At 75.7% G+C, this 57,310-nt stretch carries 53 protein-coding genes (1 of these 53 cut by a window edge); 9 read left to right on the plus strand and 44 right to left on the minus strand.

Annotated features, from left to right (window positions below; genetic code table 11):
- Positions 1-347: 347 nt before the first annotated feature.
- From tyrS to argC, 11 genes are all read right to left on the minus strand, one after another.
- Entirely contained in the window at positions 348-1,616 is a 1,269-nt protein-coding gene (gene tyrS / locus CAE01nite_RS16125) for a tyrosine--tRNA ligase (protein ID WP_146906562.1), read from the minus strand.
- A 127-nt stretch (positions 1,617-1,743) separates the two neighbouring features.
- Positions 1,744-2,478, minus strand: coding sequence for a DNA-3-methyladenine glycosylase (locus CAE01nite_RS16130; protein WP_246131278.1), 735 nt, complete (start codon positions 2,476-2,478; stop codon positions 1,744-1,746).
- A complete protein-coding gene (locus CAE01nite_RS16135) occupies positions 2,475-3,032 on the minus strand; it encodes a uridine kinase family protein (RefSeq protein WP_307725009.1) in 558 nt (185 codons plus the stop codon). Before CAE01nite_RS16135 ends, CAE01nite_RS16130 begins: the two co-directional genes overlap by 4 nt.
- Before the next feature lie 103 nt (positions 3,033-3,135).
- The gene (gene argH, locus CAE01nite_RS16140; protein WP_146906564.1) at positions 3,136-4,593 is read right to left on the minus strand and encodes an argininosuccinate lyase; all 1,458 of its coding nucleotides are present in this window, start codon (positions 4,591-4,593) and stop codon (positions 3,136-3,138) included.
- Positions 4,594-4,596: 3 nt separating this feature from the next.
- Positions 4,597-5,904, minus strand: a complete 1,308-nt coding sequence (locus tag CAE01nite_RS16145) for an argininosuccinate synthase (RefSeq protein WP_146906565.1) — start codon at positions 5,902-5,904, stop codon at positions 4,597-4,599.
- Positions 5,904-6,476 (minus strand): arginine repressor, encoded by a 573-nt coding sequence (locus CAE01nite_RS16150; protein WP_146906696.1) that lies wholly within the window; start codon positions 6,474-6,476, stop codon positions 5,904-5,906. Before CAE01nite_RS16150 ends, CAE01nite_RS16145 begins: the two co-directional genes overlap by 1 nt.
- A gap of 134 nt (positions 6,477-6,610) precedes the next feature.
- Positions 6,611-7,543: an ornithine carbamoyltransferase gene (gene argF / locus CAE01nite_RS16155; protein ID WP_146906566.1), complete on the minus strand. Its 933-nt coding sequence runs from the start codon at positions 7,541-7,543 to the stop codon at positions 6,611-6,613.
- Positions 7,540-8,844 (minus strand): acetylornithine transaminase, encoded by a 1,305-nt coding sequence (locus CAE01nite_RS16160; RefSeq protein ID WP_146906567.1) that lies wholly within the window; start codon positions 8,842-8,844, stop codon positions 7,540-7,542. Before CAE01nite_RS16160 ends, argF begins: the two co-directional genes overlap by 4 nt.
- Complete coding sequence (argB, locus tag CAE01nite_RS16165) at positions 8,841-9,854, minus strand: acetylglutamate kinase (RefSeq protein WP_146906568.1); 1,014 nt, start codon at positions 9,852-9,854, stop codon at positions 8,841-8,843. Before argB ends, CAE01nite_RS16160 begins: the two co-directional genes overlap by 4 nt.
- Complete coding sequence (gene argJ, locus CAE01nite_RS16170; protein ID WP_146906569.1) at positions 9,851-11,014, minus strand: bifunctional glutamate N-acetyltransferase/amino-acid acetyltransferase ArgJ; 1,164 nt, start codon at positions 11,012-11,014, stop codon at positions 9,851-9,853. Before argJ ends, argB begins: the two co-directional genes overlap by 4 nt.
- A gap of 16 nt (positions 11,015-11,030) precedes the next feature.
- Complete coding sequence (gene argC / locus CAE01nite_RS16175; RefSeq protein ID WP_222595960.1) at positions 11,031-12,101, minus strand: N-acetyl-gamma-glutamyl-phosphate reductase; 1,071 nt, start codon at positions 12,099-12,101, stop codon at positions 11,031-11,033.
- 190 nt (positions 12,102-12,291) lie between these two features.
- Between argC and CAE01nite_RS16180 the strand changes: the two genes are divergently transcribed.
- Genes CAE01nite_RS16180 through CAE01nite_RS16190 form a run of 3 tightly spaced genes read left to right on the plus strand, consistent with a single transcriptional unit; the run spans position 12,292 to position 14,524 of the window.
- Complete coding sequence (locus tag CAE01nite_RS16180) at positions 12,292-13,275, plus strand: quinone oxidoreductase family protein (protein ID WP_146906571.1); 984 nt, start codon at positions 12,292-12,294, stop codon at positions 13,273-13,275.
- Complete coding sequence (locus tag CAE01nite_RS16185) at positions 13,272-13,979, plus strand: DsbA family oxidoreductase (protein WP_246131279.1); 708 nt, start codon at positions 13,272-13,274, stop codon at positions 13,977-13,979. Before CAE01nite_RS16180 ends, CAE01nite_RS16185 begins: the two co-directional genes overlap by 4 nt.
- Positions 13,976-14,524 carry a GNAT family N-acetyltransferase gene (locus tag CAE01nite_RS16190; protein WP_186816636.1) on the plus strand — a complete coding sequence of 183 codons (549 nt, stop codon included), beginning with the start codon at positions 13,976-13,978 and terminating at the stop codon, positions 14,522-14,524. Before CAE01nite_RS16185 ends, CAE01nite_RS16190 begins: the two co-directional genes overlap by 4 nt.
- Before the next feature lie 57 nt (positions 14,525-14,581).
- On the opposite strand, the gene CAE01nite_RS16195 is transcribed toward CAE01nite_RS16190, so the two are convergent.
- The 8 genes from CAE01nite_RS16195 to infC all read right to left on the minus strand — a co-directional run bounded on the left by CAE01nite_RS16195 (position 14,582) and on the right by infC (position 23,157).
- Positions 14,582-15,556 (minus strand): oxidoreductase, encoded by a 975-nt coding sequence (locus CAE01nite_RS16195; RefSeq protein ID WP_146906573.1) that lies wholly within the window; start codon positions 15,554-15,556, stop codon positions 14,582-14,584.
- Between the two features lie 94 nt (positions 15,557-15,650).
- Positions 15,651-18,260, minus strand: coding sequence for a phenylalanine--tRNA ligase subunit beta (gene pheT / locus CAE01nite_RS16200; protein ID WP_146906574.1), 2,610 nt, complete (start codon positions 18,258-18,260; stop codon positions 15,651-15,653).
- Positions 18,260-19,339: a phenylalanine--tRNA ligase subunit alpha gene (gene pheS, locus CAE01nite_RS16205; RefSeq protein ID WP_146906575.1), complete on the minus strand. Its 1,080-nt coding sequence runs from the start codon at positions 19,337-19,339 to the stop codon at positions 18,260-18,262. The genes pheT and pheS overlap by 1 nt, the downstream gene beginning before the upstream one ends.
- Positions 19,340-19,681: 342 nt before the next feature.
- Positions 19,682-20,320 (minus strand): RNA 2',3'-cyclic phosphodiesterase, encoded by a 639-nt coding sequence (gene thpR, locus CAE01nite_RS16210; RefSeq protein WP_146906576.1) that lies wholly within the window; start codon positions 20,318-20,320, stop codon positions 19,682-19,684.
- 28 nt (positions 20,321-20,348) lie between these two features.
- Positions 20,349-21,191 carry a TrmH family RNA methyltransferase gene (locus CAE01nite_RS16215; protein WP_246131280.1) on the minus strand — a complete coding sequence of 281 codons (843 nt, stop codon included), beginning with the start codon at positions 21,189-21,191 and terminating at the stop codon, positions 20,349-20,351.
- 53 nt (positions 21,192-21,244) lie between these two features.
- Positions 21,245-21,631: a 50S ribosomal protein L20 gene (gene rplT, locus CAE01nite_RS16220; RefSeq protein ID WP_146906577.1), complete on the minus strand. Its 387-nt coding sequence runs from the start codon at positions 21,629-21,631 to the stop codon at positions 21,245-21,247.
- Between the two features lie 65 nt (positions 21,632-21,696).
- Positions 21,697-21,891, minus strand: coding sequence for a 50S ribosomal protein L35 (rpmI, locus tag CAE01nite_RS16225; protein ID WP_146906578.1), 195 nt, complete (start codon positions 21,889-21,891; stop codon positions 21,697-21,699).
- A gap of 102 nt (positions 21,892-21,993) precedes the next feature.
- Positions 21,994-23,157 (minus strand): translation initiation factor IF-3, encoded by a 1,164-nt coding sequence (infC, locus tag CAE01nite_RS18665; RefSeq protein WP_246131281.1) that lies wholly within the window; start codon positions 23,155-23,157, stop codon positions 21,994-21,996.
- Positions 23,158-23,463: 306 nt separating this feature from the next.
- Between infC and CAE01nite_RS16235 the strand changes: the two genes are divergently transcribed.
- The gene (locus CAE01nite_RS16235) at positions 23,464-23,838 is read left to right on the plus strand and encodes a DUF1844 domain-containing protein (RefSeq protein WP_146906579.1); all 375 of its coding nucleotides are present in this window, start codon (positions 23,464-23,466) and stop codon (positions 23,836-23,838) included.
- 57 nt (positions 23,839-23,895) lie between these two features.
- On the opposite strand, the gene CAE01nite_RS16240 is transcribed toward CAE01nite_RS16235, so the two are convergent.
- Positions 23,896-25,221 (minus strand): MFS transporter, encoded by a 1,326-nt coding sequence (locus CAE01nite_RS16240; RefSeq protein WP_146906580.1) that lies wholly within the window; start codon positions 25,219-25,221, stop codon positions 23,896-23,898.
- A gap of 95 nt (positions 25,222-25,316) precedes the next feature.
- Between CAE01nite_RS16240 and CAE01nite_RS18670 the strand changes: the two genes are divergently transcribed.
- The 3 genes from CAE01nite_RS18670 to CAE01nite_RS16255 all read left to right on the plus strand — a co-directional run bounded on the left by CAE01nite_RS18670 (position 25,317) and on the right by CAE01nite_RS16255 (position 27,361).
- Positions 25,317-26,141, plus strand: a complete 825-nt coding sequence (locus CAE01nite_RS18670; protein ID WP_246131282.1) for a COG2 family protein — start codon at positions 25,317-25,319, stop codon at positions 26,139-26,141.
- Positions 26,138-26,881: a S1C family serine protease gene (locus tag CAE01nite_RS16250; protein ID WP_371862913.1), complete on the plus strand. Its 744-nt coding sequence runs from the start codon at positions 26,138-26,140 to the stop codon at positions 26,879-26,881. Before CAE01nite_RS18670 ends, CAE01nite_RS16250 begins: the two co-directional genes overlap by 4 nt.
- An 87-nt stretch (positions 26,882-26,968) precedes the next feature.
- Positions 26,969-27,361 carry a spore germination protein GerW family protein gene (locus CAE01nite_RS16255; RefSeq protein ID WP_146906581.1) on the plus strand — a complete coding sequence of 131 codons (393 nt, stop codon included), beginning with the start codon at positions 26,969-26,971 and terminating at the stop codon, positions 27,359-27,361.
- A 5-nt stretch (positions 27,362-27,366) separates the two neighbouring features.
- Here the strand turns inward: CAE01nite_RS16255 and CAE01nite_RS16260 are convergent, their stop codons facing one another.
- From CAE01nite_RS16260 to CAE01nite_RS16285, 6 genes are all read right to left on the minus strand, one after another.
- On the minus strand, positions 27,367-28,122 hold the full coding sequence (locus CAE01nite_RS16260; RefSeq protein WP_146906582.1) for an SseB family protein: 756 nt from the start codon (positions 28,120-28,122) through the stop codon (positions 27,367-27,369).
- A 7-nt stretch (positions 28,123-28,129) separates the two neighbouring features.
- On the minus strand, positions 28,130-28,888 hold the full coding sequence (priA, locus tag CAE01nite_RS16265) for a bifunctional 1-(5-phosphoribosyl)-5-((5-phosphoribosylamino)methylideneamino)imidazole-4-carboxamide isomerase/phosphoribosylanthranilate isomerase PriA (protein WP_146906583.1): 759 nt from the start codon (positions 28,886-28,888) through the stop codon (positions 28,130-28,132).
- A 53-nt stretch (positions 28,889-28,941) separates the two neighbouring features.
- Positions 28,942-29,583: an imidazole glycerol phosphate synthase subunit HisH gene (gene hisH, locus CAE01nite_RS16270; RefSeq protein WP_146906584.1), complete on the minus strand. Its 642-nt coding sequence runs from the start codon at positions 29,581-29,583 to the stop codon at positions 28,942-28,944.
- A gap of 10 nt (positions 29,584-29,593) precedes the next feature.
- The gene (locus tag CAE01nite_RS16275) at positions 29,594-30,070 is read right to left on the minus strand and encodes a hypothetical protein (protein WP_146906585.1); all 477 of its coding nucleotides are present in this window, start codon (positions 30,068-30,070) and stop codon (positions 29,594-29,596) included.
- On the minus strand, positions 30,070-30,651 hold the full coding sequence (gene hisB, locus CAE01nite_RS16280) for an imidazoleglycerol-phosphate dehydratase HisB (RefSeq protein ID WP_146906701.1): 582 nt from the start codon (positions 30,649-30,651) through the stop codon (positions 30,070-30,072). Before hisB ends, CAE01nite_RS16275 begins: the two co-directional genes overlap by 1 nt.
- 107 nt (positions 30,652-30,758) lie before the next feature.
- Positions 30,759-31,850 (minus strand): histidinol-phosphate transaminase, encoded by a 1,092-nt coding sequence (locus CAE01nite_RS16285; protein WP_246131283.1) that lies wholly within the window; start codon positions 31,848-31,850, stop codon positions 30,759-30,761.
- Positions 31,851-32,004: 154 nt separating this feature from the next.
- Between CAE01nite_RS16285 and CAE01nite_RS16290 the strand changes: the two genes are divergently transcribed.
- On the plus strand, positions 32,005-34,446 hold the full coding sequence (locus CAE01nite_RS16290) for a RecQ family ATP-dependent DNA helicase (protein WP_246131284.1): 2,442 nt from the start codon (positions 32,005-32,007) through the stop codon (positions 34,444-34,446).
- Between the two features lie 18 nt (positions 34,447-34,464).
- Here CAE01nite_RS16290 and CAE01nite_RS16295 read toward each other — a convergent pair whose 3' ends face one another.
- The 4 genes from CAE01nite_RS16295 to hisD form a co-directional block, all read right to left on the minus strand.
- A complete protein-coding gene (locus tag CAE01nite_RS16295) occupies positions 34,465-35,418 on the minus strand; it encodes an NAD-dependent epimerase/dehydratase family protein (RefSeq protein ID WP_246131299.1) in 954 nt (317 codons plus the stop codon).
- 116 nt (positions 35,419-35,534) lie between these two features.
- Positions 35,535-38,285: an alpha/beta fold hydrolase gene (locus CAE01nite_RS16300; protein ID WP_246131285.1), complete on the minus strand. Its 2,751-nt coding sequence runs from the start codon at positions 38,283-38,285 to the stop codon at positions 35,535-35,537.
- 29 nt (positions 38,286-38,314) lie between these two features.
- A complete protein-coding gene (locus CAE01nite_RS16305; protein WP_146906586.1) occupies positions 38,315-39,337 on the minus strand; it encodes a 3-oxoacyl-ACP synthase III in 1,023 nt (340 codons plus the stop codon).
- Positions 39,338-39,581: 244 nt separating this feature from the next.
- On the minus strand, positions 39,582-40,904 hold the full coding sequence (gene hisD, locus CAE01nite_RS16310; RefSeq protein ID WP_146906587.1) for a histidinol dehydrogenase: 1,323 nt from the start codon (positions 40,902-40,904) through the stop codon (positions 39,582-39,584).
- A gap of 90 nt (positions 40,905-40,994) precedes the next feature.
- Here hisD and CAE01nite_RS16315 point away from each other — a divergent pair, with 90 nt between their 5' ends.
- Positions 40,995-41,213 (plus strand): RNA-binding S4 domain-containing protein, encoded by a 219-nt coding sequence (locus tag CAE01nite_RS16315; RefSeq protein WP_146906588.1) that lies wholly within the window; start codon positions 40,995-40,997, stop codon positions 41,211-41,213.
- 674 nt (positions 41,214-41,887) lie between these two features.
- Here the strand turns inward: CAE01nite_RS16315 and CAE01nite_RS16320 are convergent.
- The 14 genes from CAE01nite_RS16320 to ftsW all read right to left on the minus strand — a co-directional run.
- Positions 41,888-42,334 carry a pyridoxamine 5'-phosphate oxidase family protein gene (locus CAE01nite_RS16320; RefSeq protein ID WP_146906589.1) on the minus strand — a complete coding sequence of 149 codons (447 nt, stop codon included), beginning with the start codon at positions 42,332-42,334 and terminating at the stop codon, positions 41,888-41,890.
- Positions 42,331-45,873 carry a DNA polymerase III subunit alpha gene (gene dnaE / locus CAE01nite_RS16325; protein WP_146906590.1) on the minus strand — a complete coding sequence of 1,181 codons (3,543 nt, stop codon included), beginning with the start codon at positions 45,871-45,873 and terminating at the stop codon, positions 42,331-42,333. Before dnaE ends, CAE01nite_RS16320 begins: the two co-directional genes overlap by 4 nt.
- A 94-nt stretch (positions 45,874-45,967) precedes the next feature.
- Entirely contained in the window at positions 45,968-46,906 is a 939-nt protein-coding gene (locus CAE01nite_RS16330; RefSeq protein ID WP_146906591.1) for an RluA family pseudouridine synthase, read from the minus strand.
- A complete protein-coding gene (locus CAE01nite_RS18875) occupies positions 46,899-47,765 on the minus strand; it encodes a signal peptidase II (protein WP_222595961.1) in 867 nt (288 codons plus the stop codon). Before CAE01nite_RS18875 ends, CAE01nite_RS16330 begins: the two co-directional genes overlap by 8 nt.
- A 30-nt stretch (positions 47,766-47,795) precedes the next feature.
- On the minus strand, positions 47,796-48,236 hold the full coding sequence (locus CAE01nite_RS16340; protein WP_146906707.1) for a TraR/DksA family transcriptional regulator: 441 nt from the start codon (positions 48,234-48,236) through the stop codon (positions 47,796-47,798).
- 164 nt (positions 48,237-48,400) lie between these two features.
- A complete protein-coding gene (locus tag CAE01nite_RS16345; protein WP_146906592.1) occupies positions 48,401-49,051 on the minus strand; it encodes a DivIVA domain-containing protein in 651 nt (216 codons plus the stop codon).
- A 209-nt stretch (positions 49,052-49,260) separates the two neighbouring features.
- Complete coding sequence (locus tag CAE01nite_RS16350) at positions 49,261-49,545, minus strand: YggT family protein (protein WP_146906593.1); 285 nt, start codon at positions 49,543-49,545, stop codon at positions 49,261-49,263.
- Between the two features lie 3 nt (positions 49,546-49,548).
- Positions 49,549-50,034, minus strand: coding sequence for a cell division protein SepF (locus CAE01nite_RS16355; RefSeq protein ID WP_146906594.1), 486 nt, complete (start codon positions 50,032-50,034; stop codon positions 49,549-49,551).
- Positions 50,035-50,118: 84 nt separating this feature from the next.
- Positions 50,119-50,967: a laccase domain-containing protein gene (locus CAE01nite_RS16360; protein ID WP_246131286.1), complete on the minus strand. Its 849-nt coding sequence runs from the start codon at positions 50,965-50,967 to the stop codon at positions 50,119-50,121.
- A gap of 10 nt (positions 50,968-50,977) precedes the next feature.
- Positions 50,978-52,249, minus strand: coding sequence for a cell division protein FtsZ (ftsZ, locus tag CAE01nite_RS16365; RefSeq protein ID WP_146906595.1), 1,272 nt, complete (start codon positions 52,247-52,249; stop codon positions 50,978-50,980).
- Between the two features lie 340 nt (positions 52,250-52,589).
- Positions 52,590-53,450, minus strand: coding sequence for a cell division protein FtsQ/DivIB (locus CAE01nite_RS16375; RefSeq protein ID WP_146906596.1), 861 nt, complete (start codon positions 53,448-53,450; stop codon positions 52,590-52,592).
- Positions 53,451-53,692: 242 nt separating this feature from the next.
- Positions 53,693-55,333, minus strand: coding sequence for a UDP-N-acetylmuramate--L-alanine ligase (gene murC / locus CAE01nite_RS16380; RefSeq protein WP_146906597.1), 1,641 nt, complete (start codon positions 55,331-55,333; stop codon positions 53,693-53,695).
- A complete protein-coding gene (gene murG, locus CAE01nite_RS16385; protein WP_146906598.1) occupies positions 55,330-56,487 on the minus strand; it encodes an undecaprenyldiphospho-muramoylpentapeptide beta-N-acetylglucosaminyltransferase in 1,158 nt (385 codons plus the stop codon). The genes murC and murG overlap by 4 nt, the downstream gene beginning before the upstream one ends.
- A protein-coding gene (gene ftsW, locus CAE01nite_RS16390; protein WP_146906599.1) for a putative lipid II flippase FtsW crosses the window boundary here: on the minus strand, positions 56,484-57,310 show its 3' portion. It continues 493 nt past the right edge of the window; the window shows 827 of its 1,320 coding nt (coding positions 494-1,320); its start codon lies off the right edge, out of view; it ends in the stop codon at positions 56,484-56,486. Before ftsW ends, murG begins: the two co-directional genes overlap by 4 nt.

A 57,310-nucleotide genomic window follows, 5' to 3' on the forward strand; every position in this document is an offset into this window, starting at 1 on the left:
AGGAGGCAACCGTTCAAACTTACCCGACCCGACCCCCACCGTCAACCACCCGGCACCAGGCCCGATCCCACCCCAAGGCGCCATCGCACCCACGAACCCGAAGGGACCGCGGAGAGTCGAACCTGGAGGGAGCCACCCCGGGACCAGCCACCCACTCCGAAGAGCCGATGTCCGTTCCTCCCTGCCGGGCGGCGAACAGGAACACTACGCACGGCCCTAGACAGGGTCAACCTGGGCTGTCCGTGACGGCGCTCACCGCGCCTGACCTGCACGGATGCGCGTTCGGGCGTGTCCACGGGCTGCCGAGCGGTTCCCGGCGCGCTCGTCGCCCGGATCGCCGGCGTCGGTCAGCCGGCGGCGCCGGCGTCGACCACCGCGAGGGTCCGCTTCCCGCGGCGGAGCAGCGCCCAGCGCCCGTGCAGCAGGTCGTCCGCGTCCAGGACCGCGGCGTCGTCGACCACCTTGACGTTGTTGACCGACGCACCCCCCTCGGCGATCGCCCGGCGAGCGGCCGCCTTGCTCGCCACCACACCGGACGAGGCGAAGAGGTCGACGAGCGGGTCCCCCGGCTTGCCGGCGGTGCTCGGGAGCTCCGCGACGGCCGCCGCGGTCGTCGCGGCGTCCAGGCTGCGCAGGTCGCCTCGCCCGAACAGCGCCTGGCTCGCGGCCACCACGCCGTCGGCGGCCGCGGTCCCGTGCACGAGCGCCGTCACGTCGTGCGCGAGCGTGCGCTGCGCCTCACGGGCTGCGGGCCGCTCGGCGACCGCCGCCTCGAGCGCCTCGATATCGGACCGGCTGCGGAACGTGAACACCTTGAGGTAGCGCACCACGTCGGCGTCGTCGGCGTTGAGCCAGAACTGGAAGAAGGCGTACGGGCTGGTCAGCTCCGGGTCGAGCCACACCGTGCCGGACTCGGTCTTGCCGAACTTGGTGCCGTCGGCCTTGGTGATCAGCGGCGTGGTCAGCGCGTGGACGCCGATCCCCTCGACCTTGCGGATCAGCTCCACCCCGGACAGCAGGTTGCCCCACTGGTCGCTGCCGCCCGTCTGGAGCGTGACGCCGTGCCGGCGGTGCAGCTCGAGGTAGTCCATCCCCTGGAGGATCTGGTAGCTGAACTCGGTGAAGCTGATGCCCTGCTCGCTGTGGAGCCGCCGGGCGACGGTGTCCTTGGCGAGCATCGTGCCCAGCCGGTAGTGCTTGCCGACGTCGCGCAGGAAGTCGATCGCCGACATCGGCGCGGTCCAGTCGAGGTTGTTGACCATCCGGGCAGCGGCCGGACCGTCGAACCGCAGGAGCGGCTCGATCTGGCGGCGGATGCGCTCGACCCAGCCGGCGACGACGTCGGGCGAGTTGAGCGTCCGCTCGCCCGTCATCTTCGGGTCGCCGATGAGCCCGGTGGCCCCGCCGACCAGGGCCAGCGGGCGGTGCCCGGCGTCCTGGAGGCGGCGGACGGTGAGGATCTGCACGAGGTTGCCGATGTGCAGGCTCGGCGCGGTGGGGTCGAAGCCGCAGTACAGCGTGAGGGGCCCGTCGGCGAGCGCGGTGCGCAGGGCGGGCTCGTCGGTGGTCTGGGCGACGAGGCCGCGCCACCGCAGCTCGTCGAGGATCTCGGTCACGGGTGGATCTCCTTGTCGCGGGTCTGCGCACAGTCTGCCGTGCGCGCCGCCGGGCCGGCCGCGGGGTCCGTCCCGCGGGCGCCGCGCCCCGCTCGTCTCGACCGGCCGGGGGCGGTCGCGCCGTCGGTCAGGCCGACGTCCGGTCGGCGCGGGTCGCGCGGCGCCGGGGCGGGGGGCCGGGCCGGAACACCGAGACCGTGGGCTCCCCCGGCAGCCACATCCGCCACGGGAACGCGTCGGCGTCGGCGCCCGCACCCGAGACGCCCACGCGCGGGCCCGTCACGTGCGGCAGCGCCGGACCGGACGGCCGGTGCACGACCACGAAGCCGGCAGGGTCGGTCAGGTCCGCCCCGTAGGCGGTCAGGTCGAGGCCGAGGGCGACGGCCAGACGCGCGGGTCCGCGGGCGAGGTCGACGTCCGAGCGCGTGACGCCGGCGCGCGAGCGGCGGTCCCGGGCCAGCTCGGCGCCCGCGACCACCTCGCCGGCCCGCAGGAGGACGGCCGACGCGACGCCGTCCGGTCCGGTCACGACGTTGACGCAGTGGTGCAGTCCCAGGTGCCGGTAGACGTACAGCCGTCCCGGCTCCCCGAACATCGCCGCGTTGCGGGGGGTGGGGCCGCGGTAGGCGTGGGACGCCGGGTCGGCGAGCCCGCGGTACACCTCCACCTCGGTGAGCCGGACGGTGACGTCGCCGTCGGCGTGACGCGTGGTGACGTGCGAGCCCAGCAGGTCGGCGGCCACCTCGTGGGCGTCCCGGGCGTACCACGGACGGTCGGGGACGTCGTGCGGGCGGGCCGGGTCCGGGGCGTCCGGATCGAGCCGGGGGGCGTGCGGGCCGAGGCGGGGGGCGGGCGAGGTCACGGCTCCATGCTCGCGCATCCGTCGACGAGCACGTCGGCACGCTCCCGGGTGCCCTCGGCGGCGAAGTGCGCGGCCTCCGCCGCCATCCACGCGAGCCACTCCGAGCGCATGTCCTCCCCGTCGCGCTCCAGCCCCCGCGCGAGCCGGACGTCGGGCGGCGCCTCGACCCACACGCGCAGGACGGCGACCGCGTCCGCCGCCCGGCGACCCGCGCCGCAGCCCTCCACGACAAGGGCGCCGGTGAGCGGGACGTCGTGCTCCTCGGCGAACCGGCGCTCCACCCAGTCGTAGCGGCGGTACCGGCCGGGGCGCCCGGCGGCCAGCGGCGCCAGGACGCCGTCGGCGAGCCGTGACCACCAGCCCTCCAGGTCGCCCCAGCCGGCGAGCAGGTCGTCGCCGTGCAGGACCGGCGCGCCGAGCGCGGCGCCGAGCCGGCCGGCGAGCGTCGTCTTGCCGGACCCGGCCGGGCCGTCGACGACGACGAGGCGGGTGCCACCCAGCCGCGGCGACGCCGCCCGGACCCGGTCGGCGAGCGCGGTCACCGACACGGGCACCGGAGCCGGTGTCGGCACCGGTGTCGGTACCGCGGACGTCACCGGCTCGGGCGTCGGGACCGGCACCGCGGGCCGGGTCGGCGGGCTCACCGGCGGAGCGAGGTCACGCCTGCGTCCAGGCGCGCAGCTCACCGGCACGCGCGCGGGCACGCTCGAGCTGCTCGCGGACCCGGACCGGCGCCGTCCCGCCGTAGGCCGACCGTGACGCGAGGGACCCCTCGACGGTCAGCACCGTGCGGACCTGCGGCGTCAGGTGCGGGGAGATCTGCGCGAGGTCGTCGTCGGACAGGTCCCACAGCTCGGTGCCGCGCTCCTCGCACTCGCGCACGCACGCCCCGGCGACCTCGTGCGCGACCCGGAACGGCACGCCCTCGCGGACCAGCCACTCGGCGATGTCGGTCGCCAGCGAGAACCCCTGCGGTGCGAGCTCGGCCATGCGGCCGACGTCGAACCGCATGGTGGCCACCATCCCCGCGAACGCCGGCAGCAGCACGGTCAGGGTGTCGACCTGGTCGAAGACCGGCTCCTTGTCCTCCTGCAGGTCGCGGTTGTACGCCAGCGGGAGCCCCTTGAGGGTGGTGAGCAGACCGGTGAGGTCGCCCACGAGCCGGCCCGCCTTGCCGCGCGCGAGCTCGGCCACGTCCGGGTTCTTCTTCTGCGGCATGATGCTCGACCCGGTCGAGAACGCGTCGTCCAGCCGGACGAACCCGAACTCCTTGGTCGCCCAGAGGATGACGTCCTCCGCGAGCCGGGACAGGTCCACGCCGGTCATCGCCGCGACGAACGCGAACTCGGCGACGACGTCGCGCGAGGCGGTGCCGTCGATGGAGTTCTCCGTCGGCCCGTCGAACCCGAGCTCCGCGGCGACCGCGGCCGGGTCCAGCCCCAGCGAGGACCCGGCCAGCGCCCCGGACCCGTACGGGGAGCGCGCCGCGCGGGCGTCCCAGTCGACCCACCGCTCGACGTCGCGCAGCATCGGCCACGCGTGCGCCAGCAGGTGGTGGGCGAGCAGGACCGGCTGAGCGTGCTGCAGGTGCGTGCGACCGGGCATCGGCGCCTCGCCGACCGCGTGCGCCTGGGCGACCAGTGCGTCGACGACGTCGAGCAGCAGGGCGGAGACGGCCCGCGCCTGCTCGCGCAGGTAGACCCGGATCAGCGTGGCGATCTGGTCGTTGCGGGACCGTCCGGCCCGCAGCTTGCCGCCGAGGTCGACCCCGGCGCGCTCGATCAGGCCGCGCTCGAGCGCGGTGTGCACGTCCTCGTCGGCCGGGACCGGGGTGAACGCTCCGGACACGACGTCGTCGCGCAGCCGCCCGAGCGCGTCCACCATGCCGTCACGCTCGTCGTCGGTGAGCAGCCCGGCCGCGTGCAGCACGCGCGCGTGGGCCACCGACCCGGCGATGTCGTGCGTCGCCAGGCGCCAGTCGAAGTGGGTGCTGAGCGACAGGGCGGCCAGCGCGTCCGATGGTCCGGACGCGAACCTGCCGCCCCACAGGCTCAGCCGTGGCCCGCCGTCGGGCGGCCCGTCCGGCAGCCCGTCCGGAACGGTCGGGGACGTCATCGCTCAGGCCCCCGCGGCGCCGTCGGGCGTGCCGGACGAGGTCGACTCGGCGCCGCCCCCCGACAGCGCACCGGCGCTGGACGACCCGGCGACCGGGCTCAGGTCCACGCCGTTGCCGAACTTGACGTCGCGCGCCGCGGACAGCTTGGACGTCAGGCCGTAGATCTCGATGAAGCCCTTGGCCTGGGACTGGTCGAACGTGTCACCCGTGTCGTAGGTGGCGAGGTTGAAGTCGTAGAGGCTCGCCTCGCTGCGGCGGCCGGTGACCGTCGCCCGACCGCCGTGCAGCACCAGGCGGACGTCGCCGGAGACGTAGCGCTGGGTGTCGTCGATGAAGGTGTCGAGCGAGCGCTTGAGCGGGGAGAACCACTGGCCGTCGTAGACGAGCTCGGTCCAGCGCTGGTCGACGCCGCGCTTGAACCGGGCCTGCTCGCGCTCGACGGTGACGTTCTCGAGCTCCTGGTGAGCGGCGATGAGCGCGATGGCGCCGGGCGCCTCGTAGACCTCGCGGGACTTGATGCCGACCAGACGGTCCTCGACGATGTCGATCCGGCCGATGCCCTGGGCGCCGGCGCGACGGTTCATCTCCTGGATCGCCTGCAGCGGGGTGACCCGGATCCCGTCGAGCGCGACGGGGATCCCCTGCTCGAAGGTGACGACGACCTCGTCGGCGACCGGCGGGAAGGTCGGGTCGTCGGTGTAGCTGTAGACGTCCTTGGTGGGCGCGTTCCAGATGTCCTCGAGGAACCCGGTCTCCACCGCGCGGCCCCACACGTTCTGGTCGATCGAGAACGGGTTGTGCTTCGTGGTCTCGATCGGCAGCGAGTGCTTGTTCGCGTACTCGATCGCCTTGTCCCGGGTCAGGGCGAGGTCACGCACCGGGGCGATGCACGCCAGGTCCGGCGCGAGCGAGGTGATGCCGACCTCGAAGCGGACCTGGTCGTTGCCCTTGCCGGTGCAGCCGTGGGCGACCGTGGTGGCGCCGAACTGCCGCGCGGCGCGGACCAGGTGCTTGACGATCACCGGGCGGGACAGCGCCGAGACGAGCGGGTAGCGGTCGAGGTACAGCGCGTTCGCCCGCAGGGCGGGCATGCAGTACTCGGCCGCGAACTCGTCCTTGGCGTCCGCCACGTACGCCTCCACGGCACCGCAGTCCAGCGCACGGCGGCGGATGACCTCGAGGTCCTCCCCGCCCTGGCCGACGTCGACGGCGACGGCGATGACCTCGGCCCCGGTCGCCTCGGCGATCCAGCCGATGCCCACAGAGGTGTCCAGGCCGCCGGAGTAGGCGAGCACGACGCGATCAGTCATCACAGGTCTCTTTCGTCGGAAGTCGGGGAGAGCGGGGTCGGGAAGGAGGAGGGGACGGGGCCGTGCGACGCCAGGTCCAGGAACCGGGCCGCCAGCACGGAGCCGGCGGAGCCCGTGGTGCCGGCGGGACGGTCGTCGCGCGCGATCACCAGGACGGTGTCGTCGCCGGCGATCGTGCCCATCACCCCGGGCATGACCGAGTGGTCGATGGCCGAGGCGAGGAACTGCGCCGCGCCGGCCGGCGTGCGCAGGACGACGAGGTTGCCGGACGCGTCCGCGGTGACGAGCAGCTCGGCGCAGAGCCGGGCCAGGCGCGCCGCCAGGTACTCGGTGTCCGGCGCCGGCTGGGGGCTGCGGTCGCCGCCCTCGGCCGGGATCGCGTACGCCAGGGCGCCGCCGGCGGTGCGGATCTTGACCGCCCGCAGCTCGACGAGGTCCCGGGACAGGGTCGCCTGCGTCACCGAGACGCCGGCCTCGGCGAGCTGGCCGGCGAGCTCGGTCTGGGAGTGCACCGGCTGCCGGGACAGCAGGGTGGCGATCAGCGCGTGCCGGGCGGCCTTGGTCGCGGGCAGCCGCCCCGCGTCAGCCGGCGCCGTGCCCGACGCCGTGCCCGACGGCGTGCCCGACGGCGTGCCCGACGACGTGCCCGGCGCGGTGCCCGGCGCCGTGCCGGACGACGCCCGGCCGGCGCGGGTCGCGGGGGCGCTCACGGCTGCTCCAAGAGCCAGGTCAGGACGGCCTTCTGCGCGTGCAGGCGGTTCTCCGCCTCGTCCCAGACGACCGAGCGGGGGCCGTCGAGCACCTCGGCGGTGATCTCCTTGCCGCGGTAGGCCGGCAGGCAGTGCAGGACGAGCACGTCCGGCGCGGCGAGCGCCACCAGCGCCTCGTCGACGCGGAACGGCACGAACGGCGCCTCGCGCTGGTCGGCCTCGCCCTCCTGGCCCATCGACACCCAGGTGTCGGTCGCCAGCACGTCCGCACCGGCCGCCGCCTCGGCCGCGTCGTGCGTGACCTGCACCGACCCGCCGGTGGAGGCGGCGAGGCGGCGGGCGGCGTCGACCACGTCGGCCGGCGGCGGGAACGCCTGCGGCGTCCCGATCCGCACGTGCATGCCGGCAGTCGCCCCGCCGAGCAGGTAGGACGCGGCCATGTTGTTGGACCCGTCCCCCACGTACGCCAGCGTCATCCCGCGCAGCGCCGCCGCACCGCCGCGGTGCTGGGCGACGGTCAGCAGGTCCGCGAGCACCTGGCACGGGTGGAACTGGTCCGACAGCGCGTTGACCACCGGCACGCGGGACACCGCGGCCATGGCGTCCAGGCGCTCCTGGCCGAACGTGCGCCACACGATCGCGGCGACCTGGCGGTCCAGCACGCGTGCGGTGTCCTCGACCGACTCCCCCCGCCCGAGCTGGGACGTCCCCGCGTCCAGCACGAGGGGGTACCCGCCGAGCTCGGCGATGCCCGCCTGGAAGGACACCCGGGTGCGCGTCGACGGCTTGTCGAAGATCACCGCGACGGCGCGGGGACCCGCCAGCGGCGTGCGGATGAAGCGGTCGTCGCGGTAGGCGAGCGCGAGCTCGAGCACCTCGTGCTGCTCGCGGGGCGACAGGTCGTCGTCGCGCAGGAGGTGCCGGGTCACCGGGCACCGCCCGTCGCGTCGTGCGCCGGCTCGTGCGCGGCGCCGTCGGCGACGTCGTCGGCCGGGACGTGCGCGGCGCCGTCGGCCGCGACGAAGGCGACGAAGTCCGCGGCCTGGTCCGCGGTGAGGACGAGCGGGGGCGCGAGCCGGATCGCGTCCGGCGCGACGGCGTTGACGATGAACCCGGCCTCGAGCGCACGGGCGGCCAGCGCGGCGGCCACCGGCTCGCGCAGCCGGACCGCGAGCAGCAGCCCGTCGCCGCGCACCTCCTCGACCAGCGGGTGGCCGGCGGCGGCGACGCCGTCGCGCAGCCGCCGACCCACCTCGGTGACGTGGGCGAGGAGGCCGTCGCGCTCGATCACCGCGATGGTCGCGAGCGCGGCGGCGCTGGCGACCGGGTTGCCGCCGAACGTGGTGCCGTGCTGCCCGCGGCCGAGCAGCGTCGCGGCGCGCTCGCCGTACGCGACGACCGCGCCGATCGGGAAGCCACCGCCGAGGCCCTTGGCCAGCGAGACGACGTCGGGCGTGACGCCGCCGCCGAGGTGCGGGTGCTGGTGGGCGAGCCAGGCGCCGGTGCGGCCCATGCCGGTCTGCACCTCGTCGAGGGCGAGCAGCGCGCCGTGCTCGCGGGTCAGCTCACGGGCCCGCGCCAGGTAGCCGGGCGGCAGCGGCCGGACACCGGCCTCCCCCTGGATGGGCTCCAGGACGAGCGCGGCGACGTCGTCGGCCATGGCGGCCTCCAGCGCGGCCGTGTCGCCGAACGGGAGGAACTCCACGCCGCCGGGCAGCGGCTCGAACGGCTCGCGGTAGGCGGCCTTGGCGGTCAGCGCCAGCGCGCCCATCGTCCGGCCGTGGAACGCACCCTCGAGCGCGAGGATCCGCGGGCGTCCGGTGCGGCGCGCCATCTTGAAGACGGCCTCGTTGGCCTCGGCGCCGGAGTTGGTGAAGAAGACCCGCGATCCCTCGGGCGCCGCGGCCAGCGCGAGCAGCCGCTCGGCCAGGGCGATCTGGGTCGGCGTGCCGAAGAAGTTCGAGACGTGCCCCAGCGTCCCCAGCTGCGCCGAGATCGCGGCGGTCAGCGTGGGGTGCGCGTGGCCGAGGGCGTTGACGGCGATCCCGGCGAGCAGGTCCAGGTACCGCTTGCCGTCCGCGTCCCACACGTAGGCGCCCTCGCCGCGGACCAGCACGCGCTGCGGCGGGCCGAACGTGTCCATCAGCGCCTGGCCGTACCGCTGCGTCCAGGCGGCGACGGAGTCCGGGCCCGCCAGGTCCGTCGTGGTCGGGGTGGTCACGTCGGTCATGCGGGCTCCCTGCGGACGACGACGGGCACGGCACCGGTGAACGGGGACGGGACCGGCTCGTCGTCCGGCAGCACCATGGTGCCCACGCCCTCGCTGGTGAAGATCTCGACGAGCACGGAGTGCGGGGCCCGGCCGTCGATGACGTGCGCCCGGCCGACGCCGCCCTCGACCGCGCGCCAGCACGCCTCCATCTTGGGGCGCATGCCCCGGTCGAGCGTGGGCAGCAGCTCGGCGAGGGCCGAGGCGCGGATCCGGCGCACGAGGGACGCCCGGTCGGGCCAGGCCGCGTACAGGCCCTCGACGTCGGTCAGCACGATGAGCTTGCGTGCCCCGAGGGCGACCGCGAGCGCGGCCGCCGCGGTGTCGGCGTTGACGTTGAGCACCTGGGTCGGGTCCTCGATGTCGGGCGCGACCGTGGACACCACCGGGATGCGTCCGGCGTCGAGCAGGTCCAGGACCGCCGACGGGTTGACGTGGACGACGTCCCCGACCAGCCCGATGTCGACCGCCTCGCCGTCGACGACGGCGGTGCGCCGGCGGGCCTGGAGCAGACCGCCGTCCTCGCCGGACAGCCCGACGGCGTACGGCCCGTGCGCGTTGAGCAGGCCGACGAGCTCGCGGGACACCTGCCCGGTGAGCACCATCCGCACGACGTCCATCGCCTCGGGGGTGGTGACCCGCAGCCCCCCGCGGAACTCGGACTTGATGCCGAGGCGGTCGAGCATGGAGTTGATCTGCGGTCCCCCGCCGTGCACGACGACGGGCCGCAGCCCCACCTGCCGCAGGAACACCATGTCCTGCGCGAAGGCGCGCTTGAGGTCGTCGTCGACCATGGCGTTGCCGCCGTACTTGACCACGACGAGCGCCCCGGAGAACCGCTGGAGCCAGGGCAGGGCCTCGATGAGGACCTCGGCCTTCTGCTCGGGGAACAGGTCGGTCCGCGGGTCGAAGTGGAAGTCGTCGGCGGGCTCGCCGGCCGTGCCGCCCGCGCCGGTCGTCGGCTGGCTCATGTCGAGTACGCGCTGTTCTCGTGGACGTAGTCGTGCGTGAGGTCGTTGGTCCAGACGGTCGCGCGCGCGTCGCCCGCGTGCAGGTCGACGAGCACCTGCACCTCGCGGCCGGCGGCGAGGTCCACGCCGGAGCGGTCCTCGCCGACGCCGCCCGCCCGGCACACCTGCACGCCGTTGATGCTGACGTCGATCCGGTCCGCCCTGAAGGCCGCGACCTCGACGGGCACGGTGCCCGCCGCGGCGAGCACCCGGCCCCAGTTGGGGTCGTTGCCGAAGACGGCGGCCTTGAACAGGTTGGACCGGGTGACGGCACGGGCGACGGCGACCGCGGCGTCCTCGGTGTGCGCGCCGACGACCGTCACGGCGATGTCGTGGCTGGCGCCCTCGGCGTCCGCGACCAGAGCACGCGCGAGGTCCGCGCACGCCTGCGTGACGGCGGCGGCGAGCTCGTCCGGGGAGGGCCGGACGCCCGAGGCGCCGGACGCCAGCAGCGCGACGGTGTCGTTGGTGGACATGCAGCCGTCGGAGTCCACCCGGTCGAAGGTGACGCGGGTCGCGGTGCGCAGGGCGGCGTCGGCGTCCTCGGCGCTGCAGTCGGCGTCCGTGGTGAGGACGCAGAGCATCGTGGCGAGGCCGGGGGCGAGCATGCCGGCGCCCTTGGCCATCCCGCCGACGGACCACCCCTCGCGCTGCACGACGACGGTCTTGGGCACGGAGTCGGTGGTCATGATCGCCACCGCGGCGCTGTCGCCGCCGGCCGGGGTGAGCGCCTCCGCAGCCGCGGTGACCCCCGCCAGGAGCGCCGGCATGGGCAGCCGCTCACCGATGAGCCCGGTGGAGCAGACCAGGACGTCCCCGGCGGACACCCCCAGGGCCGCTGCGGTGTGCTCGGCGGTCGCGTGCGTGTCGCCGAAGCCCTCCGGGCCGGTGCAGGCGTTGGCGCCGCCGGAGTTGAGGACGACGGCGGTCGCGACACCGTCCGACACGGCCTGGCGCGTCCACAGCACCGGGGCCGCCTGGACGCGGTTGCTCGTGAGGACCGCCGCGGCGACCTGCAGCGGGCCGTCGTTGACGACGAGGGCGACGTCGGGCCGACCGGACGCCTTGAGGCCGGCGGTCACGCCGGCGGCGCGGAAGCCGCGGGGGGCGGTGACAGTCATAGGTCCTCCTGGTCGCTCACGGGGCCACCCCGGTGGTGGTCAGGCCGGCCGTCTCGGGCAGTCCGAGCGCGAGGTTGAGGCACTGCAGCGCCCCGCCCGCGGTGCCCTTGACGAGGTTGTCCAGCGCGGTGACGGTCACGACCCGGCCGGCCCGCTCGTCGACCGCGACCTGGACGAGCGCGGTGTTGGCGCCGCTGGTCGCCGCCGTCGTCGGCCAGCGCAGCGCGCCGCCGGCCCCGGCGGGCAGCAGGTGGACGAACGGCTCGTCGGCGTAGGCGGTCTCCCACGCCTCCCGGACGGAGCCGACGTCCACCCCGGGAGCCAGCCGCGCGGTCGCGGTCGCGAGGATCCCGCGGGACATCGGGACCAGGGTCGGGGTGAACGAGATCGACACCGACGCGGCACCCGCCACCGTGAGGTTCTGCTCGATCTCCGGGATGTGCCGGTGCGTCCCGCCGACGCCGTACGCCTGCGCGGAGCCCAGCCCCTTGGCCGCGAGCAGGTGCGGCTTGAGCGCCTTGCCCGCGCCCGAGTACCCGTTCGCCAGCACGGCCACGAGGTCGGTCGGCTCGATCACGCCGGCGGCGACGCCGGGCTGCAGGCCCAGGGTGACGGCCGTGACGTTGCACCCGGGGACGGCGACCCGGCGGGCGCCGGCCAGGGCGGCACGCTGGGCGGACGCCGAAGCCTCGCCCGCGTGCAGCAGCTCCGGCAGCCCGTACGGCCACGTCCCGGCGTGCTCGCCGCCGTAGAACGCGGTCCAGGCGCCGGAGTCGCTCAGGCGGTGGTCCGCCCCGAGGTCCAGGACGAGGCAGTCGTCCCCCAGCTCGGCGGCGATGGCCGCGGAGGCCCCGTGCGGCAGTCCGAGGATCACGACGTCGTGCCCGGCCAGCACCTCGGCCGTGGTCGGCTGCAGGACGCGGTCGGCGAGCGCGGGCAGGTGCGGGTGGTGCTCCCCCAGCAGGCTGCCGGCGCTGCCGTGCGCGGTGAGGGCGCCGATGCGGGCGTCGGGATGACCGAGCAGCAGCCGCAGGGCCTCACCCCCGGCGTACCCGCTGGCGCCGGCGACGGCGACGGTGAACGACATGTGCATGAACATACACCCGAATGCACGGCGATGCAGGTGCCGGTCGGACGTCCGCGAGAGGTCCGGGCCCACTCTGGCGGTGTCCCGGAGATGGCGCGCGGCGAGGCGCTCCACTGGCCCGGTCACCTACGGTCCGGCGCGCGAGCGCACGGCCCGGGATGACGCGGGCCCCGGAGTATGTTGCGCCGACATGCGAGCCATCCGAGCCACCGCCGCGGGCGGACCCGAGGTCCTGAGCCTGGACGACCTGGACGCCCCCGTCGCCGGACCCGGCCAGCTGCTGGTCCAGGTCGCGGCGGCGGGCGTCAACTTCATCGACACCTACCGCCGCTCCGGCGTCTACCCGGTCCCGTTCCCGCACGTCGTCGGGTCGGAGGGGGCGGGCACCGTCGTGAGCGTCGGGGACGGCGCCGACGGGTTCGCCCCCGGTGACCGCGTCGCCTGGAGCGCCGCCCCCGGCTCGTACGCCGAGCTCGCCGTGGTGCCCGTGCGCGACGCGGTGCCCGTGCCCGACGACGTCCCGGACGACGTCGCCGCCGCGCTGCTGCTGCAGGGCATGACCGCGCACTACCTCGTGACGTCCACGTTCCCCGTCTCCCGCGGCCAGGTCGTGCTCCTGCACGCCGGCGCGGGCGGCGTCGGGCTGCTGCTCACCCAGCTCGCGGTGGCCCGTGGTGCGCGCGTCATCACCACGGTCGGCAGCGTGGCCAAGGAGCGGCTGTCACGGGCGGCCGGGGCGCACGACGTCATCCGGTACACCGAGCTCGACGACCTCACGCGCGACCTGCCCGAGCAGGTGCGCGCCCTGACCGACGGCCGCGGCGTCCACACGGTCTTCGACGGCGTCGGCCGGGACACCTTCGACGCGTCGCTGGCCTCGCTGCGGCCGCGCGGCGGCCTGGCGCTGTTCGGCGCGTCGTCGGGCCCGGTCCCGCCGGTGGACCCGCAGCGGCTGAACGCGGCGGGGTCCCTGTACCTCACCCGTCCGACGCTCGGCCACTACGTCGCCACGCGCGAGGAGCTCACCTGGCGGGCCGCCGAGCTGTTCGACGCGGTGCAGACCGGCGCGCTGGACGTGCGCATCGGCGCGACGTTCCGGCTGGCCGACGCCGCGGACGCCCACCGCGCGCTCGAGGGGCGCGAGACGACCGGAAAGGTTCTCCTGGTCCCGTGACGACCACCGATCCCCTGGGCGGCGCCGCGACGCCGTCCGCCACCACCCGCACGACCCCGCTGCGGGTCGAGATTTGGTCCGACGTCGCGTGCCCGTGGTGCTACATCGGGCGGCGACGGTTCGCGGCCGCCCTGGCGGACTTCCCGCACCGCGACCGCGTCCACGTCCGCTGGCGCAGCTACCAGCTGTCCCCCGAGGCGCCGGTCGGCTCGCCGCTGTCCGAGGCGCAGATGCTCGCGGACATGAAGGGCCTGCCGCTGGACGCCGTGCACGACATGTTCGCGCACGTCACCGAGGTCGCCGCGAGCGTCGGGCTCACGTACCGGTTCGACACGGTCCGGCCGGCGAACACCTTCGACGCGCACCGCCTGATCCACCTCGCCCGCCGCCGCGACCCCGACCTGGCCGACGCCGTCGTCGAGGCGCTCATGAGCGCGCACTTCGAGCAGGGGCTGGCGGTGGACGACCGCGAGGTCCTGGTCGCCATCGGCGCCGGCGCCGGCCTGGACCCGGGCGACGTGCGCAGCGCGCTCGCCGGGGACGCCGCCGCCGACGACGTCCTGGCCGACCTGGAGGAGGGGCGCGCCGTCCGGGTGTCCGGGGTGCCGTTCTTCGTGCTGGACCGGCGGTTCGGGGTGTCCGGCGCGCAGCCGACCGAGCTCTTCGCGCAGGCGCTGCAGCGCGCGTGGGACGCGGGCCGGTGACCGTCACCTCCGCCGCGCTCCCGCGACCCATCGCGCCGGCCGACGTCCCGGCGCTCGCGCACCTCAACGACGCCGCCGTCCCGGCCGTCAACGAGCTCGGCGCCGCCGGCCTGGCCGCGCACGTGCCCGGGTGCGACGTGGCTCTCGTCGTGCCCGACGACGACGGCGCGCCGCTGGCCTTCGTGCTCGCCGTCGCGCCCGGCGCCGGCTACGCGAGCGAGAACTACCGGTGGTTCTCCGAGCACCGGCCGGGGTCGCTGTACGTCGACCGGATCGTCGTCGCGCCGCACGCCCACGGCCGGGGTCTGGGCCGCACGCTCTACGCGGCGGTGGCCGGCCGCGCGCACGAGCTGGGCCTGGGAGAGATCACCTGCGAGGTCAACCTCGAGCCGCCGAACTCCCAGTCGCTCGCGTTCCACGCCCGGCTCGGCTTCCGGCAGGTGGGTGAGCAGGTCACCAAGGGCGGTGCGGTCCGGGTGGCCCTGCTGGCGCGGACGCTCGACGGTGGCCATGCGGGCGAGCAGGTCCGCGCGCTCACCGCGTGACCGCCGACCGAGGGGCCGCCGGCGCCTCAGCCGCCCGCGATTGGTACCACCGGCGCCTCAGCCGCCGGCGGTCGGCCCCACCGGCGGCAGGTCGGGGTAGGTGACACCCGTGAGCCGCTCGCTGAGCGACCACAGGCCCCGCGCGGTCACGTCGTCCGTCGCCCGGTCCGAGCGGCCCACCCGCGTCGGGGCGCCGCGCTGCTCGAAGCGGCCGTCCGGGCCGAAGTACTCCCCGCCGCGCACGTCGGGCATGGTCGCGGCGTAGAGGGAGGGCAGGGCGCCGTCCGCGTCGGACTGCTCGACGGCGTGCCCGAGCGACGTGTACAGGGCGGCCAGCGGCTTCGGCAGCCCCGCGACGAAGGGCGCGCTGAGGTTCGAGGAGGCCAGACCGGGATGCGCGGCCACGGCCACGACCGGGTCGCCGTGGGCACGCAGGCGCCGGTCCAGCTCGCGCGCGAACAGCAGGTTCGCGAGCTTGCTCTGGCCGTACGCGCGCCACGGACGGTACGGGCGGCGCTCCCAGCCGAGGTCCTCCAGGTCGATCCGCCCCATCCGGTGCCCGGCGGAGGACACCACGACGACGCGGGCGTCCGGCGACCGGCGCAGCGCCGGCAGGAGCCGGCCGACCAGGGCGAAGTGCCCGAGGTGGTTGGTGCCGATCTGCGTCTCGAAGCCGTCCCGGGTCGTGCCGCGCGGCACCGCCATGACGCCCGCGTTGCACACGAGCACGTCGAGCGGCGCCTCGCCCCAGTCGTCGGCGAACCGCGCGACGGACGCCAGGTCGGCGAGGTCGAGCAGCTGCAGCTCGGCGTCCTTCCCGGTCTCCGCGCGCAGCGTCGCCCGTGCCGCCTCCCCGCGGCCGGCGTCGCGGCACGCCAGCACGACGGAGGCGCCGTGCGCCGCCAGGCCGATCGCGGTCTGCAGCCCGAGGCCGCTGTTCGCGCCGGTGACGACGGCGCGGCGGCCGTCCAGGTCCGGGATGTCGTCGGCGGACCATCGTGCGGCGGCGGTCGTGGGGGCCCGTGTCGGCATGCGCCCAACCTAACCGGAGCCGGCGCACGCCACCCCGCGTGGTCGCGCGCCGGCCTCGCGGCTGCTCCCCCGCCGCCGCACCGCACTGCGGGGGTCAGGCCCCGCGCAGCACCGCCCCGACCCGCCGTCCGGCCTCGGCGACCGCGGCCTCCCGGACGGCCGCGGCGTCGGCGGCGGTGAGCGTGCGGTCGGCGGCGCGCAGGCGCAGCGAGAACGCGAGCGACTTCTTGCCCTCGCCGACCTGCGGGCCGGTGAACACGTCGAAGACCCGCAGCTCCTCCAGCAGGTCCCCGGCACCGTCGCGGACGGCGGCCATGAGGTCCCCGGCGGGCACGTCGGCGTCCACCACGAACGCGAGGTCCTCCTTGGCGACCGGGAACGTCGAGACCGGCGTCGCCTGCAGCGGCTCGCCGGGGGCCGCGGCGAGCAGGACGTCGAGGTCCAGCTCGAACGCCACCGAGCGGGCCGGCAGGTCGAGGCGGGCCAGCACCTCCGGGTGCAGCTCGCCGGCGTGACCGACCAGCGTGCCGTCCGCGAGCTCCAGCCGGGCGGTCCGGCCCGGGTGCCACGGCGCGTGGCCGCTGTCGGCCCGGGCCTGGACCTCGACCCCCACCGTGGCGGCGACCAGCCGGACGGCGGCGATGGCGTCGCCGTGGTCGGCGCGCCGCCCCGGTCCCCACCAGCCGGCGCGCTCGCGGGCACCGGCGAGGAAGCCGGCGACCCGCCGCGGCTGGGGCGGCACGGCGGCGGCCAGGCGCGCGAGGTCCTCGTCGGACGGCCGGACCGCGCCGGGGAGCTGCGGCGCCGGCGGGGCGTCCGGCAGCGGCCGGGTGACCAGGCCGATCTCGTACAGCGCCAGGTCGGTCGCCCCACGCCCGACGTTGCGCCGGGCCGTCTCCAGCAGCGTGGTCAGCAGGTTGGTCCGCATCTCCGGCTGGGTGTCCGCCAGCGGGTTGGCCAGCCGCAGCGCACGGCGCCGGTCGTCGTCCGCGGGCAGGCCGAGCGCGTCGTGCTGCTCGGCGCCGACGAACGGGTAGGACAGCGTCTGGGTCCAGCCGTCCCCGGCCAGGGCCCGGGCGACCGCGCGGCGGGCCAGCTGGCCTTCGGTCAGCCCGCGTCCCGCCGGTGCGGCCGGCAGGACGGAGGGGATCGCGTCGTACCCGCGCAGCCGCGCGACCTCCTCGACCAGGTCGACGGGCACCTGCAGGTCCGGACGCCAGCTCGGGACCGTGACCTCGAGCGTCCCGCCGGAGCCGGCACCGGCACCGGCGCCGTCGGCCCCGTCGCCGGACGCCACCGTGCACCCGATGGTGCGCAGCGTCTCGGCCACCTCGTCCGCGGTGTACGGCACGCCGACCAGGCGGGCCGGCAGGTCCACCGGGAGCGTGAGCGTCCGGGCGGGCCCGGTGCGGTCGACGTCGGTGACCGCGTCGTCGACGGTCCCGCCGCCGTGCTCGACCAGCAGCGCCGCGGCGCGCGCCACCGCGACCCGGGCGAGCTGCGGGTCCACCCCGCGCTCGAACCGCTTGGCGGCCTCGCTGGGCAGCCGGTGCCGCCGGGCCGTCCGCGCGACGGACACCGGGTCGAAGTGCGCCGCCTCGAGCAGCAGGTCGGTCGTGCCCGCGCTCACCTCGGTCTCGGCGCCGCCCATGACCCCGGCCAGTCCCAGCACCCGGGCGCCGGCGGCGCCGTGCGGGCTGTCGGTGATGACGAGGTCCTCCGGGTGCAGCGTCCGCGCGACGGCGTCCAGCGTGGTCAGCGCGTCGTCGGGGCGCGCGCGGCGCACGACGACCGGCTCGGCCAGCTGGGCGAGGTCGTAAGCGTGCAGCGGCTGACCCAGGTCGAGCATCACGTAGTTGGTCACGTCGACCGCGAGCGAGATCGGGCGCATGCCGGCCTGGGTGAGCCGGCGCTGCATCCACGTCGGGGACGGGCCCGACGCCGCGACCCCGCGCACGACCTGCGCCACGAACCGGTTGCACCCGGCGGCCCCGTCGACCGGGGCGTCGTCGGCGATCTCCACGGCGACGCCCCCGCCCGCGGGCCGCGACACGGCGGCGGGATCGGTCACCACGCCCGGCAGGCCGGCGTCGGTGTACGCCGCGCCGGTGGAGTGCCCGTACTCGCGCGCCACGCCGCGCATCGCGAAGCAGTAGCCGCGGTCCGGGGTCACGTTGATCTCGAGGACCTCCTCGCCGAGCCCGAGCAGCTCGCGGGCGTCGGTCCCCGGCTCGGCGTCCAGGCCGAGGCGCGAGATGACGATGATGCCGTCGTGGTCCTCGCCGAGGCCCAGCTCGCGGGCGGAGCAGATCATCCCGTCGGACACGTGCCCGTAGGTCTTGCGGGACGCGATGGGGAACGGTCCGGGCAGCACGGCCCCGGGCAGCGCCACGACGACGCGGTGGCCGACCTCGAAGTTGTGCGCGCCGCACACGATGCCCCGCGGGGCGAACGTGCCGTCCTCGCGCGGCTCGCCGTAGGTCCCGACGTCGACCCGGCACCAGTTGATCGTCTTGCCGTTCTTCTGCGGCTCCGGGGTCAGCTCCACGACCTCGCCGATCACCAGCGGGCCGCTGACGGCGGCCGGGTGGATCGCCTCCTCCTCCAGCCCGACGCGCACCAGGTCGGCGGCGACGGACTCGGCGGTGGCGCCGGCGGGCAGCGCGACGTGCTCGGCGAGCCAGGACAGCGGGATGCGGGGCATCAGATCACTCCTGCGAACTGCTGGGAGAAGCGGGCGTCGCCCTCGACCATGTCGTGCATGTCGGCGATGCCGTGACGGAACATCAGCGTGCGCTCGATCCCCATGCCGAACGCGAACCCGGAGTAGACGTCGGGGTCGACGCCGCAGGCGCGCAGCACGTTCGGGTTCACCATCCCGCAGCCGCCCCACTCGACCCAGCCGGGGCCGCCCTTCTTCTGCGGGAACCAGAAGTCCATCTCGGCGCTGGGCTCGGTGAACGGGAAGTACGCGGGCCGCAGCCGGGTCCGGGACTCCGGCCCGAAGATCGCGCGGGCGAAGTGGTCCAGCGTGCCCTTGAGGTGCGCCATGGTCAGGCCCTTGTCGACCGCGAGTCCCTCCACCTGGTGGAACACCGGCGTGTGCGTGGCGTCCAGCTCGTCGGTGCGGAACGTCTTGCCGGGGCAGACGACGTACACCGGCAGGTCGCGCGAGAGCAGCGTGCGCGCCTGGACCGGTGACGTGTGCGTGCGCAGCACCAGACCGGCGTCGGCCGGCTCGACGAAGAACGTGTCCTGCATCTGGCGCGCCGGGTGGTCCGGGCCGAAGTTCAGCGCGTCGAAGTTGAACCACTCCGCCTCGACCTCCGGGCCCTCGGCCACCTCCCAGCCCATGGCGACGAAGATGTCCGCGACGCGCTCCTGCAGCAGCTCCAGCGGGTGCCGTGCGCCGCGCGGGGCCCGGTCGACCGGGAGCGTGACGTCGACCGCCTCCTCGACCAGCACGCGCGCGTCGCGCTCGGCCTCCAGCTCCACCTGGCGGGCGGCGATCGCCGCGGTGAGGCGGCCGCGGGTCGACCCCAGCAGCTTGCCGGCGACGGCCTTGTCGGCCGGGGCCAGCCGGCCGATCTCGCGGTTGGCCAGCGACAGCGGGCTGCGGTCCCCGGCGTGGGCCAGCCGCGCGGTCTTCAGCGCGTCCAGGTCACCGGCGGCGGCGACGGCGGCGAGCGCGTCGGTCAGGGCCTGCTCGACGGCGCCGGCGTCCAGCGGCGACAGGGCAAGGCGCTGCGGGTCGTTCTCCGAGGGCAGTGAGGGGGTGGACATCCGAGCCTTCCATGCCAGTCAGGGGCCAGCTCACCGGCCGTTCGAGCGTGCCTGGGCGAGCGGCCGGTGCGATCCGCCGGTGCGGAGCGGTGCGAGCAGCAGGGTCGAGCGGCCCGCGGCCTGGTGAGTCTAGGGCGCGGCCGCCGTTGGGCCCGCCCACATTTCGCCGGGTGGCGGACGACCACCGGCGTCGACCTCCCCCCGTCGCAGGGGGGCGTCGGCACGGGCGAGCGGAGGGACGCCGACCCGGACCGGCTGCCGGTGCCGACAGGGCGACGTGCCCGCGCACTCGGACCGTCCGGGCCCGGCCGCCTCCGCCGGCGCCCCGGGCCCGCGCACCCCTCAGGCGGTCGTGCTCTCAGTCAGGGGGAACGTCTGGACGGTCGTGTAGGCCGGTCCCCCGCCGCGGCCCTCACCCGGGCGGGACTCGACCAGGGCGAAGTCCTCGACCGTCCACAGCGGTCCCCCGTAGACGGCCAGGGCGTGCGCGAGGGACGCGACCCGGTCCGGGCCGGAGCCCCCGGCCTCACCGCGGCGCCGGTGCGGACCGGAGCGGCCGCGTGCCTGGCTGCGGACGCGGGCCACGGTCAGGTGCGCGCGGGACCGGACCCGGCCGTCCTGCCGGCCGGTGACCTCGCCGCCGAGGTCGACGCTCCGCGCGGTGAGCGCGGCCATCGCCTCGACGTCGCCGCCGACGCCGATCCAGAACACCCGCCGGTCGAACACCCCGGCACCGCGCAGCTGCAGGTCGAAAGGCTCGTGCCCGGCGGCGACCGCGGCCAGCCCGCCGGCCAGGTCCTGCGCGGCCCCGGCGGGGACCTCGCCGTAGAAGGCGAGCGTCAGGTGACGGTCCTCGGGGGGCGCCCAGCGCAGGGGGCCCACCGCGCCGGACTCCTCACCGGGCCCCCGGACGGCGGCCAGGGCGTGCTCGACGTGGTCCAGCACGCGCGGGGGCGGCAGCACCGCGGCGAACAACCGCACCCCGGGCCTCCTCCGCCGCCGGCGGTCCTCAGCGCTGGGCGCGCGAGGACGCGTACAGGCACACCGTCGCAGCGGTCGCCAGGTTCAGCGACTCGGCCCGGCCGCGGATGGGGACGCGCACGACGGCGTCGGCCAGCGCGCGGTCCTCCTCGGGCAGGCCCCACGCCTCGTTGCCGAAGACCCACGCCGTGGGTCGGGTCAGGTCCGGCACGCCGGCTCGCGCCGGGCGCCCGACCGCGTCGAGCAGGTCGTCGAGGTCGTGCTCACCGGAGCCGTCCGCGGCCAGCACCGCCAGTCCCGCGGCACGCAGCGCGGCGGTCACCTCGGCCAGGGGCGCACCGGCGGTGACGGGCAGGTGGAACAGCGACCCGGCCGTGGACCGGACGACCTTGGGGTTGTGCACGTCGACGCTCTCGGCGGTCAGGACGACGGCGTCGGCCCCGGCCGCGTCCGCCGCGCGGACGACCGTCCCGGCGTTGCCGGGGTCACGCACGCGGACGAGCACCGCGACCAGGCGGGGCGACGACGCGATCACCGACGCCAGCCCGACGTCGTGCGTCTCGGCGACGGCGAGCACGCCCTGCGCGTCCGGGCTCATGGCCGCCACGACCTCGTCGGTCGCGACGTGCACGCGCAGGCGCGCCGCGGCGGCGTCGTGGAGGATCTCGGCGTACCGGTCGGCACCAAACGGGGTGACGTACACGTCCCGGACCCGGCCCGGCGCCTCCCGGACCACCTCGCGGACCGACTGCGGTCCCTCGACGAGGAACCGCCCGGCCCGCAGACGCACCGAACGCCCGGACAGGGCCCGGACCGCCTTCACCCGCTCGGAGCGGGGGTTGGTCAGCTCGGGCCCGGCCGGCGACGTCACAGAGGGTCTACCGGTGTCCGGGCGTTCGTGGTCTCGTGCGCGAGCGGGGATGCTCAGGCCGCGGCGACGGGCGCGTTGACGTCCTCGGGCAGGGCGTTCTTCGCCACCTGCACGAGCGTGTTGAACGACGCGATGTCGTTGACGGCCATGTCGGCCAGGACGCGGCGGTCGACCTCCACACCCGCGGCCTTGAGGCCCTGGATGAGGCGGTTGTACGTCAGGCCCTGCGCGCGCGAGGCCGCGTTGATCCGCTGGATCCAGAGCTTGCGGAAGTCTCCCTTGCGCGCCTTGCGGTCACGGTAGGAGTAGACGAGGGAGTGGGTGACCTGCTCCTTCGCCTTGCGGTACAGGCGCGAGCGCTGGCCGCGGTAGCCGCTGGCGCGCTCGAGAACTTCGCGACGCTTCTTGTGGGCGTTGACCGCCCGCTTCACGCGTGCCACGTGATGCTCCTTACGTTTCGGGTCCGGCTGACGTCAGACGACGGACGCGGGTGCGTCCGGTCGGCTCACTTGCCGAGCATCTTCTTGATCTTGGGGGCGTCGGCGGGTGCGACCACGAGGTCACCGGCGAGACGACGCGTGCGGCGGCTCGACTTGTGCTCGAACAGGTGACGGGCGCCCGCCTGCTCGCGCATGACCTTGCCGCTCCCGGTGATCCGGAAGCGCTTCTTGGCACCGGAGTGCGTCTTGTTCTTCGGCATGGCTGCCGTTCTCTCCTCTGGTCGCATCGCGCGGACTTCACGCGACTGTCGTCGTGCGGCGGCCGGTGGGCCTCCGCGCAGTGCAGGGGTGTGCGGACGGGCTCAGTCCGACGACTCGGCGGACGGCGGACGCGGTGCCGCCGGCTTGGCAGGCCCCGGCCGGGCGGCCGGACGCGGGGTCGGCTTGCCGGCCACCGCGGGGGACGGCCGGGCCGGCACCGGGGTGGGCCGGGGCGCCGCGGGACGCGCAGCCTGCTCGCCGGGCGTCGCAGCGGGACGGGCCGTCGGTGCCGGACGCGCCGCCGGTGCCGCGGGGGTGGACGTCGTCGGACGCGGGGCCGGGGACGCCGGACGCGGGGCCGACGAGGCCGGACGCGGCGCGGACGACGCCGGACGGGGGGCCGAGGACACCGGGCGCGGCGCGGACGACGCCGGACGCGGGGCCGACGTCGCCGCCGGACGCGCCGCCGGGGCCGGTGCAGCCGCCGCGGGACGCGGGGCGGCGACCGGGGCCGTCGGAGCGGAGACCGTCGGGACCGGCACCGCCGGGGCGGACGCAGCCGGAGCCGAGACCGGGGCGGGGGCTGCGGCCGCGGGGGCGGCAGCAGGCGCGGGCGCCGTGGCGACGGCAGCGGTCGCCCCGGCAGGCACGCTCACGCGCTCCACCGGCTCCGGGGCCGGCTGCGAGTCGCGAGCGGCGCGCCGCAGCTCCTGCTTCTGCTCGGCCTTCTTCTTGGTCGGGCCGAGCACCATGATCATGTTGCGGCCGTCCTGCTTCGGCGAGCTCTCGATGAAGCCGAGCTCGGCGACGTCGTCGGCGAGCCGCTGCAGCAGGCGGATGCCCATCTCCGGGCGCGACTGCTCGCGGCCACGGAACATGATCATGACCTTGACCTTGTCGCCGGCCTTGAGGAACCGCTCGACGTGGCCCTTCTTGGTGCCGTAGTCGTGCGGGTCGATCTTCAGCCGGAAACGGATCTCCTTGAGGACCGTGTTCGTCTGGTTGCGCCGGGCCTCGCGCGCCTTCATGTCGGCTTCGTACTTGAACTTGCCGAAGTCCATGAGCTTGCAGACGGGCGGGCGGGCGTCGGGGGCGACCTCGACCAGGTCGAGGTCCGACTCCTGCGCCAGACGCAGAGCGTCCTCCACGCGGACGATGCCGACCTGCTCCCCGTTGGGGCCGACGAGCCGGACCTCGGGGACGCGGATCCGATCGTTGATGCGGGGCTCGCTGATGTGGTGCTCCTCGTACTCGCAGTGGTCCACCGCGGGACGAGAAAGGCCCTCGTCCGTGGGCACAGGCGAGGGCCGATGGATCCGACGTCGCAGCGCGCTGGTGCGCAGCCACGACTCGAGTGCACGCCCCGCAGGACGGGACGCGCTCTCTCGGACCGGACCCGGCACCTGTCGTCCGTCAGGACAGTCGGCAGCGGGTGGGATCAGCTCCACTTGTGCACCGATGAGCCACGCCGCACGCGTGTGCGGGCACGGATCACCAGTTGGTCGGCGCCAAGACTAGCACCCCGGCCCCCCAGGGGAAGGTGACCGTGGTCGCAGTGAGAGGATCGGTGCATGTCCCAGCCCTCCGCAGACTCCCCCTCGACCGACGCCACCACCGCGACCCGCGACATCGCCGACGTCGCCGCCGTCGAGGTCATCACCACCGCCGCCGTCCACCTCATGAGCGCCGCGGCGGTCAAGTGCGGCCTGTCCGAGGACACCCCGGACGCGACCGGCGCCGACTACCTCGACCTCGACGAGGCCCGCAAGCTCATCACCGCCCTCGCGGCCCTGGTGACCGCGAGCGCGGCGGACCTCGGCAACCAGCACGCCCGCTCCCTGCGCGACGGGCTGCGCTCCCTGCAGCTCGCCTTCCGCGAGGCCTCGCCCTTCCCGGACGCCCCGGGCGAGGGTCCCGGGGAGAAGTTCACCGGCTACGTGAGCTGACCACGGTCCGACCTCCCGGGTGGACGGTCGCCCGGACGGGGGCCGAGCGCCACCCGCTCAGCGGGCGGTGCGCCCGGCCAGCACCTCGCCGCCGGGCACCGGCCCCTCGGGCTCGGCGACGTCGAGGTCCGCGTCCGTCACGACGGCGGCGGCGGCCCGGCGGTCGCGCACGACGGACAGCACGAGCAGCCCGCCACCGGCGACCACGACGCCGACCCCGCCGGCCACCAGGAACCCGGCGCTCGCCCCCGCCCGGTCGATCACCAGCCCGCACAGGGGTGCACCGAGCGCGGACCCGACCGTCATCGCCGAGCCGCTCCACCCCATCACCTCGCCGCGGCGGTGCTCGGGGACCAGCCGGACGAGCGCCGCCGTGATGGAGGACAGCGCCGGGGCGCACGGGACCCCGGCGAGCACCACCGCGACCGCGAGCCACAGCGGGTTCCCCGCCAGCGCGGCGGGCACCGTGAGCACGGCCAGCAGGAGCACGAGCGTGAGCGGCTGCACCGAGCGCCGTCCCGCGCCGTAGACGAGCCCGCCCACGACGGACCCGGCCGCCCACAGCGCGATCATCCAGCCCGTGTCCGGGACGCGGTCCCACTCCTCCAGCGAGGCGACGATGCTCACGTCGGTGCCGGTCAGGACGAGCGACGCGGCGCTCGCCGCCAGCAGGGTGACGAGCAGGGCCGGGGTGATCACCCGGGCGGGCGCCACCGCGGCGCGGGAGCCGGCGTGGCCGGCGACCGCGGCGCCCGCCCGTGCGACGTCGCCGCCGTCGGCGCCCGTCGCGGCAGGGCGGAGGGCGGTGCGGGTCGGCGGGTCGAACCACATGAGCAGCGCGCCGGCCCCCACGGTCGCGACGCCGACCACCACCAGCGCCGCCGTCGTCGACCACGTGGTCGCGACCAGCACGCCCAGCACGGGCGCCAGCATGAAGGTGAGCTCGGTGCACACCGAGTCCAGGGCGAACGCCGTGCGCTGCTCCTCCTCGGGGACCAGCACGGACAGCGACTGACGGATCACCGAGAACACCGGGACCATGAACAGCCCCGCGACGACGCCGGCCACCAGCAGGCCGCGGTAGTCGAGGAACGGTGCGGCGGACCACACCGCCGCCTCGATCACGACCGACGGCAGCAGCGCCCGCCGCAGACCGAGCCGGTCCACCCGCCGGCCGCGCCACGGCGCGCCGATCGCCATGCCCACCGTCATCGCCGCCGCAACCACCCCGGCGTGGCCGTAGCCCAGGTCGAGCGTGCCGACGACGTGCAGGGTCAGCACGACGCCGACGGCGGCGTGCGGGATGCGCGCCACCAGGGAGACCAGGACGAGGCGCAGCACAGCAGGGCGCCGGAGCAGGCGCCCGTAGGGGGCGAGGGTCATGCGGAGGATCGTCCCAGACGCCTCCGACACCCGGCACGGTGATATCCGGCAGCCTCACCCGGTCCCCGCCCGGCCCGCCGTCCTATCCTGCTGCCGTGACCGACGAGCCGACCGCCGAGCCTTCCGCGCCCCCGGGGTCGGGGCGGCGCGCGTCGGCGCTGGACCGTCCGGGCACCGCGGCCACCACCGAGGAGGTGCGCGCGCCGCAGCCGGGGACGGTCGCGCACGCCGGCTCCGAGGCGACCACGGTCCTGCGCACGCTGCCCCCGGCCGCCGCCACGCCGGACGCGACCACGGGCCCGGGCGGCACCGCGGACGGCGACCGGGTGTCCTCCGGTCCGCCGCCGGCGGACCCCGGCGGCACGGCGGACCCCGGCGCCACGGCGGCCCCGCCGGCGGCCGGCGCAGGACGGCGACGTCGCCGGTGGCCGGTCGTCGTGCTGAGCGTCCTGCTCGTCGCGTCGCTCGCGGTCGGCGGCTACCTGCTCGCCACGGCCCGCGCGTACGCCGAGCGGCTGGACTGGACCGAGCAGCAGGCGCGGGCGATCGGGTCGGACCTCGCGCTGACGCGCAGCGACCTCGAGGGTGCGCGCTCGGAGATCGAGGGGCTGCAGGTGCAGCTGACCACGGCGCAGGAGCGGATCACCGCACTGGCCGACGAGAAGGCGCAGATCGGGGACGACCGGGAGGCGCAGCGTCAGCTGCTGGACTACCAGGCTCGGGTCAGCGAGGCGGCCGGGATCGTCGCCTCGGCGCTCGACCGGTGCGTCCAGGGCCAGGACCAGCTCATCGCCTACCTCGAGGACGCCGCCTCCTACGACCCGGCCGACCTGGCGAACTACGGGTCCGAGGTGGAGGCGCTGTGCCGGTCCGCGTCGGACGCCAACGTCGCGCTGCAGTCCGAGCTGGACCAGCGGTGACCCGCATCCGCACCCGGCAGGTCACGGTGCTCGCGCCGGTCCTGGCGGCGGCGCTGCTGACCGGGTGCGGCGTCCTGCCCGCGATGCCCGGTCCGACGCCGACCGGCTTCGTGCCGTCCGAGGTGCCCGCCCCGGCCCCGACGGCGACCGGCAACCTCTCCCCCGACGGCTTCGACGCCGCGCAGCGCATGGCGGTGCGGATCCGCAACGTCGGCTGCGGGTCGGTGTCGACGGGGTCCGGGTTCGCGGTCGACGCGCAGACCCTGATCACGAACCGCCACGTGGTCGCCGAGTCCGCCGAGCTGCAGCTGAGCACCTACGACGGGCGGGACCTCGCGGCCACCACGGCGAGCACCGCCGAGCTCGCGGACCTCGCGATCGTCCGCACGACCGACGAGCTGCCCGCCGTCCCCGAGCTGGCCGACGCCGACCCGGCGCCGGGCGACACGGTGTCCGTCGTGGGCTACCCGCAGGGCGGGCGGCTGACCGTCACCAGCGGCAAGGTGATCGGCGGCACGACCGACCCGCTGAACGAGAACCTCGGCGAGGTGCTGGTCACCGACGCCGAGGTGGAGCCCGGCAGCTCGGGCTCCGCCGTCCTGGACGCGCAGGGACGGGTGGTGGGCGTCGTGTACGCCAAGAACTCCGTGAACCAGAGCTTCATCGTCCCCGTGAGCACACTCAGGACGATGCTCGCCGACACCGGGTCCTTCGTCGACGCACCGTCCTGCGCGGGCTGACCGCGACCACGCCCGACGGCTCGCTCGAGGACCCGGACCCGCCGCCCCACCCGCACCCCGTCGCAAGACCCGTCGCAGGAGGACACCGTGGACCGCACCGGACGCCGGACGTTCGACCCCTCGACCCTCGTCTCGTCGGCCGCGGACCTGCTCACGGTCCGGCGCGCCTTCGGCGAGGCCTACGAGCGCGACGGGGTGCGCGTCATCCCCGTCGCCCAGGTGCACGGCGGCACGGGGCTCGGGTACGGCGGTGGCGACGTGGTCGACCCGGCCGACGGCAAGGACTCCGGCGCGGGCGGCGAGGGCGGCGGTGGGGGCTTCGGCGTGCGCGTGCGCCCGGTCGGCGTCTACGTGCTGGACGACGCCGGCGTGCACTGGCGCCCCGCGCTCGACCTCAACCGGGTCGTCCTCGGCGGGCAGCTCGTGGGCATGGTCGTGGTGGTCGCGCTCGCCCGGGCGCTGCGGCGGCGCCGCCGCTGACGTGCTCAGCCCGGCCGGGCCGTGGTGAGCCGCAGCTCGATCGAGTCCACCCGCGCGGCGACCACGTCGTCGGCGGCGAGCCGGGTGTTGACCTGCGCGAGCGCCGCGTCCAGGCCGGCCCGGTCGAGCCCCGGCGCCAGCACCAGCACGACCGCGACCTCGGCGCGCCGGCCGGGCTCCGCCGTCGCGCCCGCCACCGCCGCCACCCCGGAGACGGCAGCGCGGACGGCCGCGACGACGTCGTCGTCCACGACGCCGCCGGCGACGGCGGGCCGCCACGCCTCGCCGCGCGCCATCGCCCACACGGCAGGCCGCGGCAGGACGGCGGTGACCGGGCCGCCGGGGTCCACCACGACGACCTCCCAGCCCTCGCCGACCGCGGACAGCGCCGCACGCGCCGCGTCGGTCGGCACCGGCCGGGCGTCGGGGTGCCAGGCGCGCATCGCGGCCATCGAGGTGAACACGGGCATCGCGGTGCGCCCGTCCGGGGTGCGGACCGCGACGATCCCGGCCGACGCCTCCTTGTCCACGGTGTGCTCGCGCCCGTCGTGCTCGACGACCTCGGCGGCCTCCAGCTGCGCGAGCACGGGGACGAGCACCCGGCTCGGGGCCAGGACGGTCACGACGTCCGCGAGCGCCGTGGAGCCCTCGGCGTAGCGCCGCAGGGCCGAGACGACCGCGGGGTCCGCCGACCCGTCGTCCCCGGCGAACGGCGACGACGGCGGCAGGGCACGGCCGCCCGCGGGCGTGGCGTCGGTCATGCCCCGCTCAGAACCGGCCGGGGCCGGAGCCGCCGGGGCGACCGGCGACCTCGAGCGCCTCGGGCAGGGTGAACGCGCCGGCGTAGAGCGCCTTGCCGACGATGGCGCCCTCGACGCCGGCGGGGACGAGGTCGCGCAGCGCCCGCAGGTCGTCCAGGCTCGAGATGCCGCCGGAGGCGACCACGGGCGCGTCGGTGCGCGAGCACACCTCGCGCAGCAGGTCCAGGTTGGGGCCCCGCAGCGTGCCGTCCTTGGTCACGTCGGTGACGACGTAGCGCGAGCACCCGGCGGCGTCCAGGCGCGCGAGCACCTCCCACAGGTCCCCGCCCTCCTGCGTCCAGCCACGGGCGGCCAGGGTCGTGCCCCGCACGTCCAGCCCGACGGCGATCGCGTCACCGTGCTCGGCGATGACCCGGGCGGTCCACTCGGGGTTCTCCAGGGCGGCGGTGCCCAGGTTGACGCGCGCGCACCCGGTCGCCAGGGCTCGCTCGAGGGACGCGTCGTCACGGATCCCGCCGGACATCTCCACCTGGACGTCCAGCGCCGCGACGACCGAGGCGAGCAGGTCGGCGTTGGAGCCGCGCCCGAAGGCGGCGTCCAGGTCGACCAGGTGCACCCACTCCGCCCCGCCGGCCTGCCAGTCCAGGGCCGCCGAGAGCGGGTCGCCGTACGACGTCTCGGAGCCCGCCTCCCCCTGGACGAGTCGGACGGCCTGGCCGGCGGCGACGTCGACGGCGGGCAGCAGCTCGAGCGGGGGTGTGGACATGGGTGGGTGGTCTCCTCGGGCAGACGGTCGGGCGGGCGGGGTCGGGCGGGCGCTCAGGAGCGCAGCGACCCGACCCAGTTGGCGAGCAGCTGGGCGCCGGCGTCGCCGGACTTCTCCGGGTGGAACTGGGTCGCGGACAGCGGGCCGTTCTCGACGGCGGCCACGAACGGCCCGCCGTGGTGGGACCACGTCACCAGCGGGGGCGTGAAGCGTGCGTCCCCCAGCGGCGGGAAGCTGCGCGCCGCGTAGGAGTGCACGAAGTAGAAGCGCTCGTCCTCCAGGCCGTCGAACAGGACGGTGCCGGCGGGCGCGTCCACCGTCGACCAGCCCATGTGCGGGACGACGTCGGCCTCCAGGCGGTCGACGACGCCGGGCCACTCACCCAGGCCCTCGGCCTCGACGCCGTGCTCCTCGCCCCGCTCGAACATGACCTGCATGCCGACGCAGATGCCCAGGACGGGACGCCCACCGGCCAGGCGCCGGTCGATGATCTGGCCACCGCGGACCCCGTCGAGCCCCTCCATCACGGCGGCGAAGGCACCGACCCCGGGGACCACGAGCCCGTCCGCGTCCCCGGCCGCCCGGGCGTCGGAGGTCAGCTCCACCTGGGCGCCGACCCGCTCCAGGGCGCGCACGGCGGACCGGACGTTGCCGAACCCGTAGTCGAGGACGACGACGCTCGGTGCGGGATTCACGCGAGCGAGTTTACCGGCGGTTCGCCCGTGCCGACGCGGCCAGCATCCGCAGGGCGCGGAACCGGGACAGCCCGACGCTCGAGACGGCGCCGTCCACCTCCGCCGGGGTGGTCGTCCCCAGCAGCAGGTCCTCGAGCACCTCGGGGGCGCCGCTGAGGACGAGGCCCGCGGCGAGGTCCTCACCCTGCTCGCCGTCCAGCCAGCGCGAGGCGCTCACGTGGCCGCCGGACCGCTCCAGCAGCACGACCGGCACGCCCTTGAGCAGGCGCGAGATCGCGATCGCGGCCTCTCGCGGCGCACCCCCGGTCAGGTCGCGGCACACCGCGATCGCGCCCACCGTCGAGGGCACGACGTCGACCGCGACCTTGGCCATCGCGCACGTGGCGGCGAGCGGGCCGGGCCCGGCGACCGGGGTCACGACGAGGGCGACCTGCGCCGCCGCCGGCCGACCGTCGCCCGAGGGCGGGGTGGGGGCGTCGTCGGCCACTAGAGCGCCCCCTTGGTGGACGGGATGCCCTCGACCCGCGGGTCCGGCGCGACCGCCGCGCGCAGCGCCCGGGCGAGCGCCTTGAACTGCGCCTCGACGATGTGGTGCGGGTCGCGCCCGCCCAGCACCCGCATGTGGATGCAGATGCCGGCGTGGTGCGCGATCGACTCCAGCACGTGCCGGGTCAGCGACCCGGTGAAGTGCCCGCCGATGAGGTGGTACTCCTGCCCGGCCGGCTCGCCCGAGTGCACGAGGTAGGGGCGCCCGGAGACGTCGACGACGGCCTGCGCGAGCGCCTCGTCGAGCGGCACGAGCGCGTCGCCGAACCGGCCGATGCCGGCCTTGTCCCCCAGCGCGATCCGTAGCGCCTCACCGAGGGCGATCGCGACGTCCTCGACGGTGTGGTGGGCGTCGATGTGGGTGTCGCCGGTCGCCCGGACGGTCAGGTCCAGGAGCGAGTGCTTGCCGAGCGCGGTGAGCATGTGGTCGTAGAACGGCACGCTCGTGGAGATCTCGGTGCGCCCCGTGCCGTCCAGGTCGAGCTCGACCAGGACGCTGGACTCGGACGTGGTGCGCTCGATGCGCCCGGTCCGGCGCCCGGTCGTGCGCCCGGTCGTCGGGTCGAGCGGGACGGTCGTCCCCTCGCGGGGCGGGGTCACCGAGTTCAGGGGCACGGTGGCGTCGTCGCTCATCGGGTCACCTCCAGCAGGGCGGCGCGGAACGCCGCCATCTCCTCCGGGGTCCCCACGGACACCCGCAGCCACCCCGGCGGGCCGACCTCCCGGATCAGCACGCCACGGTCCAGCAGCCCCTGCCAGACCGCGTGCCGGTCGTCGAACATGCCGAACAGCACGAAGTTGGCGTCCGACTCGGCGACCGTGAACCCGTGCGAGCGCAACCAGTCCACGGTGGAGTCCCGCTCCGCACGCAGCGACCCGACCTGGGCCATGAGCGCGACGGAGTGCTTCAGCGCGGCCCGGGCGACCGCCTGCGTGACCCCGGACAGGTGGTACGGCAGCCGCACGATGCGCAGCGCGTCGACCAGGGCGGGGGCGGCGGCGAGGTAGCCGATCCGGGCACCGGCCAGCCCGAACGCCTTGGACATGGTCCGGCTCACGGCGAGGTTGGGGTGGTCGCCCAGGATCTCCAGCGCCGACGGCGTCCCGGCGCGCCGGAACTCGCCGTAGGCCTCGTCCACGACCACGACGCAGCCTCCGTGCACGTCGCCTGCCGCGCCCAGCACGGCCTCGATCGTGCCGAGCGGCAGCGCCGTGCCGGTCGGGTTGTTGGGGCTCGCCAGCAGCACGACGCTCGGCCCGAGGTCGGTGATGGTCGCGGCGGCGGTGGCCGGGTGCAGCGTGAAGTCCGGCTCGCGCCTGCCCTGCACCCAGCCCGTGCCGGTGTCGCGGGCGTACTCGGGGTACATGGAGTACGTCGGCGCGAACGACAGGGCGGTGCGTCCCGGCCCGCCGAACGCCTGCATGACGTGCAGCATCACCTCGTTGGACCCGTTCGCGGCCCACACCTGGTCGGGGGTCAGCGCGACGCCGGACTCCTTGAGCAGGTAGGCGGCGAGGTCCTCGCGCAGGGCGAGGAAGTCGCGGTCCGGGTACCGGTTGAGACCGCGGGCCGCGGCCGCGACGTCCGCTGCGATGTCCGCGACGACGTCCTCCGCGGGCGGGTACGGGTTCTCGTTGACGTTGAGCAGCACCGGGACGTCCAGCTGGGGGGCGCCGTAGGGCTGCAGGCCCGCGAGCTCGGGACGCAGGGGAAGGGTCACGGCCCCGAGTGTAGGGATGCCCGCCCACGGCCACCCGCGCCGGACCCCCGGCCGGTCGGTGCCGGCCGGTCCGTGCCGACCGGCGGCCCGGCCACCGTCCACCGCTCGGGCGGCCGGGGACGGCGGTGTCGGAGGCCCTGCCTACCATCGACGGATGAGCCCCTCCCCGACGCCCGCCTCCCCGACGACCGACCTCGGCGGCGCCCCGGGGGACGGTGCGGCGACCGCTGGGCGGGCGGACACCCGCGACCTGCGCGCCCGCGCCGAGGCCGCGCTCGTCGCGCTCGTGGGACGGCCGGACGCGCGGCTGCGGGACGACCAGTGGGTCGCCATCGAGGCCCTCGTGGCCGACCACCGCCGGGCCCTGGTCGTGCAGCGCACCGGGTGGGGCAAGTCCGCCGTGTACTTCGTGGCGACCGCGCTGCTGCGCCAGGGCGGCGCCGGTCCGACCGTCATCGTCTCGCCGCTGCTCGCCCTCATGCGCAACCAGGTCGAGGCCGCCCAGCGGGCCGGGATCCGGGCGGAGACGATCAACTCCGCCAACGTCCAGGAGTGGGACGGCGTCCACGAGCGCGTCGCGGCCGGGGAGGTCGACGTGCTGCTGGTGTCACCGGAGCGCCTGAACAACCCGGGGTTCCGGGAGGAGGTGCTGCCGCGGCTGGGCGCGAGCGCCGGGCTGGTCGTGGTCGACGAGGCGCACTGCATCTCGGACTGGGGTCACGACTTCCGCCCCGACTACCGGCGGATCCGCACGCTGCTCGCCGACCTGCCGGCCGGCATCCCGGTGCTCGCCACCACCGCCACCGCGAACGCCCGGGTGACCGCCGACGTCGCCGAGCAGCTCGCGGTGACCTCCGACGAGCCCGCCGGCGGCGGCTCCTCGGCTGGGTCGCCCGGGTCGCCCGGCTCGCCTGCGTCCCCCGGCTCGGCCGGTGCGCCCGGTTCGCCCGCGTCCCCCGGCTCGCCCGGCTCGCCTGCGTCCCCCGGCTCGCCCGGGTCCCGGACCATCGCGCTCGCGGACGTGCTGGTGCTGCGCGGCTCGCTGGACCGGGGCAGCCTGCACCTGGCCGTGCGGGAGCTGCCGGGCACGGCGGCCCAGCTCGCCTGGCTGGCCCATCACCTGCCGACCATCGAGGGGTCCGGGATCGTCTACTGCCTCACCGTGGCCGCCGCCCAGCAGGTGACCGAGTACCTGCGCGAGGCCGGGCTCGCGGTGCGCGCGTACACCGGGCAGACCGACACCGCCGAGCGCGAGCAGTCCGAGCAGGACCTGCTCGCCAACCGGGTCAAGGCGCTGGTCGCGACGTCCGCGCTGGGGATGGGGTTCGACAAGGGCGACCTCGCGTTCGTCGTGCACCTGGGGGCTCCGGCCTCCCCGATCGCCTACTACCAGCAGGTCGGCCGCGCGGGCCGTGCCACCGCGCGCGCCGAGGTGGTGCTGCTGCCCGGACCGGAGGACCGCGCCATCTGGGACTACTTCGCCTCCATGGCGTTCCCGCCCGAGACCGAGGTTCGGGCTACGGTCGCGGCGCTGGACGACGCCGGGACGCTGTCGACCGCGGCGCTGGAGACGCGCGTGTCGCTGCGGCGCAACCGGCTCGAGCTCATGCTCAAGGTGCTCGACGTGGACGGCGCGGTGCGGCGGGTCAAGGGCGGGTGGCAGTCCACCGGCCGACCCTGGGCGTACGACGCCGAGCGCTACGCGCGCGTCACCGAGACCCGGCGTGCCGAGCAGGGCGCGATGCTCGACTACGTCCGGACCGACGGGTGCCGGATGGCGTTCCTGCGGCACGCGCTGGACGACCCCGAGCTCGCCGACGGGTGGCGGTGCGGTCGCTGCGACCGGTGCGGCGGCACGGCGGCCGGGGACGCACCGGACGAGCACGAGGTCGCCGCGGCGCGCGACCGCCTCGCGGTGCCGGGTGTGGAGGTCGAGCCGCGGCGGCAGTGGCCGTCCGGCATGGCCGGGCTCGGGCTGCGCGTATCCGGGCGGATCGCCGAGGGCGAGCGGCCCGAGACCGGGCGCGCCGTCGCCCGGATGGACGGCATCGGCTGGGGCGGCCTGCTGCGCGATTTGTTCGCCGCACCGTCCGGCGGGCCCTCCGGCGGGCCGGACGACGCATGGCCGGGCGGTGACCCGGACGACCCGGGCGACCCGGCCGACCGGTCCGACCGGGTGACGCAGGACCTGCCGGTCGCGCTGCAGCGCGCGGTGCTCGAGGTGCTGGACGCGTGGCACCCGCAGCCGGCACCGGCGGGCGTGGTGCTGGTGGAGTCGGCGAGCCGGCCCGAGCTGGTCCGGCAGCTCGCGCACGGGGTGGCCCACCACCTGGGGCTGCCCGTCGTCGGGTCGGTCCGGCCGGTCGCGGGTGTCCCGGCCGGTCGGCACGACGTCAACTCCGCCCAGCGGCTCTCGTCGGTCGCCGGGCGCCTCGAGCTCGACCTCTCCGAGCGGGCCGCCGCCGGTCTGCCCGGACGGGCGGTCCTGCTGGTCGACGACCGGACGGACTCGGGGTGGACGCTGACCGTCGCGTCGCGGCTGCTGCGGCAGGCCGGGGCGTCCGCGGTGCACCCGTTCGTGCTCGGCGTGGGCTGAGCGGGGACGGACCCCGGATCAGTCCTCGGCCCCCGGGCCGCGCAGGTGCGCCGCGAGCCGGGCGAAACCCTCGTCGAGGGTCACGGCCGGCGTCCACCGCAGCGCCTCGTGGGTGCGTCGCTGGTCGAACCAGTGCGCCGTGGACAGCTGCTCGGCGACGAACCGCGTCATCGGCGGCTCGCCCCAGGCGGGCCGGGCGGCCCAGAGCGCTTCGATCACGCCGCCGGCCCCTCGGGCGACCGCGGCCGGCACCGACCACGTCGGCACGGGCACCCCCGCGGCCCGGCACATGCCGGCCAGCAGGTCCCGGACCGGGCGCGGCTCACCGTTCGTGACGACGTACGCGTCGCCCCAGGCGTCCGGCGGCGCCTCGAGCGCGGCGACCATCGCGTCGGCCGCGTTGTCGACGTACGTGGAGTCGACCAGCGCCGCACCGCCGTCCAGCAGCGGCAGCCGCCCGCGCCGGGCCCGCGAGAGCACGCCCTCGACGAGCTGCCGGTCACCGGGCCCCCAGACCAGGTGCGGCCGGACCGCGAGCACCCGCATCTCCGGTGAGTCCTCGGCGAGGGCGAACAGCTCGGCGGCGGCCTTCGTGCGCGCGTACGGGCCGCGGGCGCGCTCGGGGTCCGCCGGACCGGCACCGTCCCCCACGATCGACGTGCCCACGTGCGCGACCGACGGCGAGGACACCATGACGAACCGGCGGACCCCGGCGGCCCGGGCGGCGGCGAGCAGCGCGCGGGTGCCGTCCACGTTCACCGCCCGGTACTCCGACTCCGGTCCGGTGACCCCAACCTTCGCCGCCAGGTGCACGACCGCGGTCCGACCCGCGACGGCGCGCTCGACGGCGCCCGCGTCGGTCAGCGACCCGCGGACGTCCTCCACACCGGGCACGCCGGCAGGCCCGCGCTGGAAGCTCCGGGTGCCGTGCCCGCGCGCCGCGACCGCCGCCGCGGTCGCCCGGCCGAGCATGCCGCTCGCCCCGGTGACCAGGACCCGCTCGGCCGTCACGTCGGTGGCCGCCTCCAGGGCCGCGTCGGCCGCTGCCCCGGCAGGCGCCGCACGCACGTGCCGCCCCGATCCGGAGGTCACGGTCGACCGATCCGGCCGCCGGTGAGCGCGCGTTCCGCCCACCGGGCCAGGCGCGTCCGCTCGACCTTGGAGTTGTGCCGGACGTCGGTCGGCAGCACGTCGACGACCAGGACGGCGGCGACGGGGACGTCCACCGCGGCCCGCACGCGCTCGGTCAGCTCGAGGTCCGCGAGGGCGGGCCGGCGCGCCGCGGGCACGGTCTCGACCACGACGACGAGCTGCTGCACGCCGCGCGGCCCGACGCCGACCGCCGCGGCGCGGCCCACACCCTCGAGCCGCTCGACCCGCCGCTCGACACCCACCGGCGTGAGCACGCCTGCCGGGGTGGTGAGCACGTGCGCGAGGCGACCCTCGACCCACAGGCGGCCCTCGGCGTCCAGGTGACCCACGTCGCCGGTCCGGTGCCAGCCGGCGTCGCGCCGCGCGGCCCGGTGGGTCAGCCAGAGCCGGTCGTAGCGCTCCATCACGTGCGGGGCGCTGACCAGGACCTCTCCGGTGACCCCAGGGGTGCCGGCGGGCGGGCCGGTGGCGGCGCCGTCGTCGTCCAGGGCACTGATCGCCAGCCGCGCACCGGCGACCGGGAGCCCGACGCAGACCCCCTCGCCCTCGCCGGCCGCACGGATCCCGGCCAGCGAGATGTCGGTGACCGGCAGCACCTCCGTCATGCCGTAGGGCGTGTGCGGCTCGGCGTTCGGCATGAGCCGCCCGGCCGCCTCGAGCAGCTCCGGTGGGACCGGCGCGCCGGCGGACAGGAACACCCGCACCCCGGTCAGCGCCGCGCGGCCGGTGTCGTCCAGGCTGCCGGCGTCCGCCACGACGCTGGTCAGCGCGGCCGGGGAGGCGAACACGACCCCGGCGTCGATCGCGGCGACGGCGTCGGCGAGCGCCGTGGCGGTCAGCGTGCGCGGGGACGTCACGTCCATGTCGGGGCTCACGCAGGTCGCGCCGATCGCGGGGCCGAGCAGCGCGAACGGGGCGAACGCCGCGACCAGGCCCGACCTCGGTCCGAGGTCGTAGGCCGCGCCGACGGCTCGGGCCATCGCGGACATCCGCGCGTGGGTGTACGCGACGCCCTTGGCGGGGCCGGTCGAGCCCGAGGTGAACAGGATCGCGGCGTCGTCGTCGGGGCCGGGCGTGGGCAGCGGGTCGGGGTCCGTCGCCCGAGCGGCTCGTCCGCGGGCGGCGAGCTCGACGAGGTCGCACTCGACCCCCAGCGCGGCCCGGGCGGCGGGTGGCAGATGCCCCGCCAGGACGCGCCGCGACGACCAGCCCAGGGCTCGCGCCGCCGCGAGCGCGCGCGGGATCCCGACGACGACGTCCGGCCGCGCGCCGCGCACGGCTCGGGACAGGCCCGGCAGCCCCAGACCGGCGTCGGCCACCACGACGACGGCTCCGAGGCGCAGGCACGCGTACATCGTCGCGGTGAGGTCGGCGCCGGGCGGGACCAGCAGGCTGACCCGGTCCCCGGGCCGCACGCCGCTCGCGTGCAGCCCGCGGGCCAGCTCGTCGACGCGGCGGGCCAGCAGCGACCAGCTGATCGACCGTGGTCCCCGGCCGGCCGGGGCCATCTCGACGAGCGCCACGCCGCCGTCGCCCGCGCGCTCCTCCAGCACGCGCCACAGCGGGCGGTACGCGGGCGCGGCCTGGTGGCCGTCACGGTCGCCGTCACGCGTGCCGTCGCGTGTGCCGTCGCGCGGCTCGCCGACCGCCGCACCGTCGGCGGCGCGGCCGGCGGGGTCGCCGGTCGACCGGTCGTCCGGCCGCTCGTCCAGCGGGCCGGCCGGCCGGTCGTCCAGCCGCTCGTCCAGCCGGTCATTCAGCCAGGCCACCACGGCCGAGGCGACGTCGGCGTCCTCGGGGAGCAGGTGCCCGGCCCCCTCGAAGCGGTGGACGTCGGCGTGCGGGAGGCGATCGAGCAGGTCGGCCAGGAACCGCTCGACGAACACCGGGTCGCGCGGCCCCCACAGCAGCAGCGTGGGCACGCGCAGGCGGCGCACCGACGCGGCGAGGTCCTCCAGCGCCGGACGGCTGGGGTGGGCGGCGTCCACCGGGATGTCGGCGACGAAGTCACCGACGGCCACGCGACGCTCCGCCGAGCGGTACGGGGCCCGGAACGCCTCGCGGACGTCCCGGGCGAGCGGCGGGTGCGCGATCGCGAGCGTCGTCTCCAGGAACGCGGGGGTCGTCACGGTGCTCGCCCCCAGGACGCCCGGCGCCATCGCCAGCCGCAGGGGCGCCGGCGTCCGCGCGTCCAGCGGCTGGTACACGGCCGTGTTCGTCAGGACGACGCCGGCCAGGAGCTCGGGGTGCGCGACCGCCCACCCGAGCGAGACCGGCCCGCCCCAGTCGTGGCCCACGGTGACGACCGCACCGGTGAGCCCGAGCGTGTCGGTCAGCGCGCCGAGGTCGGCGATGCGGTCGGCGAGCCGGTGCACGCGCCCCGTGCGGGCGGAGAACCCCATGCCGAGCTGGTCGACCGCGACCACCCGCCACCCCGCGGCGGCGCCGGCGCGCAGCAGGTCGCGCCACAGGTAGGACCACGTCGGGTTCCCGTGGACGCACAGCAGCGTGCCGCGCACGGGTCCGGCGACGTCGGCTGCGTTGTCCAGCAGGTGCCAGGTGTCGACGGCGCCGGGGCCGGCGGGCGACGTCCCGTCCCGGTCCGGGCGGGGCACCTCCACCAGGCGCGACCAGCCCGGGTCGAGGCCCGGCAGGCCGGGCGGGGGCAGCTGTGCCGGCAGCGTCACGGCGTGCGGACCAGGGGTGGGGCCCGGCGTCACCAGACGATCTCGGTCATCGCGGTGTTGAGCCCGGACCCGACCCCCATGCACAGCACGCGGTCGCCGGCCGACAGGTTGTCCGCCTCCGCCGCCAGCGTGATCGGCACCGACGCCGGACCCACGTTGCCCAGCGTCGGGAACGTCAGCGGCACGGTCCGGCGGTCGATCCCGAGCGCGTCGACGATCGCCTTGATGTGCACGGTGGACACCTGGTGCATGACGAACCGGTCGACGCCGGACCAGCCCCACTCCGCCTCGGCCTCGTGCCAGGCCTCCTGGACCAGCGCGAGCCCGCCCTCCAGCAGCCCCGTGGGGTCGGTGCTCATGCCGTCGATCCCGCCGACGCACAGCGCGTGGTGCTGCGTCGCGGCGCGGGCGACCCCGCCGAGGATCCGGTGGCCGCCGGGGTGGTCCCGCGCCGGGCCGAGCACGGCGGCCGCCGCACCGGAGCCCAGGGTCAGGGTGGCGAACTCGCGCAGGTAGTCCTCGCGGGTGGTCCCGGGCCGGTTCAGGCGCGCCAGGGTGGCCTCCTGCGTGGCCTGCGGGTCCTCGCCGTCGACGATGAGCGCGTAGCGGATCTGGCCGGAGTCGATCATCCCGGCCGCCAGCGTCAGCCCGTTGACGAACCCGAGGCAGGCGTTGGTGACGTCGAAGTTGAGCGCGGACGGCGGCAGGCCGAGCCCGTCGTGCACCTTGGACGCGACCGACGGCTCGAGGTGCGCGCGCGTCACGGACGTGTTGATCAGCAGCCCGACGTCGGCGGCGTCGACCCCCGACTCCGCCAGGGCCTTCGCGCCCGCGGCGATCGCCGCGTCGTCGAACGCCGTGCCCGCGTCCCACCAGCGTCGCTCCGTGACGCCGGCGACCCGCTGCAGCAGGCCACGCGGGAGCCGCAGCCTCCGCAACGTCCCGGCGAGCTCGTCGTCGAAGTGCGACGACGGGACGACCACCGGGGCTTCGAGCCCCGTGACCGCGAGGAGGGCGGTGCCGGAGTGGCGGAAGGTGGCGTTGCCGTTCACGTGCTGACCCGGTTTCTGCAGGGAGCTGCGGACACCGGTCCCCGTCGCCGCCCGAAGGGCAGGGCGGACGTGTCCCGGTACGGCCCTGCACCGCGGGGGCCGGGTCGGAGCCCTAGTTTTGCATCGCCCACCGCATGCGTCGTCCCGAACGACGGTGAGGATGAGCACGCCGGGGGCACCGCGGCGGACCCCACCGGGCCGTGCGGGCCCGTGCGGAAGGGCGACGCGGGGCCCGGCGGAGCTGTCAGAACCGGGCGCGGACGGCCTCTCCGTGAGCCGGCAGGTCCTCCGCGTCGGCCAGGGCGCCGATGCGGTCGGCGACCGCCTGCAGTGCGGCGAAGTCGTACTCGATGACCTGCACGGCCTTGACGAAGCTGTGCACGCCGAGCGCGCTTGCGAAGTGCGCGCAGCCCCCGGTGGGCAGGACGTGGTTGGACCCGGCCATGTAGTCGCCGAGGGAGACCGGCGAGTACGGGCCGACGAAGACGGCCCCGGCGTTGCGCACCCGGTCCGCGACCGCGGCCGCGTCGGCGGTCTGGATCTCCAGGTGCTCCGCGCCGTAGGCGTCGACCACCTGCAGACCGTGCTCCAGGTCGTCGACGAGCACGATCGCGCTCTGCCGGCCGGACAGCGCGGTGCGCACGCGCTCCTCGTGCGGGGTGGCGTCGGCGCGGTCCTCCAGCTCGGACTCGACCGCACCGGCCAGCTCGACGGAGTCCGTGACCAGCACGGCCGCAGCCAGCGGGTCGTGCTCGGCCTGGCTGATGAGGTCCGCGGCGACGTGGACCGGGTCGGCTCCCCCGTCGGCGAGCACCGCGATCTCGGTCGGCCCCGCCTCGGCGTCGATGCCGACCCGTCCGCGGACCAGCCGCTTCGCCGCCGCGACGTAGACGTTGCCGGGGCCGGTGATGACGTCCACCGGCTCGCACAGCCAGTCGCCGTCGACGGGCTCGGACCCGGCGGCGCCGTAGGCGAACATCGCCACGGCCTGCGCGCCGCCGACGGCGTAGACCTCGTCGACCCCGAGCAGCGCGCACGCGGCCAGCACGGTGGCGTTCGGCAGCCCCTTCTCGTCCCGCTGCGGCGGGGAGGCCACGGCGAGCGAGCGCACCCCCGCCTCCTGGGCCGCCACGACGTTCATCACGACGGACGACGGGTACACGGCCAGCCCGCCCGGGGCGTACAGGCCGACCCGGTCCACCGGGACCCACCGCTGGCGCACCTGGGCGCCCGGACCGAGGTCGACGGACAGGGGCGCAGGAACCTGGGCGGAGTGCACCGTCCGCACCCGGCGGATCGCCTCCTCCAGCGCGGCCCGCACGAGCGGGTCGAGGTCCTCCAGCGCGGCGGCCAGCGCGTCGGCCGGCACGCGCAGGTGCTCGGGGCGCACGCCGTCGAACCGCTCGGCGAGGTCGCGCAGCGCCGCGGCGCCGTGCACCCGCACCGCGTCCAGGACGGGCTGGACCAGGTGGGTCGCGGCGTCGACGTCCACCTCGGCGCGCGGCAGCACCGCGACGAGCTCTCGGGGGGTGAGCCTGCGCCCGCGCAGGTCGAGACGGGTGATCACCTCGCCAGTCTAGGCGTGGGCACCGCGCCGGGGCCCGGCCCGCGCCTGCCGGGTCACTGCCCGCACGACGACGCCCGGCATGATGGACGCATGAGCCAGGTCCCGATCAGCGACGACGTCATCCGCCTCGGCCAGTTCCTCAAGCTCGCCGGCCTGGCCGACTCCGGGGCGCACGCCCGCGAGCTGCTCGAGGACGGTGCGGTGACCGTGAACGGACAGGACGAGTCCCGCCGCGGTCGCCAGCTGCGCCGGGGCGACGTCGTCGTGGTCGACCACCCCGCCGGGCAGACCACCGCGACCGTCGGCTGACCCCGCCGCCGTCCACCCCACCCCGCCCGAGTGCGACGTCGCGGACCCTTCGGCGCGCGGGAACGGTCCGGGACGTCGCACTCGACGGAGCGGAGCGGGCGGAGGGCGGGAGCGGCCTTGCTCGAGTGCGACGTCGCGGACCCGTCGGCGCACGGGAACGGTCCAAAACGTCGCACTCGACGGAGCAAGTCGGATCGCGGGAGCGGCCTTGCCCGAGTGCCCCTCGCAGGCGGAGCACGGCGGAGCGCCGGAGCGGACTTGCCCGAGTGCGACGACGCGGACCCTTAGGCGCGCGCGAACGGTCTAGGACGTCGCACTCGGCGCGGCGGGGTGACCGCGGCAGCGGCCTTGCCCGAGTGCCACTCGCAGGCGGAGCAGGGCGGAGCGCCGGAGCGGACTTGCCCGAGTGCGACGTCGCGGACCCTTCGGCGCGCGGGAACGGTCTAGGACGTCGCACTCGGTGCGGCGGGGTGACCGCGGCAGCGGCCTTGCCCGAGTGCGACTCGCAGGCGGAGCAGGGCGGAGCGCGGGAGTCGCCTTGCACGAGTGCGACGTTGCGGACCCTCCTGCGCGCGGGAACGGTCCACAACGTCGCACTCGGCGTGGGCGGAGCGGCGGGAGCGCGGAAGCGGCGCCCGCGGCTGGGGGGCGGCCGGGGGCGGTGGGTAGCAGCGCTAGCGGACGGTGCCCAGCAGCTTCGTGACCTGCAGGTGCAGCACGACCCGGGTCGGCTGCTCGCCGAGCACCCGGTAGCGGTCCGCGTACCGCTCGACCGCCTCGGCGACGTCGGCCGGGTCGTCGGAGAGGGTGATCGTGCCCTCCAGGGTCAGCCACCGGCGCCCGTCGACCTGGCAGAGCGCCGCCGGCAGCGGCCCGCCGTCCGGCCCCCCGCGTGCGACCCGGCGGGCCTTGACCGACGTCGACCGGGTGGTGATCCGGGCCCGCCCGCGGGTCGCGTCCCAGGTGAACGCGACGGGCACCAGGTGCGGGCTGCCGTCGCGCCGGACGGTGCTCAGGGTGGCCAGGTGACGGTCGGTGACGAACGCGAGCTGCGCGTCGGAGAGCGTGACGACCGGCTGCCCCGACCCCGCCGGCTGCTCCCCCGTCCCGGGGACCGTCACGACGACATGAGGCAGCTGGGCCCCAGCAGCGCCTTGAGGTCGCCGAACAGCGCCGAGGACCGCTCGACCCGCAGGCTCTCCTCCAGCCGCATGACCGTGGCGCGGCCGGGGCTGGTGAGCTTGAGGTGCACCTCGGTGCGGCCGGGATGGGTCGAGAGCACCTCGCGCAGCCGCTCCACGACCGGCGTCGTGCAGCGGGCGACCGGCATCGTGACCAGGACGGGCGCGTCGGCGGCGGCGCTGACGTCCGGCAGGGACACCTCGATGGCCTGCAGCTGCATGGCCTCGTCCCGGCGCCGGACCCGGCCACGCACCACGACCACGGTGTCCTCCGCGAGCGCGGTGGAGTACGCCAGGTAGGTCTCGCCGAAGAACATGACCTCGACGGACCCCTCCATGTCCTCGACGGTGACGGCGGCCCAGGGGTTGCCCTGCTTGGACATCTTGCGCTGCAGCGACGTGATGAGCCCCGCCACGACGACGGTCGAGCCGTCCGGCCGGGCCTCGTCCGCGAGCAGGGTGGCGATCGACACGTCCGCCGCCTGGGCGAGCACGTGCTCCAGCCCGGACAGCGGGTGGTCGGACACGTACAGGCCGAGCATCTCCCGCTCGAACGCGAGGCGCTGCTTCTTGTCCCAGTCCGGCAGCTCGGGGACCTCGACGGAGAACCCGACACCGGAGGGGTCGTCGTCGCCCCCGAAGCCGGCGAACAGGTCGAACTGGCCCTCGGCCTCCTTGCGCTTGACGCCGATGACCGCGTCGACGGCCTGCTCGTGCACGAGCAGCAGGGCCCGGCGGGTGTGGCCGAGGGAGTCGAAGGCACCGGCCTTGATGAGCGACTCGATGGTCCGCTTGTTGCAGACCACGGCCGGGACCTTGTCGAGGAAGTCCGTGAACGACGTGAAGTCGCCCTTCGCCTCCCGGGTCGCCACGACGGCGTCGACCACGTTGGCCCCGACGTTGCGGACCGCGGTCAGGCCGAAGCGGATGTCGGTGCCGACGGCGGTGAAGTTCGCCGAGGACGAGTTGACGTCCGGCGGCAGCACCGTGATGCCCATGCGCCGGCACTCGTTGAGGTACAGCGCCGACTTGTCCTTGTCGTCGCGCACCGAGGTGAGCAGCGCCGCCATGTACTCGGTCGGGTAGTTCGCCTTGAGGTAGGCGGTCCAGTACGACACCACGCCGTACGCGGCCGAGTGCGCCTTGTTGAAGGCGTAGTCGGAGAACGGCAGGAGGATGTCCCACAGGGTCTGCACGGCGGCCATGGAGAAGCCGCGCTCCCGCATGCCGGCGGAGAAGCCCTCGAACTGCTTGTCCAGCTCGGACTTCTTCTTCTTGCCCATCGCGCGGCGCAGCAGGTCGGCCTGGCCCAGGGAGTACCCGGCGACCTTCTGCGCGATGGCCATCACCTGCTCCTGGTACACGATCAGGCCGTGCGTGGTGCCGAGGATCTCCTCCAGCGGCTGCTCGAGCTCGGCGTGGATCGGGTCCTTGGGCTGCAGGCCGTTCTTGCGCAGCGCGTAGTTCGTGTGGGAGTTCGCCCCCATGGGACCGGGGCGGTACAGCGCGCCGACGGCGGAGATGTCCTCGAAGTTGTCCGGGCGCATGAGCTTGAGCAGCGACCGCATGCCGCCGCCGTCGAGCTGGAACACGCCCAGGGTGTCGCCCCTGCCGAGCAGCTCGTACGTCGCCGGGTCGTCCAGCGGCAGGGACTCGACCTCGATGCGCTCCTTGCCGTTCATGACGATGTTCGCCAGGGCGTCGTCGAGGATCGTGAGGTTGCGCAGCCCGAGGAAGTCCATCTTGATCAGGCCGAGGCCCTCGCAGGTGGGGTAGTCGAACTGCGTGATGATCGCGCCGTCCTGCTCGCGGCGCATGATCGGCACGATGTCGATGAGGGGCTCGCTGGACATGATGACGCCGGCGGCGTGCACGCCCCACTGGCGCTTGAGGTTCTCCAGCCCGCGGGCCGTCTCGACCACGCGCTGGGCGTCGGGGTCGGCGGCGACGACCTGCCGGAACTCCTCGGCCTCGTGGTAGCGCTTGTCGGCCGGGTCGAAGATCCCCGACAGGCTGATGTCCTTGCCCATGATGGACGGCGGCATCACCTTGGTGAGCTTCTCCCCCATCGCGAACGGGTAGCCGAGCACGCGCGAGGAGTCCTTGAGGGCCTGCTTGGCCTTGATCGTGCCGTAGGTGACGATCTGGGCGACCCGGTCCTCGCCGTACTTGTCCGTCACGTAGCGGATGACCTCGCCGCGGCGACGCTCGTCGAAGTCGACGTCGAAGTCGGGCATGGAGACGCGGTCGGGGTTGAGGAACCGCTCGAAGATCAGCCCGTGCTGCAGCGGGTCGAGGTCGGTGATGCGCATGGCGTAGGCAGCCATCGACCCGGCGCCGGACCCACGGCCCGGCCCGACCCGGATGCCGTTGTCCTTGGCCCAGTTGATGAAGTCGGCGACGACGAGGAAGTACCCCGGGAAGCCCATCTGCGTGATGACGCCGGTCTCGTACTCGGCCTGCTTGCGCACGTCGTCCGGGATGCCGCCGGGGTACCGGACGTGCAGCCCCTTCTCGACCTCCTTGACGAACCAGGAGGTCTCGTCCTCGCCCTGCGGGGTCGGGTAGCGCGGCATGTAGTTGGCGGCGGTGTTGAACTCCACCTCGCACTGCTCGGCGATGCGCAGGGTGTTGTCGCAGGCCTCCGGGTGCTCGGCCCAGGTCCGGCGCATCTCCGCCGCGGACTTCAGGTAGAAGTCCTCCGCGTCGAACTTGAACCGCTTGGGGTCGGCGAGCGTCGACCCGGACTGCACGCACAGCAGCACCTCGTGCGCCTGGTGGTCGTCCTTGGTCGTGTAGTGCAGGTCGTTCGTGGCCACGAGCGGGGCGTCGATCGCCTCGGCCAGCCGCAGCAGGTCCTTGGTGACCCGGGTCTCGATGTCCAGGCCGTGGTCCATCAGCTCGACGTAGAAGAAGTCCTTGCCGAAGATGTCCTGGTACTCCCCGGCGGCGCGCACGGCCTCGTCGAACTGGCCGAGCCGCAGCCGGGTCTGCACCTCGCCCGACGGGCACCCGGTGGTCGCGATGAGCCCCTGCCCGTACGTCTGCAGCAGCTCGCGGTCCATGCGGGGCTTGTAGAAGTGCCCCTCGAGCGAGGCCAGCGACGCCATCCGGAACAGGTTGTGCATGCCCTGGGTGTTCCGCGCCCACATCGTCATGTGGGTGTACGCCCCACCACCGGAGACGTCGTCGGACGCCTGGTGCGACTCGCCCCACTTCACGCGGGTGCGGTCGTGCCGGCTGGTGCCCGGCGTCAGGTAGGCCTCGACGCCGATGATCGGCTTGATGCCGTGGGCCTTGGCCTTGGACCAGAAGTCGTAGGCGCCGAACACGAACCCGTGGTCGGTCGTGGCCATCGCCGTCTGGCCCAGCCGCTGCGCCTCGCCGAACAGGTCGTTGAGGCGGGCGGCGCCGTCCAGCATCGAGTACTCGGTGTGCACGTGCAGGTGCACGAAGTCCGTCGACGTGGCTGGGGGCATGGCGCCGATTCTAGGCGGCGGGACCGACACGTCCGGGCCACCGGAGGGCGTGCCGCGACGTCCCGTGCGTGTGCCGTGCGACTCGTCGGACGGGTCAGCGGTAGCCGTCGCGGAGCACCTCGAGCGCCGCCGCGAGGTCGGCCGGGTACTCGCTGGTGACCTCCAGCCACCGCCCGGTGCCCGGGTGCTCGAACCCGAGCCGGACGGCGTGCAGCCACTGCCGCTCCAACCGCGTGCGGGCGGCCAGCGACGGGTCCGCCCCGTAGGTCAGGTCCCCGACGCACGGATGGCGCAGCGCGGCGAAGTGCACCCGGATCTGGTGGGTCCGCCCGGTCTCCAGGTGCACCTCGACCAGCGACGCGGCGGGCAGCATCTCGAGGACCTCGTAGTGCGTCACCGACGGCTTGCCGTCGGCGACGACCGCGAACCGGTAGTCCGCGCTCGGGTGCCGCCCGATCGGCGCGTCGATCGTGCCGGTGGTCGGCTCGGGGTGGCCCTGGACGAGCGCGTGGTAGACCTTCTCGACCGTGCGCTCCTTGAAGGCGCGCTTGAGCACCGTGTAGGCGTGCTCGCTCTTGGCCACGACCATGAGCCCGGACGTGCCGACGTCGAGCCGGTGGACGACGCCCTGGCGCTCGGCCGCGCCCGACGTCGAGATCCGGTAGCCCGCCGCCGTCAGCGCCCCGACCACGGTCGGTCCGGTCCAGCCGGGCGAGGGGTGCGCGGCCACGCCGACCGGCTTGTCGACGACGACGACGTCCTCGTCGTCGTGCACGATCCGCATCCCGGGGACAGGCTCCGGGGCGACCTCCGCCGCCACGGACGACGGAGCCTCGGGCAGCTCCACCTCCAGCCACGCGCCGGGCAGCAGCCGGTCGGACTTGCCGACCGTCCTGCCGTCCAGCCGGACGCCGCCGGCCGCGGCCAGCTCGGCCGCCCGGGTGCGGGACAGCCCCAGCAGCCGCGAGATCGCCGCGTCGACGCGCTCACCGGCGAGCCCGTCCGGCACGGGCATCGCGCGGGTCTCAGCCACGCGCGTCGTCCCGGGCGCCGCCGTGCGTGGGGTCGTGCGCGGCCTCGTCACGGGCGCCGGGCTGCGAGGCACTGCCCGCGACGTCGTCCCCGGCGCCGGCGTGCGCGGGGTCGTGCGGCTCGTCGCGCAGCACGGGCCCGGCGGTGTCGTCCGGGTCGGCCGAGGCGTCGCGGCGGGAGTCGGCCTCGCGGGACCCGTCCAGCCCGATGCCGCGGGCCGCGAGCACCACGATGAGCCCCGCGGCGCCGACGATCGCGATGTCCGCCACGTTGCCCACGAACAGCTGCCCGTAGGCGATGAAGTCGACCACGTGCCCGCGCGCCGGCCCCGGCTCGCGGAAGAAGCGGTCCACGAGGTTGCCGATGGCCCCGCCCAGCAGCAGGCCGAGCGCGACCGCCCACCCCCGCGAGCCGATGCGGCGCGACGCGCGCACGACCACGGCGACGACGACGACCGCGATGACGGTCAGCACCCACGTCATGCCGGTGGCGATCGACAGCGCGGCACCCGGGTTGTAGATCAGGCTCAGGCCGAGCAGGTCGCCGACGACCGCGGTGCGCCGGCCGGGCTCGAGGGCCGACACGGCCCACGCCTTGGTGACCTGGTCCACCGCGAGCACGCCGAGGGTCAGCGCCGTCAGGACGGTCAGCAGCCGGCGCCGCCGGGCCGGGGACACGGTGCGCGCCACCGAGGGGGCGGTGCCTGCGGGCAGGCCGCCCAGCGGTGCCGGGTGGCTCTGCGGTGCCGGGTGGCCGTGCGGTGCCGGGTGGCCGTGCGGTGCCGGGTCGCTGTGCGGTGCCGGGTCGCGGAGCTCGGGCTCGGCGGCGTGCGCGGGGACGGAGTCAGGCGTGGTGGACATCGCGGACGAGTGTCCCACGCGGGACACCGGTCAGCGACGCTCCTCCCGCTGCTTGCAGACCACGCACAGGGTCGCGCGGGGGAACGCCTGCAGGCGGGCCTTGCCGATGGCGTTCCCGCACGACTCGCAGGTCCCGAAGGTGCCGCGACCGATCCGGGCCAGGGCGTGCGTCGTCTGGGTGAGCAGGTCGCGGGTGTTGTTCACCAGGGTCAGCTCGTGCTCGCGCTCCAGCGCGCTGGACCCGGAGTCCGCCTGGTCGTCCCCGGCGCCGTCACCGGAGTCGCGCAGCAGGTCCGAGAGCGTCTCGTCGGCGGCGGCGAGCTCGGCGCGGAGCCGCTGGATCTCGCCGGTGAGCTCCTCGGCGATCTCGAGGACCTCGGACTCGGTCCACGGATCCTCGGAGTCGCGGACGGGGAAGCGGCCGACCTTGTCGGCCAGGTCCGGGATGTCGGTCAGCGTCGTCGAGCCGATCGCTTCGTGAGCAGACACGAGCGCCCCCTGGAGGTCGAAGTCAGCAGAGACTAGACGCCCGCCTGCCGACGCACAACACACCACGCCGGATCGGGCCGGCGTGGTGTGTCGGGTGCTGCGGTGCGGGCGCTGACCTGCGGGTCAGCGCCCGGCGGGCGCGGCGGTCACAGGGCGCTCGGCGCCCCGCCCGCCGCCTGGTTCGCCCGGGGCGGCAGCGCGCTGCCGCGGCTGTCGAGGTCTCCGAGCAGGTTCTCGAGGTAGCTCTTCAGGCGCGTGCGGTAGTCGCGCTCGAAGACCCTCAGCTCGTCGATCTTGCGCTCCAGCAGGCTGCGCTCCTGCTCGAGCTGGGCCAGCGTGCGGTGGGACGTCTCCTCCGCCTCGCGGACGATGCGCGTGCCCTGCTGCTTGGCCTCGTTGATGAGACGCTCGCCCTCCTCCTGGCCGCTGCGCACGTAGTCGTCGTGCAGCTTCTGGGCGAGGAGCAGCATGCCGGTGGCGGACTCCGGCTCGCTGGCGCGCGACGGCGCGGGGGCCGGGGCGGCGGCGACCGGGGCGGGAGCCGGCACGGGCTCCGGCGCAGCCTCGGGGGCTGCGGCGGCGGCGGGCGCCTGTGCACCCGCGCGGCTGAGCTCGGCGACCCGACGCTCCGCGGCGGCGAGCTTGTTCTGCAGCTCGTCCCGCTCCGACTGGACCGCGCGAAGGGTGTTCACCACCTCGTCCAGGAAGTCGTCGACCTCGTCCTGGTCGTACCCCTCCCGGAACTTCGTCGCCTGGAACTTCTTGTTCAGGACGTCGTCTGCGGTCAGCAGTGCCATCGGTGTCACCTCTGCAAGTTCGATGCGCTCGTGGTCCGAGCTGGTCAGGCCGGCAGTCCGGCGACCACCAGCGTTCACCGTAGCGGACATTGCCGGGGTGGTCGCGCCACCCCCTGCGTGCACGCCGACGCCCGCCACCGCGGGGGCGGGGCGGGCGGAGTGGACGGCTCGGGGACGGGCGGCGACGGCCCCGGGTGCCGGGCCGGGCGCTACAGGCTGTTGAGGACCGACTGCAGGATGACGCAGAGGATGACCAGCACGAGGAATGCCATGTCCAGGCGGAACGCACCCAGGGACAACGGCGGGATGATCTGGCGCAGGGCGCGCAGCGGCGGGTCGGTCACCGTGTAGACGGCCTCCGCGACCACCAGCGCGATGCCGCGTGGGCGCCAGTCGCGGGCGAACACCTGGATCCAGTCGAACACGACCCGCACGAACAGCAGCAGCAGGAAGAGTCCGACGAGGAAGGCCAGGACGTCGCCGATGAGACTCACGGATCAGCTCTGGTTGTAGAACCCGGCGCGCATCTCGCCGGGCACAGCCTGCTCCTCGGCCGTCACCTCGACGTGCGCCGGGGAGAGCAGGAAGACCTTGTTGGTGACGCGCTCGATCGCGCCGTGCAGCCCGAAGATCAGGCCCGCCGAGAAGTCGACCAGACGCTTGGCGTCCGAGTCGTCCATGTCCGAGAGGTTCATGATCACCGGGGTGCCCTCGCGGAACGCCTCGCCGATCTTGCGGGCGTCGTTGTACGACCGCGGGTGGACTGTGGTGATCCGGCGCAGCTCGGGGTCCGGCGCCGGCGTCGGCGCCGGGACCAGCGCGTGGCTGCCGTTCGCACGGATGGGGGTCACCTGGGCCTCGTACTCGTGCGGCACGGCCGTCTCCAGCTCCTGGTACTCGTCGGTGTAGTCGTCGGTCCCGTGATCCCCGCGCTCGTCGGCGAGACCGAGGTACAGCATCGTCTTGCGCAGTGCTCCGGCCATCGCCTCGTCCTCTCGTGCCCACCCTGTGTCCTGCGCTGCGACGCTAGCAAGGGCCGCGTCCACCACCCCGGCGCGACACGCGCATCACGGGGCGGCGATCCGGACGACCGCGGCGAACCGTCCCTCCGGCTCCCCGGTGGCGCCCGAGCGACGGTGGGAGAAGTACCGGTCGTCGGTGTACGTGCACAGTCGCGTCTCCTGCACGTGCTCCACACCGAGCCCGCGCAGCACCGCGACCACGCCGGCGGGGAGGTCCAGAGCCGGCGTGCCCCACGACGTGCGGCTCGCGACCCAGGGCACGACGGCGGCGACCTCGTCACGCAACGCGGCCGGGACCTCGTAGCAGGCGCCGCAGATCGCTGGTCCGACCGCGGCCCGCACCCGGCTCACCCGGGCCCCGTGGCGCCCCATGGCGTGCACGGCCGCCTGCACGACGCCGTCGGCCAGGCCCCGGCGCCCGGCGTGCACGGCGGCGGCGACCCCGGCGACCGGGTCGGCGAGGAGCACGGGCACGCAGTCCGCGACGACGACAGCCGCGCCGGCACCTCCCCCGACGGCGACCAGCGCGTCCGCCTCGGCGACGGGGCCCACGCCGTCGTGGCCGACGGCGGGGTGGCTCGCGGCCGCGTCGGGCCGTGCGGACGCGAGCGCCACCGCGGTGCCGTGGACCTGCGTGGTCCAGGAGACCGCGCCGCCCGCCCAGGCCGCGAGGTCGCGACGGCGTCGCCGGACCTCGCCCGGGTCGTCCCCGACGCCGAGGCCGAGGTTCCCGCCGACGCCCGGTCGACCCGTGGTGGCGTCGGGCGGGACCGCCCTCCGGCCGGTGAACGCGGCCCGGACGCCGGGGCCCAGGTCCACGACGAGCAGCCCGGACGGTCCCGCGCGCGCGGGACCGTCCGGGCTGCCGACCTGACCCGTGGCGGGGTCGGTCACGACGAGCGGGCTACTTGAGGAAGTCCGGGACGTCCAGGTCCTCGTCGCGCCGGCGGCGCTGCTCCTCCTCGAAGATCCGCGGGACCTCGAGCTGGCCCGTGGTGGAGACCGCGTGCGGGTCCGAGGACAGGAAGGCCGGGACCGGCGTGCCGTTCGGGCCCGTCGGGGCGGCCTGCTGCGGCGCGGCGTGGCCGTTGAGCGGCGCGCCCGCCAGGTGCTGCGGGACCGGCACCGGGGCCGGGGAGGCGGCCGGCACCGTGACCGGCGACGGGGTCGGCACGGGGCGCGACGCCCCGACCTGGCCGACGCCGCGAGCCCCGCGGTGGGTCTCCGGACCGCCGTTGTCGAACCCGGCCGCGATGACCGTGACGCGGACCTCGTCGCCCAGGGCGTCGTCGATGACGGCACCGAAGATGATGTTCGCCTCGGGGTGCGCGGCCTCCTGGACGAGCCGGGCGGCCTCGTTGATCTCGAAGAGGCCGAGGTCGCTGCCACCCTGGATCGAGAGCAGCACGCCGTGCGCGCCGTCGATGCTCGCCTCGAGCAGCGGCGAGGAGATCGCCAGCTCGGCAGCCTGCACCGCACGGTCCTCGCCCCGGGCGGAGCCGATGCCCATCAAGGCGCTTCCTGCCGCCTGCATGACGGACTTCACGTCGGCGAAGTCGAGGTTGATCAGGCCCGGGGTGGTGATGAGGTCGGTGATGCCCTGCACACCGGACAGCAGCACCTGGTCGGCGGAGTGGAACGCGTCCAGCACCGACACCGAGCGGTCCGAGATGGACAGCAGGCGGTCGTTGGGGATGACGATGAGGGTGTCGACCTCGGCGCGCAGCGCGTCGATGCCCGTCTCGGCCTGGACCGAGCGGCGGCGGCCCTCGAACGTGAACGGGCGGGTGACCACGCCGATCGTCAGGGCACCCAGCGACCGCGCGATCCGTGCGACGACGGGCGCGCCGCCGGTGCCGGTGCCGCCGCCCTCGCCGGCGGTCACGAACACCATGTCCGCGCCGCGCAGGACGTCCTCGATCTCGTCGGCGTGGTCCTCGGCCGCCTTCTTGCCGACCTCGGGGTCGGCGCCCGCTCCCAGACCACGCGTCAGCTCGCGGCCGACGTCGAGCTTGACGTCCGCGTCGGACATCAGCAGGGCCTGCGCGTCGGTGTTGATCGCGATGAACTCGACCCCCTTGAGGCCGACCTCGATCATGCGGTTGACGGCGTTGACGCCACCGCCTCCGATGCCCACCACCTTGATGACCGCCAGGTAGTTCTGCGGAGCTGCCACGTCGTTGCCTCTCGTTCTGCCATGGGTAGAGCTGCGTGCGTTCGGGTGCCGGTGCAAACCCTCACCCTCAACTAGAGGGTTAGAGTTATGTCAAGTAGATCCAGTGGCGAGGACGGTAGGCGGGCCACCGAGGCGGATCAACGACCGACGCGCGCGTGTCGCGTCCGGATCGTCGGGTCTGTCCGGGTCGGCGCGACCGGCCGGATCGGGCGCGCAGCCCGGACGGCCGCCGGGCGGGCCGGGGCCCCGCGGACCGGGTGCCGGACGCCCCGGGGCCTGTCCGGACGGGCCGCCGTCCGATCCAGGGTCGTCCGGGAGGTCGGGACCGCCGGGTCCGGGCTCAGCGCGTGATGGGCAGCGTCGGGGCCGAGACGTCGTACTCGCCGGCGTCGGGCGCCGCGCCGCGCAGCGTCTGCAGCACCCGGATCTTCAGCGCCGCGTCCCCCGCGCTCCCCCACACGACGGACCTGCCGTCGCGCAGCCCCATCCGCACGGTGTCCTGGGTCGCGGCCTCGATGGACGAGACCTCGGCCGCCAGCTCCGGTGGCAGCGCCTGCAGGATCGTGAGGACCGCCGTCAACGTGCGCTCGCTGCCCTCCCCCACGGGCACGGACACGACCGGCAGCCCCTCCGGCGCCTGCGCCGTCCAGCCCACGCCGAAGCCCTCGGTGTCGAGCAGCGTGAACCCCCCGCGTGGCAGGTCGCGCAGGTCGGCACCGGGCGCCGGCGTCGCCGGGGGCGCCTCCTCGGGGACCGCGGCCACGGGCTCGCGCGACACCAGCGCGACGACGAGCCCGTGCGGCCAGATCCGGGACACCTTCGCCTGGCGGACGCCGGGGACCTCGAGCACCCGGTCACGCAGCCCGATGGTGTCCAGCCGCGGCAGCGGGGTGCCGTCGACCTCGTCGACGACCGCCTGGACGTCCGCGACGTCGACCACCGTCCCGGCGCCGGTGACCTGCACCCGGGACGCCTCCAGCGCCAGGACCGGGGACAGCAGGAGCAGCCAGGCGAGGGCGCCGAGCAGCACGACGACGGCGCCGGCGACGTAGGCCTTGTGCCGGGCGATCCGGCGTCGCATCGCCACCCGCTCGGCGAACCGTGCGGCCGACGCACCGGAGACGACGACGGGGCGGACCGGCAGCCCGAGCGCGCGCCGTCCGGCGGTGTAGGTGGTGACCGCGTCCGACGTCGCCGACACCGTGGGCCCTGCCGCCGGCGGTGGCGTCCCGGGGGCTGCCGGCGACCCGGCAGGGCCGGTGTCGGAGGTGGACCCGGGGAACGCGTCCGGCCTCGTGCGGTCGGCCGGCTCCGTCCCGCCCGCCGGGGTGGGCGGGACGGGGGGTCGCGGACCGGGGGCACGCCCGGGGCGGGGCTGGGCGGGGCGGGGCTGGGCGGGTCGTGCCCCGCGCGGCACCGGCGTCCCGGGGCGGGCGGGCGGCGTCACGAGGCGGACCGACCCGCGGCTCCGTCGGCAGGTCGCTCGTCGGACGCTGCGGCCGAGCCGTCGGCGGACGGCTCGGCAGAGCGGTCGACGGACGGCCGGGCCGTCCCGTGCACGTCGTCCGCGCCGTCGGCGAGCCGGGTGAGGTGGCTGAGCACGACGTCGGCGAGCTCGGTGACGTCCCCGGCGCCCACCGTCAGGAGCAGATCTCCCGGCGCGGCGAGCTCGGCGACGCGCCGGGCGGCGGCGAGCCGGTCCGCGACGAACTCCCCGTGCGCACCGTCGGACATGCGGTCGGTGATCGTCGCGCCGCTGACGTCCGGGTCGGGGTCCTCGCGCGCGCCGTAGACGTCGGTCACCACGACGGCGTCGGCCAGGGCGAGAGCGTCGGCGAACTCCGTCGCGAAGATCCGCGTGCGCGAGTACAGGTGCGGCTGGAACAGCACGACGACGCGCCCGCCCGCGGCGACCGGGCGGGCACCACGCAGCAGGGCGGCGACCTCCGTCGGGTGGTGGTCGTAGTTGTCGACGACCCGGACGCCCCCGGCCGTGCCGCGGTGCTCGAACCGGCGCCCGGTGCCGCGGAACGCGTCCAGCCCGCGGCGCAGGTCGGCCGGGTCGGCCCCGAGCAGCCGGGCCGCCGTCCAGGCCGCGGCCGCGTTGAGGGCGTTGTGGATCCCGGGGACCGCCAGCGTCAGCTCGGTCCGGAGCACCTCGCCGGCAGCCGCGAGGTCCGGGTGCGACGTGGTCAGCGTGAACGTGGAGCCGGCGCCGGGCCCCACGCGGAAGTCGCCGACCACGACGTCCGCCGCGGCGTCCTGGCCGTAGCCGACGGTCCGGGCGCCGCGGGCGCGCAGGGGGCGGGCGGCGGCGGCGAGCAGGGCGCGCGAGCCGGCGTCGTCGGCGCAGGCCACCAGGGCGCCGCCGTCGACCACGCGCTCGGCGAAGTCCCGGAAGGCCTGCTCGAACGCCTCGCGGGTGCCGTAGTGGTCGAGGTGGTCGGGCTCGACGTTGGTGACCACGGCGACCGTCGGACGGTAGGCGAGGAAGGAGGCGTCGGACTCGTCAGCCTCCGCGACGAACACCTCGCCGGCGCCGTGCCGGGCGCCGGCCAGCGGTCCGCTGGACGGCGCCCCGAGCGTCGCGCCGTCGGGGAGGTCGGCCAGCACGGTGCCGCCGATCGCGTACGACGGGTCCGCACCGGCGGCCAGCAGCGCGACCGACACCATCGCCGACGTCGTGGTCTTGCCGTGCGCCCCGGCGACGGCCACGGCGCGACGGTCCGCCATGAGCGCGGCGAGAGCCGCGGAGCGGTGCAGCACCCGCGCGCCGCGCGCGCGGGCCGTGGCCAGCTCGGGGTTGGTCTCCCGGACGGCGCTGGAGACGACCACCGTGTCGACGTCGTCGACGTGCGCGGCGTCGTGCCCCACGTGCACGTCGACCCCGGCCGCACGCAGGGCGGCCACCACGGCGCTGTCCCGGGCGTCGGAGCCGCTGACCGCCAGGCCGCGGGCGACCAGCAGCGCGGCGATCGCCGACATGCCGGCGCCGCCCACCCCGATCAGGTGCACGCGGCCGAGGTCCGCGACCGGCGTCCCGCCGCTGCGGTCCCCGGCGGTCACGCGGTCCCCGGCGGTCATGCCGGCCCCCCCTGGCGGGCGCGGAGTGCGGCCCGCTCGACGAGGTCGGCCACGCGCCCGGCGCCCTCGACGGTCCCGGCCCCGGCGGCCGCCCGGCCCATGGCCGCGAGCCGGTCGGCGTCGGCGAGCAGGGGCAGGACGTGCGAGCGGACCCACGCGGTCGTCAGGTCGGCGTCGGCCACGATGAGCCCGCCGCCCGCGTCCACCACCGGCGCCGCGTTGAGTCGCTGCTCGCCGTTGCCGATCGGCAGCGGCACGTACACCGCCGGCAGTCCCAGGGCCGCGAGCTCGCTCACCGTGGCCGCACCGGAACGGCAGACCACCAGGGAGGCGACGGCGTAGGCCTGCTCCATCTCGGAGAGGTACTCGCGCACGTGGTAGTGCGAGCGGACGTCGGGTTCGTCGGCGAGCGCGTCGCGTACGGCGTCGGACTTGCCCGTGCCGGTCAGGTGCAGGACCTGCACCCCGGCGGCGACGAGCTGCACGGCGGCGCCCGCCACGGCGGCGTTGAGCCGCGCCGCACCGAGGCTGCCGCCGGTGACCAGGACGGTGGGCCGCGACGGGTCCAGCCCGAGCGCGTCCGCGGCCGCCCGGCGGGCGCCGGCGGGGTCGTCCCCCCGACGTCGGGCCAGGTCGGCGACGGCGGTCCGCAGCGGCATGCCGACGACCTGCGCGCGGGGCAGCGGCGTGCCGGGGGACGTCACGGCGACCTCGGCGGCCCAGCGGGCGCCGAGCCGGTTCGCCAGCCCGGGGCGGGCGTTGGCCTCGTGCACCACCACCGGGATGCCACGGCGGCGCGCCGCGAGGTACGCCGGCGTCGCGACGTAGCCGCCGAAGCCGACGACGACCTGGGCACCGGTGCGCTCGATGGTGTCCCCGGCGGCTGCCACGGCGGCGCCCAGGCGTCCGGGCAGGCGCAGCCACTCGGCGGTCGGACGCCGGGGGAGCGGGACGCGCGGCACGAGGGCGAGCGGCAGCCCGCGCTCGGGCACCAGGCGTGCCTCCAGCCCGGTCGCGGTCCCCAGGACCGTGACCTCCAGGTCCGGGTGCCGTCGGCGCAGCTCCTCGGCGACGGCGAGCAGCGGGTTGACGTGGCCGGCGGTGCCGCCGCCGGCGAGCAGGACCGAGCGCAGCGCGGGGGTCGGGTCGCTCATCGCCGCGCCCCCTCACCGTGGGCCCGGCCCAGCACGGCCAGGGACCGGCGGACCACGCCCGGGCGGGCCGCGAGCGCCTCGGCGGCACCGGGCTCCTGCCGGGCGAACGCGATGAGGACCCCGATCGCCGCCATCGTCATGATCAGCGCGGACCCACCCGCGGAGACCAGGGGCAGCGGCACGCCGATGACCGGGGCGAGGCCGATGACCACGCCGATGTTGACCAGCGCCTGGCCGATGATCCACACGCTGATGGCGCCGGTGGTGATCACCACGAACGGGTCCGGGTGGCGGCGGATGATGCGGCTCATCGCCAGCCCGAGCGCCCCGAACAGGGCCAGCACCAGCAGCGTCCCGACCAGGCCGAGCTCCTCGCCGATGATCGCGAAGATGAAGTCGTTGTGCGCCTCGGGCAGGTAGGACCACTTCTCCCGGCTCGCGCCCAGCCCGATGCCCCACCAGCCCCCGGTGGCCAGGCCCCACTGGCCGTGCAGGGTCTGGTAGCACTCGGCGGTGACGTCGCAGGAGTCGCTGAACAGCGAGAAGATCCGCCTGACCCGGTTCGGGCTGGACACCACCAGGGCCACCACGGCCGCGGCCGCCCCGACCGCGGCGACGGCGAAGACCCGCAGCGGCGCCCCGGCCAGGAACATCCCGCCGCCCACCAGGAGCATGAGGATCATCGCGGTGCCCAGGTCGTTGCCGAGCAGGACGAGGCCGATCATCAGGGCGCCGACCGGCAGCACGGGGACGATCGCGTGGCGCCAGTCGTGCAGCAGCGCCTGCTTGCGGGCCAGCACGACCCCGATCCACAGGGCCAGCG

Origin of the sequence: Cellulomonas aerilata, assembly GCF_007991755.1 — a bacterium.
In the GTDB taxonomy this organism is placed as follows: domain Bacteria; phylum Actinomycetota; class Actinomycetes; order Actinomycetales; family Cellulomonadaceae; genus Pengzhenrongella; species Pengzhenrongella aerilata.

Bases quoted from the DNA above. Each gene is read 5' to 3' on its own strand.
- CAE01nite_RS16260 (WP_146906582.1), bottom strand. From the start codon at position 28,122: ATGACCGACGCCACGCCCGCGGGCGGCCGTGCCCTGCCGCCGTCGTCG.
- CAE01nite_RS16315 (WP_146906588.1), top strand. From the start codon at position 40,995: ATGAGCCAGGTCCCGATCAGCGACGACGTCATCCGCCTCGGCCAGTTC.
- argC (WP_222595960.1), bottom strand. From the start codon at position 12,101: ATGTCGTTCACCGTCGCCGTCGCCGGCGCCAGCGGGTACGCCGGGGGT.
- CAE01nite_RS16290 (WP_246131284.1), top strand. From the start codon at position 32,005: ATGAGCCCCTCCCCGACGCCCGCCTCCCCGACGACCGACCTCGGCGGC.
- pheS (WP_146906575.1), bottom strand. From the start codon at position 19,339: ATGTCCACCCCCTCACTGCCCTCGGAGAACGACCCGCAGCGCCTTGCC.
- CAE01nite_RS16345 (WP_146906592.1), bottom strand. From the start codon at position 49,051: ATGGCACTGCTGACCGCAGACGACGTCCTGAACAAGAAGTTCCAGGCG.
- pheT (WP_146906574.1), bottom strand. From the start codon at position 18,260: ATGCCCCGCATCCCGCTGTCCTGGCTCGCCGAGCACGTCGCGCTGCCC.
- murG (WP_146906598.1), bottom strand. From the start codon at position 56,487: ATGAGCGACCCGACCCCCGCGCTGCGCTCGGTCCTGCTCGCCGGCGGC.
- rpmI (WP_146906578.1), bottom strand. From the start codon at position 21,891: ATGCCGAAGAACAAGACGCACTCCGGTGCCAAGAAGCGCTTCCGGATC.
- CAE01nite_RS16295 (WP_246131299.1), bottom strand. From the start codon at position 35,418: ATGCTCGGCCGGGCGACCGCGGCGGCGGTCGCGGCGCGCGGGCACGGC.
- murC (WP_146906597.1), bottom strand. From the start codon at position 55,333: ATGACCGCCGGGGACCGCGTGACCGCCGGGGACCGCAGCGGCGGGACG.
- argJ (WP_146906569.1), bottom strand. From the start codon at position 11,014: ATGACTGTCACCGCCCCCCGCGGCTTCCGCGCCGCCGGCGTGACCGCC.
- CAE01nite_RS16195 (WP_146906573.1), bottom strand. From the start codon at position 15,556: ATGCCGACACGGGCCCCCACGACCGCCGCCGCACGATGGTCCGCCGAC.
- priA (WP_146906583.1), bottom strand. From the start codon at position 28,888: ATGTCCACACCCCCGCTCGAGCTGCTGCCCGCCGTCGACGTCGCCGCC.
- dnaE (WP_146906590.1), bottom strand. From the start codon at position 45,873: ATGCCCCCAGCCACGTCGACGGACTTCGTGCACCTGCACGTGCACACC.
- argB (WP_146906568.1), bottom strand. From the start codon at position 9,854: ATGAGCCAGCCGACGACCGGCGCGGGCGGCACGGCCGGCGAGCCCGCC.
- CAE01nite_RS16180 (WP_146906571.1), top strand. From the start codon at position 12,292: ATGCGAGCCATCCGAGCCACCGCCGCGGGCGGACCCGAGGTCCTGAGC.
- CAE01nite_RS16235 (WP_146906579.1), top strand. From the start codon at position 23,464: ATGTCCCAGCCCTCCGCAGACTCCCCCTCGACCGACGCCACCACCGCG.
- CAE01nite_RS18875 (WP_222595961.1), bottom strand. From the start codon at position 47,765: ATGTCCACCACGCCTGACTCCGTCCCCGCGCACGCCGCCGAGCCCGAG.
- argH (WP_146906564.1), bottom strand. From the start codon at position 4,593: ATGACGTCCCCGACCGTTCCGGACGGGCTGCCGGACGGGCCGCCCGAC.
- CAE01nite_RS16145 (WP_146906565.1), bottom strand. From the start codon at position 5,904: ATGACTGATCGCGTCGTGCTCGCCTACTCCGGCGGCCTGGACACCTCT.
- CAE01nite_RS16355 (WP_146906594.1), bottom strand. From the start codon at position 50,034: ATGGCCGGAGCACTGCGCAAGACGATGCTGTACCTCGGTCTCGCCGAC.
- CAE01nite_RS16240 (WP_146906580.1), bottom strand. From the start codon at position 25,221: ATGACCCTCGCCCCCTACGGGCGCCTGCTCCGGCGCCCTGCTGTGCTG.
- CAE01nite_RS16160 (WP_146906567.1), bottom strand. From the start codon at position 8,844: ATGACCGACGTGACCACCCCGACCACGACGGACCTGGCGGGCCCGGAC.